Below are 57,671 nucleotides of genomic sequence, written 5' to 3' on the forward strand. Positions count from 1 at the left end.
TAACGATCGTAGACAGCGATCCATAACTACATGCTCCTATAAATACTAGTAAAGCATATTTGAGTAACTTCATATTCATCGTAATCTTCTTTCCTTTCTGTTGAACCGTCCTATTGAGCCGTCCAAATCACATAATAAAGCCCCTTGTCATCGATATGACAAGGGGCGACTGAAACCAAAGAATACATCTTTGACAAAATTCCGCCACTCCATCCACTGGATAGAGTTTGGTTTATTTACTTATAACAATACGAATTATAATATGATAAATCACACAGGGTGTCAACTTGAAATGTTTACAATAACTGAAACAACCGATACACAATCACTGCTGCCTGAGCCCGAGTAGCATGTGCTTTAGGTGCAAAGCTGTCCTTGCCAACTCCTTGAATGATGTTTGCACCTCTCATAGATTGAACAGCCTCTAGCGCATAGCCCGAAATACCAGATGCATCAGTAAAAATAGCTGACTCGCCTAACCCCGTTACCGGAAGCTTGGCGACTTGTGCCGCACGATAGGCCATCAATGCCATTTCCTCACGGCTGATGGATTCATTGGCACCGAAAGTACCATCAGGTCTGCCCTGAACAATACCAAGCTTCGCGGCGGCAGCAACAGAGCTATAGTACCAGTCATTCAGCGCCACATCCTGGAATGTACTTACTGCGCTGGCATCATCCAGTTCAAGAGCCAGCATCAGCATCTTCAGGAACTGTGCCCGAGTTACATCCAGCTGTGGTCCGAAGTTATGATCTCCTACTCCCTGCAGAATTTCTCTGGCTGCAAGAGCATGAATACTATTTTGTGCCCAACCTAGTCCAGCGATATCATTAAAAGAATTCTCTGCATACCCTACTGTAAATCTGCTGGAATCCTCTGGTCTAAACATCATCTGCCCTATTCCTGCGTTGTATTGGGAGTTTCTAACGACTTCCATTGTCCCATCTGCACGAATTTGGTAAATTACTATTTGCTCTACTTCCGAAGTCGTCTTTGGTTTGAAATCCAATCCTACCTTCAGTCCACGTCCAAAACTATCAAATCGCTTACCATCAACAAAGAATGTGAATTCATAAATATCCCCGACATCGGTCTGAAGTACCAGTGTCTTTGCATCCACTCTGCCTACTACAAGCTTAATATTCGAAGCGTCAGATCCAGCCATTGCACGAAGCAGATCAGCATTTATTCTGAAGGTGGACAGACCCATATCTATTTCCAATGACTGCATACCATTTGTTGCAGCTTGTGCCAGTTCATGAGCTGGTAGGGTCAGTTCAACCACCGAGCTGTCCGCGGATGGCTTCACTTCAATGCTTAACCCTCCGCTCTGCATCGAGTTTATGGCTTGCTGTAGAATAGTCGCCGTGATCTTCGCAACAGCCTTGCCCTTCGTATCTGCTGTCACAGAAAGAATGACTCTCCCTGCGTTCACTGCTGCTTCCGGTAATTTCTTCGGCTCCACTGTTGATGATGAAGACGTATCCCCTGATTCTGAAATCTGAGTATCCGCAATAATCTCAATAGACATTATACCTGCAACATCTGAGCCATCTTTGGCCGTCGCCTTCACAGTTACTTTACCCGCTGCTATAGCGCTGAGCAGACCAGCATCCGTAATGGATGCGCGCTCAGCCGCAGATCCATCCTCATTGACCACCGACCATATGACCGAGGGATCTGATGCATGTTCTGGTAGGACCGTAGCCAGCAGCTGCAGGGTCTCCCCTTTTTTAATTCGGCTCACATTGTCTTTGGTTGCCACTTTAATTTCCAAGACTGATATCGGAATGATTCGAACAATGGACTGTGCCTCGTGCAGAATGTCGAATTCGCCATCTGCGTTCGAGCCGCGGAATGAGATAAATCCAAGCGGTACAGCCATTTCACTGGTCATCTTCTTGGCCTTAAAGATCATTTCCACGAATTCTGCATCGTCAGTCAGGACATTCTCTGCCTTGGTCCCGGTTACACTAACTCTTATTAGACCTGGAGTTTCTTGTTCAATATGAGTAATTCTCAATTCATCTGGTATAGTCTGGACGGATACAAATTCTACACCCGTTGCATCGAATTCCAGCTTAAAGTCTACAGCATATACTTCTTTGTAGACGGAAGTAGTTACATTCGTGAGCCCGACACGATAAGCAAACGCTTGACCTGACGATACGGTAACAGGTCCTTTCAGCGTTGCAACAGGTAATTCTGCTATAGGTTCACCTTGACCACTGATGTTGATCTCTAGACTTCCTGTCACTCCACTGCCATCCGCCGCTCGTGCAGTCACTTGAATCGTCCCGTTTTTTCTGGCTGTAAGCAAACCATTCTCATCAATAACCGCCTTATCCGTAGAGGTTATACCATCAGAATCAGTCACAGCCCAGCTAACATTAGGATTCGTCGCATTCTCTGGAAGAACAGAAGCTGCCAGCTGCAAAACCCCACCCTCTGAATCAATGCTGCTGGCTCCATCTTTACTCTTTACTGTAATTGAAGACACATGTATCGCAGGAAGCTGTGCTTGATTGACCAAGATTGTTGATTTCTGCGGATTCCATCCATCATTCCCACCAAGAACGGCTTGAATCGTATAGGCTGCTGCCTCTTCTGTCGTTAATTGCTTAGACCAGCTATAACGTAAAGATGCGTTACCTCCCTCACCATAGCTCAAATACTCGGAGAAACGTGCTGTCTTGGATCGACCTTCATACCATTCATGCCATCCAGTCGCACGAATATGTGCATCCATCTCCGTGTTGATGAAGATTGAGCTGCCATAATCTCTCCAGGGTCTCCCCAGATCCACTGTTCCAGCAGCTACACCATCATTCGCTGTTAGCTGATTGTTGATGAACACATAGCCTGGCTTACCTGATTCAGTGGAAGGTGCAGTAACATAACCAGCACCTGCACTTTGTATCACATTATTCTCAAATACCGCAGGAGAATTACCGAAAATGAAATCTACCGTACCTTGAATATGGCTGTCGACGAAATAGGCTCTCCCCTTATCCGCGAACAGGGTATCCTGATATCCAAGAAGCTTCACATTCCGGTATACACCCCGGTCCCCTTCAGCATACAAAGCAACTGCCTGACCAGCATTCAATCCTGCACTATTCTGAACCGTCATATTCTCCAGTGTAAAATCTGTTGCCGCAGCTTTCAGTGTATAGCTGCCACTGGTGCCCACTTCTTTGCCATCTGAGCCGATGGTTTTGGCTGAATCTCCATTAACAAGAACGGTACCCTCTCGGCTCTCCCCGATCAGGTTGATCTTCTTCTTATTAGAAGGAACTAGAACCTTCTCATTATAGATGCCGTTCTTTACCTTAATAATCGTGGTTATGGCATTATTATCAGGCGCTGCCTGGATGGCTTCATTAATTGTCTTATAATCTCCTGCCCCATTCTGATCCACGATAATCACAGGAGCTGGAACGACATGAACCATCTCGGATGGAACACTGGCCCCCTTATCTCCGATGGCTATTACCGCATATTGATAGGCATTACCGTTGGTTAATTCTTTATCGGTATAGCCTGCTGCTTCAATCCCTTCAGCTACGACCACATAGTTTCCCCCGCTCTCCGAGCGTACAATTTGGTAGCTGCTCGCTCCATCAGCTGCGCTCCAGATTAGACGAACTTCATTGTTGCCCGGCTCTGCCATAACTTCTTGTGGAGCCTGCGGCTGACCGAAGTTCTGGTATGAAACCGCTGGGGTAACAGCTGAGTCCAGACTACTACGGGTACCGTCTGTAGCCTGGACCTTGTAATAATACGGCGTGCCGTTTACTGTCTTGCGGTCAATAAAGCTTGTGCCGCTTATATCAGCACCAAGCACTTCATAAGGTCCGTTCGAAGATAAAGCACGTTTAACTATATACTGGCTCGCATCCTCGATCACTGCCCAACTCAATGTCATCGCACCATCACCAGCTTGAATGGAAACCACCGGCGTTTCCAAAGGAGCTGCCGGAGTGGCAATAACAGGCTCCGACGCTTTGCCTTCTCCGGCAACATTTGTCGCCGATACAACATACCGATAGGCATGCCCGTTGGTTAGTCCTCCAATACGATAAGTTGTTCCGACGATGTCTTTTACCACAGTTTCATAGCTGCTTATGGCTTCATTCCACTTCTTGATAGAATAGCTTGCTGCATTCTCCACCACATCCCAGCTCAGATCTAGCTGAGTATTCCGACTTACAGCAGCAAGTGACTCTGGCGCTGGCAATTTCACCGCAAGTGAGGATGGGATAACCCTAATTTCATTAGAATTCCCTGATTCACCCGTAGGCGCCATCGCGGAGATCACATAATAATAAGTAGTTTCATTAGTTACTTCTGTATCAATATATGATGTCTCTGTAATAGCACTGGCTATGGTATCGTAAGGCCCCCCACTCGTAAGGCTTCTCTTAATATTGTAAGAAGTCGCACCTTCAAGAATAGGCCATTTCAGCTGAGCTGCTTCGTTCCCTGGGAGACCTGTCAAACCAAGTGGCGTTTTGATCGGTTCAACATACACTTTAAGATTATCTAAATAATAATGACCTTTTCCTCCACCCGGCGTCTTGGACAAAATACGCCCAATACCATAGCTGGCAAAATTCGTAGTTGTAAAAGGAAATGCGCCGGCAAGCTGATTATCGATGTATACCTCAACTTTATCATTTTTCACATCGACCTTCAGCTTAAGGTTATACCACTGATTTAATGAATAGGAACTCATCAGTTGATGATACTGGCTGCCTCCTCTGCTCATAGTTAATGTAAATTTGCTCGAATCCTCTGGAAGCGTTGGCTTTCTGCTCTCGATAGAGAACGCCGTTTTGGTTCCGTCTGTACTCTGGGCTTGAAGGAATATTGAGGTTCCCGATTCTGCCGCAAACATAAAGTCAGTATCAATGACTAACGCACCCGTAATGGGTACGAATTTACGGATAAACTGCACATTGCCGTTTGCTGCATCATACACATCCAGTACTTTGGCTGAGGTATTGCCCTTACTGCCGGATGGTGTGGCAGATACAATAACCTTTTGCGTTTCGGTCTGTGGTTTCGGAGTGACCTCATAATATTCAGGAGTCACACCCACGTCGACCTGCTCATAGTCCTCATCTACGTAATAAATATTCCCAGCCTCACCGTTAGGCGCAGCGCTAGCCTCCATGGAATCGAAGCTTTCTCCAAGTTCATTCACCGCACTAACTACGTAATAATAGGTTTTCCCTGGGCTCAATCCAGAATCCTTATACTGGCTATCTAGGACATCTGTGCGGATCGTCTTGTAGGGACCACCTGAAACCTCACTACGTTTAACACTATACGACTGAGCAGTTTCTACCGTCTCCCAGTCCAGCTTCACCTTCTCCTCGCCTGCTGTTGCCGTAAGTACACGAGGAGCACTCGGAAACTTATCCCCAAGCGAATTTAGCTCCACACCACTGAAGACAGAAGTATTATATCTGTTAACCTTGTTGTCTACTTTTGCTGCATCGGCTCCAAGACCAAAATAAACCGTGTCACTAAGACCAAGACTTACTGTACCGACCTTACTCCAAGTTAACTTATCTGGTGATATTAGGCCCGTCACTTCATTACCAAGACGAACCAATTTAACCCAATAAGGCGTATTGATGAAGCTTTCTGGCTCGGTTTTTATTACCTTGGCCCCTTCAGTAGAACGTGTAATTAGAACGCCTTTCTTGCCATATTTAACATAAGGGATCGCCAGCAAAGCCATCTTGGCATTATCCTTGAGGCTATCACGAATCATGACTCCTGCTTTCGCATAATCATCAGTCGGTGTCACGGAATCAATTTTTGCGATAATTTCTCCGTTGCCTTTCAGGGTTTGATAAGCAAAGTGAAAGTTATCAACCGCGCTTTCGCTTTCCGAAGTTGCTCCGATAAGTCCAGCCGACTTGAGCGTGATTTTGCCACTCTCCGGATGAAGTGTGGTCTGTCCGGCAATCCCTGGATGGCCAATATCCACTGACGTCCACGGGAGCGTAGAGCCTATTGTATTAACATGAATAGCCACGTTATCCGATTGTGTCTTAAGACCCTTATGGTCTATGGCCTGAACAACGAGGTAATGGGTCCCGTCTTGAACATTGTTCCAATCGAAACTGTAAGGTGCAGTGAGATCTTCCCCTAGCTTCACACCATTTACAATAAACTCCACTTTAGCAATTCCATCGCTATCACTCGCAGAAGCAGTTACGTTCACCTTACTACCTGACTCAAAGATTTGATTATTCGCAGGATAATTGATAGCGGTTACAGGATTATCTATGTGCTCCCCCTCTGCTTCACCTTGAATAATTAGATCATTCAAATATACTTCCAGATTGGTGTAACCTTCCATAGAAAGCGTCGTTCCATTGCGATCTTCAGGATCGGAAGGAGACAGACCTTTCGCCAGCTCCCATGCGTCATCCATTCCATCATGATCACTATCCACCACGCTTGATGCTGTCTCTGGATAATCGGGATACCCGCCAATTTCAATAGGAGAATTAATATGCTGCCCGGTACGGTTCTTCACATCATTAATGACTCGTGCATCATAGGCATCTCGTCTAGGCAGAGTGGCTCCCGCATCAGCCAGTACATTTACGTAAGCCTCCTCCGCTGACACCGCTTTATACGGATTAGGCATCGTTGCAGGCTCTGCAAGCTTAGAGATATTGGAGAACTTCTGCACACCTTTCCAATTGTCCGCAGTAACTTCCGGACTCCCCTCCATTATGTTCCCATCAATAAACAATCTGGTTTCTGGAGCCACTTCCCCGAACAATTGTTTATTCACACTGCTGTAGGTGTTTGGTCCATTTTTATAGTAATTATTAGTAATGTTATATCGATAATCCTCTGCTCCGCCACCATAAGTCGAGGCGAATCCCCAGTTATAAATAACGTTATTGGTCATCTCCGTCAGATCAATCAGCTTGGTGATCGTAGGTAATCGAGGGTTACGACTCGTACTATGAGCGATTAAATTATGGAGATAGCTGGCATTTTTACCACCCCAAATCCCCCCGTAACCATGGCGACCTTTTTGATGGCTAGTCATCAGCATACTTTCAGCAGATATCGACCATTGCACAGTAGTATTCTCGTTATCGTACAGACTGACCACTTCATCCACGGACCAGCTGAATGAGCTATGGTCAATAATAATATCCTTATGGTATCGTGATCCAAAGGCATCATCTTCACTAGCTACCCGGTCTCCTAGCCGGAAACGCATATACCGCATAATAATATTGTCCGCCTCAACAGATGTTGTGTAGTCGGTAACTGTGATCCCGTCACCTGGAGCCGTTTGCCCGGCAATCGTCAGATTGGAGCCGGTAATCTTGAGGGATTCCTTCAGATGGATGGTCCCTCCCACACGAAAGACAATAGTCCGATTGCTTTGGCTTACCGCATCGCGGAAAGAACCTGGAATGGGTGTTTCCTTGAGACCGTAATCAGCCAGCGTCGTCACTTCATACACAGATTGAGCTCTTCCACCGGTTACATATTTCCCGCCACCTTCCGCGCCGGGAAAGGCAGGAAGCGCTTCCAAATATGCAGCCTCAACACCCCCAAACGGTATACTTGTTGCGAGAAGACCTGCGACCAGCGCCCCAGATAACCATTTCCTCTTCATACAAGACCTCCTACTATCTATTGGAATAGGAAAGGGGCCTGATCCATTTGAAGCAGAACCCCTTCCTTAGTGAAGCCGTGTTTATTCCTTGCCCTGATAATGGAAATGAGCAAAATCAGCACTGCTGCCACCAGACTGCTGCATATCATGCGCTGCAATCCCAACAAAATTTCCAGTGAAACCACCCGATAAGAAGCTGATATTGTGTGGATCGCCAAGCAGCTTCCACTCCGTATCCTCACTGGTTTGATACATAAATTGACCCGTTACTTCCTTCACCTCAACTGCGATTCGAAGTGCTTCTCCCGCTTTCAGTCCAATCCTTACAGGTTCGGCAGTGAACTCATCCCTCTCACAACGCATTAACCGCAAGACCTTTCCAAGCCCTTCTTCATGACTGATGTACGCATACAGATAGTTATCTTCATTTAAGTATAGGAGCAGCCCCGCCATCTGAAGATAGCTAGACGGTTCATATTCAAGCGCTGTTTCTGCACGGAAACTCTTATCGGTCTGACGAATAGCCAGAATATGATGCTCAAATAGACTTTGTACCGATTCCCCAGCCCTGATCCTTAGCCATCCCGGTCTTTCAGCTAGAGAACACCAGCTTTCATTCCTAGGAATTCGTAATGTATTCCAGTTTTTCTTCAGCTCTGGACCGTTAAAGTCATCTTCAAACGCAATTATCTGCGCTTGTTTGCGTGCTTGCGTCCCTTTAGGTGCAGGCACCTCTAGTAGCGGTGTATTTCCGCCAGAGGTTAGTCTTAGCCAGCCGTCCTCATTCCAATACACCTGCTGAATAGCTGTCTCTCTCCCCAGAATGGCGAACTGACCTTCCAGTGGACGGGTGCACAAATGAGCCATGTACCACTCCCCATCAGGTGTCTCAACTAGACTTCCATGGCCTGCGCATTGAAGCGGAAGTTCAGGATTATTCCGAGAGGTTAACATCGGATTGAGCGGATCGACCTCATACGGTCCGAGTAGCGCTTTAGATCGCGCCACGGTTACCGCGTGCCCTGATCCGGTGCCCCCTTCCGCCGTAATTAAATAGTAATAGCCTTCCCGCTTGTAAATATGTGGTGCTTCCGTCTTCTTGAGCGATGTACAATCAAAGATCTTAACGGACTCTCCCCTTAATTGACGCTGCTCAGGATCGTATTCCTGAATCACAATACCGCAGGACTTATTGCCTTCTGTGATGCGGTAATCCCACAGCTCATTCAGCAGCCATTTTCGCCCATCCTCATCATGATACAGAGAAGGATCAAACCCGCTGCTGTTCAGATAAATCGGCTCAGACCATGGACCCTCGATTGACTTCGCAGTCATCAGAAAGTTGTGGCAATCTTTAAAGGGCCTTTTGGTACTTTTCACGTCGGTATAGATCAGATAGAACAAGCCGTCATTATAACTAAGCTGTGGTGCCCAAATACTACAGTTGTTTGGATTGCCACGCAGATTTACCTGATGGGTTAGAACATCTGTACAATGCTCCCATTCCACCAAATCAGTTGATTGATACACACGCACACCAGGCAACCAGCCAAACGAGGAGACGACGATATAATAAGTTTCCCCTGCTCTTACGATACATGGATCTGGATTAAACCCTCTTAATACCGGATTGCGGATAACTGCGGTTTGAATATTGTCTGTAATCATTGTTGTGCTCCTTCCGAATTCCAAAAATTATTTCCTTTGAAAACTACATTCGCACTTGGCATCTCGTCTTCCGCTTCATAATATTGCACCCATTCCACTCGCTGACGCTTCAAGCTGTTGGCATTCCGGATCCCGTGTTCTCGATAGCGGGCCGTTCTACGATTCGCTGCATTTCCCCAGTCGTTCCATCCCTCAGGATGAATATGACTCCCCATCAGACAATTCACATACTCGGTAGCGGCATGCTCCCGCCATGGACGGCCTAAATAGACATCCCTTACATTGTCTGATGCAGTCAATACACATTCATTGAAAATATAACCGTACTCAGATTTTTTTGGTGTGGAAGCTGCGGTAATATAACCCGGCTCGCCATTAGAACGTTGCAAACTGTGCAACTCACAATGATCAAACCATGCTGTCGCGCCACCAAAAATGTAATCCACGGTCCCTTCAATTCGGCAGTGCTGGTACATCTGACGATAGTGGGCATGATGTTCTCTCAAGGGGACACCACCGAATCCTCCCCCCTTCTTCGAAGCAGACGGTAACGGCCCCGTAAACAAAGTGTCCTGATACCCCTCAAAGGTACAGTAACGAAAAACCGCTTCATCACAGTGAGCATATACGGCAATTGCTTGCCCGACGGTATCTCCCTGTCCAGCCGTATTCGAGATGACCAGATTCTCCAGTGTCAGCCTACGCCCGCCCAGAAATAGAGTAGGAGTAGCGAACGTGCCGATTTCTTCTCCGTATTCGTCCCTTTCTTTGGCATAACGGTTCATCCGAATCTCAACCGCCCCTATTCCAATAAGGGTTAGGTCCGAACGGTAAATTCGCACCTCTTCTTCATAGAGGCCTGACAAGATATATAAGGTTTCAGGCTGCATTGGAAACTGCTCTTCAAGAGCATCAACAGCCTCTTGAAGGGTATGATAATCGCAAAAATCTTCTTTCCCCACCAGCAAAGAGCATCCCTCTCATCCTATAAATGCTTGGTCATAAACGATTTCCAAGCTACCCGCATTTCAAGGGTTTCCATATGTCCGCTACCGGATATCATTGGTTTCCAGTTCTCTGGACTCCCTGCCATTCGGTACTTCTCATGTAGGCCTGAGGCTAAAAGCTCTACCCCTTCGAGCGGACACATCCGGTCATTGCGACCCGTCAGACTCATACGAGGACGAGGGGCAATTCTCGACTGAATATCAAGTGTGGTATAATGCTTCAGCAGTCCTGGAACATAAGAATAGAACCCATGATGGTCCAGTCCTCTTTTGGCGATTAGGGTATGAGCATCTACCTGTCCGCATATATCAACGGTTACCTTAATTCGTTCGTCCAGCGCAGCCAGCCACCAAGACATCAGCCCACCCATAGACATTCCAATCGTCGCCACCCGTGAGGCGTTTATATCAGGCCGTTCAGACATATAGTCAAGCAGACGTCGGCAGTCATGCAGCATCATTCCCCATAAGACCTGACCCTGCCAGAGCATTTCCTTCACTAGCTCACTTTCAGTTTTGCCCCGCCGTTCACCAAAGCACCACACATCGATGCAGCAAGCAGCATATCCCATACCCGTAAGCGTCTTTGCAAAAGAAGGCTGCTGCAGATAAGGACTGCTGCAAATGAATTCATTCCGTCCATTCTCATAATTCCCTCCATGGGAATGGTTGAAGATAACGAGTGGAAAAGGACCCTGCTGTTCAAGCGGAAGTGCAACATATGCCGGAACCTTCTCTATACCATTCAAATCCAGCAAAAGCGTCTCTAGCCGATAGCCGTCCCTTTCCTCTACACATAACAGCTGCACAGAAATCGGCCTGTTCTCTGGAAGATCGCCAAGCAGAGCTGTAAGTTTATCCTGTTCTAGCATCAGTCTTCCCGCCCGCTCAAATCTTCCTGTGAAGGAGCGACGGTCACCTGTTGGACTAACTCCTCCACTTTACGAGTGTTTTTAGACTGGCAGCCGCTAATGTCAATCGCCTCTCCATTTTCAATATAAAAAGCAGGTCCCTCATGATTCTCAATCGTTACTTGGCGGAAGCGGATGTCTTTTACGTTGCCAAGATAGAACCCACGATTACTCATATCCTGAATCCCAGACATCATTGCCGGACGACCAGGAATCGCGTCTTCTGCCATCGATATATCAATATCTGAGAAGGTAATCTCCGAAATATACTGCTCTGCTAGACCGTATAGAAAACCAGCAGCAGCATGAACGTTCCGAGCAGTAATGTTGGCAAAGTGAATACGTCTGAAGCAAGGCGTTTCCTCGGTAATCGGATAAGGATTTTTGTCCCACACATATTTGTCCTTCCCACGAGAACCACAATAATAATAAAGATTAAGGATAAACGGACAAATCACGTCATCCATCACGATATTACTAACACGGATATCTTCGACAACACCTCCGCGTCCACGTCTAGATTTCAGCCGAATACCGCGATCCGTCTGTTTGAATACACAGTTGCTAATAACGATATTACGGATATCCCCGCTCATTTCACTTCCCAATACAACCCCGCCATGTCCATGGATCATCGTGCAGTTCGTAATCGTAATATTTTCGCAGGCGATTCGCTCCTTCGTTTCCTCTGTTCCCGCTTTAATGGCAATGCAGTCATCACCTACATCAATATTGCAGTTGCTGATCCGGACATTCACGCAGGATTCTGGGTCAATGCCATCCGTATTGGGCGAATCCGCCGGGTTAAAAATCGACAGATTATCTATCGTAACATCTTGGCAACAGATAGGATTCACAGTCCAGCTAGGGGAGTTCACAAGTGTCAGATCTCTAAGTGTTACTCTACGGCAGTTATCGAAGCTGATAAGCTTCGGGCGAGGAAAGATCAGCGACTCGGGGGAATTACGTATCTTATCCCACCAAGATGCTCCCCCTCCATCCAGCTTGCCTGCACCCGTAACCGATACGTTTTCTAGATTGATCCCAAAAATACAAGAAGCATGAACTTTCTGCTTTACTCCCTCCCAGCGAGACTCCATCACGGGATAATCGTTCGGATCAGAGCTGAATTGAAGTACGGCTCCATGGCTAAGCTGTAGCTCAATGTTGCTCTTCATAAAGATTGCACCGGTATGATAAGTGCCAGAAGGAACATAAACTATTCCTCCTCCAGCTTCGCTTGCTGCCTGAATCGCGCTAGCAATAGCTTCCGTCGAAGACTCCGTACTATTAGAGTGTGCTCCATAATGTACTATATTGTAGAAAGTCATAAGCTTCACTCGCTCCCTTTCATCACGGCAGGACGCTGCAAATATTCGTACTCACCACAAGCCAGAAGAAATGCGCCAAGCCCTTTTTGATCATTGGTAATGATAGGTTCACTGATGTAGTAGGCATACGTACCATCTCTTCGATCATCTCCTCCAAGTCCTGCGACTTGGCAATTCTTGTTCAAGTTGACCCAGCCATGCCTCGTTTCCATTACAAATTCCGTCAGAAGACCCTGATAGGCATGGTCAAGCATTTCGAACCAGCTGGCATTCAGTACACCGAGCCGTATGCCCTTAGCCAAAGCATAGGTAATCATGCTAGAAGCTGAAGCCTCCAGATAATTGCCCTTACGATCGCCCATGTTTACTACCTGGTACCAAACTCCGGAATCAGCATCCTGAACCTTACGAAGGGATGTCAACGTATCGGTAAGAATACGCACTAACTCATCGTAATCCGCATGTTCCGCAGGGAGTAAAGCAAGTGCATCCACCAGCGCCATGACATACCAGCCTAACGAGCGCCCCCAGAAATTGGGAGACAATCCCGTTTCGGGATCGCACCATGGCTGTACCCGCTTTTCATCCCAGGCGTGGAACATAAGACCTGTCTCTGCATCCTTGGTATGACGCTCACACAGAATAAATTGCCGGGTCACATCATCCAGACCCTTTCCGCTTTCATATTCTAGTAAATACTCCAGATAGAAGGGCGCGCCCATGTACAAGCCGTCTAGCCAAATCTGATACGGATAAATATTCTTATGCCAAAACGCACCTTCCGAGGTTCGAGGATGCGTTGTTATCTGCTTCCTTAACAAATCTGCAGCCTTTTTATATTTCTCCTGCCCCGTTTCTTTATGGAGAAGAAACAGTAGCTTTCCGTTATTTAGATGATCAATGTTGTGTTCATCCAAGTGGTAACCCTTCACTGAGCCATCCTCTTCTATAAAATAATCCATATTATCTTTGATATATTGATAATATTTAGGCTCTCCCGTCTGTCTCCATAGTAGCTCAAAGCCCTTCAAAATGACGCCATAATCATATGACCACTTTCCATGATATCCTTTATCGTTATATAGTCTTGGTGTTCGTTCCATGATTGAATCAGCCATACGGATACCCCAGCTGGTACTTCTAACTGCAATGTTGTCGGCCATTTCTTCCTCCTGTTTGAATAAATATGGTCCTAAACGTTTCACTTTCGTTTAGGACCCATTCACTATTTTCTTATCCTGTAGTCTGTATTAATTAAGGGTTTACCCTTTATAAGCAGCCTCATATTCAGAAATCACCTTACTGCCTCCGGATTTCTTCCACTTCTCAATCTCAGCCTTATACTCCTCCACATTGATTTTGCCAAGAATATATTTATAAGTAGCATCTGTCACAATCTTCTGCAGTTCAGAACCTTGGGTTGAGAACGTCTCCGACTCCAGCGAGTAAGCAGGATTCAGTACAGCATAATCGGCATTCTCCTTGATCAGCTTCTCGGCTTCTACTTTGAGCGGATCAGCATCATGAATAGTGAATCCCAACTCTAAAGGACGGGAGCCTGCAAATGGCTGAACCTCCTGTTTCCACAGATTTGTATCTTTAATGGTAACGGCCTGATCCGCATCGATGGTGTAATGAACATCCTGAATTCCATAGGTCATCAAAGCGTAGACCTCTTCATTCATGAGATCATTAATAAATTTCAATATCCGTCTAAGCTCATTTTCATCCTTGACCTCGGATTTTGGGAAAGACAGCAGTCCACCGATTCCGTTGTTAGCGGACCAAATTGCGCGATCTGCTTCATTGCCTGTGGAGGTGATATTGTTAACCATGACTAAATCCATATTATCCTGAATGCCTTTAGCCAAATTCAACAGGTTCTTGCTATCAAACAGAGCTCCAACATAAATTCCGGCCTTCCCCTGTGCAAAATTCTGCTGCTGATCTGTTTTAGCTGTCACAGCGAAATCCTGATTAATATAGCCGCCATCATAGAGTGCTTTCATATAATCCATGGTTTTAATATAGGAATCTGTGTCAAATTCAGGTGTCATTTTCCCTGTGTCGTCTACACTCCATATATTTGGTGTTCCAAAGTAGGAACCCAGGGTCTTGAAGGCTCCATAAATAAGATCGCTACGATCCATAAACCCTGTAGTGTCCTTCTTGCCATTTCCGTCAGGATCCTTCTCGGTAAACGCTTTCGCAATTTCCATCAATTCATCGGTTGTTTTTGGCACCTGCAATCCCAGCTTATCCAGCCAATCCTTACGAATGACCACACCATTTCTCGCCAACGGCTTTTGGAAGGGAACCCCATACAATTTACCGCCAATGGAGGCCGAGGTACGTGTGTCTTGTGAAATCTTTGCCAGATTCGGGAACTCATCCAGATAAGGACTTACTTCCCAGAACATCCCCGCCTTTAAAGCGTTACGTACCGAGGAATTATCAAGGATAGTCAGGGTAACGATATCCGCCAAGGAATTGGAGGCTAGCGATGTATTAATCCGTTCTTCTTTGGAAGCATCGGGTATCCATGAGAATTCAATCTCTGTATTCGTAGCTTCTTCTATTTTGTCCAGAACAGTATTTGTAGGTGGAGTCGGAGTCTGCAGGATGTTCAGCCAGCTAATCTTTGCTTTAGACTCTAAAACATCAGCTGGTGTCGCTGTCGTCTTAGCCGCTGAATTCGTTCCCCCATTTGAAGAATTTGACTCCTTCGCGTTATTGCCTCCTCCGCATGCAGTGAGTAACAGCCCGCTACACAGCATTAAGGCTGCAAGTTTCTTGTAATTGCGATTCATCAACATTACCCCTTTTTTAAATGTATTTGTTGTTTTATCTTCCACCTCTGCCTAAAAGACAGAAGCATGAATTAGAGTCCTGTACAAGTTAGTAAACACCATCTTCTCCGATTTTCTTAGCCAACTTGTTCGACAGAATCACGAGAACCAAGCCAACCACACCTTTAAATAAACCTACGGTGGTACTGAAACTCAACTGGCCGTTCTTTAGGCCCGCGGTATAAATGTAGGTATCAAAAATCTCTCCAACCTCGCGGTTCAATGAATTAATCAGTAAGTACATATGTTCAAAGCCTAGATCCAGCGTATGACCAATCTTCAAAATAAGTAAGGTGATAATAATGGGTCGAATCGCTGGCAAGGTGATATGCCATGTTTTGCGCAATCTGCTTGCTCCATCCATTTCAGCTGCTTCATATAACTGGGTATCTACTACAGTAATGGCTGCCAGATATATAATCGTCGACCAGCCAATCTCTTTCCAGATGATCTGTCCAATGTACACAGTACGCAGCCACTCTGGAGAAGTCAGGAAGCTGATTTTTTGCATCCCGAGCGCGGCCATCATCTCATTCAGCACCCCTCCATCCACGTTCATAAATACATAGGAAATGGAGACGATGATCACCCATGACATGAAATGGGGGATATAAATAATCGTTTGAATGGTGTTTTTGAACAGCTTGTGTTGAACCTCATTGAGCATCAACGCCAGTATAATCGGGAGCGGAAAAAAGATAACAATGTTTAAGGCAAATAAGATTAACGTATTACTCAATAGCATAAAGAAGGTTGGTTCGGTAAACAATCGGACGAAATGCTTAAGCCCAACCCAGGGGCTATCTGCTATGCCCAGAAACGGCTGATAATCCTGAAAGGCAATAATAAGACCGCCCATAGGCAGGTACTTAAAAATAACAAAATATAGAAACCCCGGCAGTATCATCAGATACAATAATTTGTTTCTTTTTAAACTCAGCCAGCTATGCCCTGTTCGCTTTTTCCTCACTGGTTTGACTTTCATGTTCAGCATGGTGACGTTTGCCTCTTTCACCTGATCGGCCTCCTTGATCGCGTTTCCTTACGATTCTCAGATTACGATCATTCGTCCATTACGTATATAATCTTCAGATACTGATACTACGAAATCCGCATGGTTATAGGCTTTTTCGTTCCTCCACCTCTTATAGTGATTACTACAATACATAAGGATCATCTGCAATTCCGCACGCTTTTCACGCCCAGAACAAAGCCCAAGCTAATGATTATATACGGAATAACAGACCCCTGATAAAGTTTCATTGAAACGATTACAAGGAGGATAACTGCATGACGCAACCATCTTTTAAAAAATTAACTTTGGGCAGCCGGCTGTTTACAATTGTAAATACCACACTACTTTCGCTCATTGCCCTCATCTGTCTTTTACCCTTTGTCAATGTGTTTGCCAGCTCTTTTGCTTCAACGCAGGAAGTGGTAGAGAAGAGGTTTATCCTGTTCCCAACAACCTTCTCTCTGGATGCTTACCGTTATATACTGTCAACGCCCACGATTTTTAAAGGGTTAGGTGTATCCATCGGTGTAACCTTAGCAGGGACTGTTGTAAGTATGATTCTTACTGCTTTAATGGCCTATGGGTTATCTAGAAAGTATCTATATGGAAGAGATTTTATCAATTTTGTAGTCGTGTTCTCCATGCTGTTCAGCGGGGGGATGATTCCCACTTTTCTCGTGGTCAAATATTTCGGGCTCATCGACTCCTACTGGTCCATGATTATGCCGGTTGCGATCAATGCCTTTAACCTGATCATTATGCGCAACTTCTTTCAGGCTCTGCCGGAAGGACTCGAGGAATCCGCCAAGATTGACGGATCCAATGATTTTGGTGTTCTGTTCAAAATCATGCTTCCACTAGCGCTGCCCTCTATCGCGACGCTCTCCCTATTCTACGGGGTAGCTTACTGGAACACTTATATGAGTGCAGTTTTATATATGACAGATTCTACGAAATGGCCAATTCAAGTGCTTCTGCGTCAGATCGTAATCGTCTCTAGTGGTATGCAGGGTGATAATGCTTCGGTCGATATTCTCCCGCCTGCACAAACTATCAAAATGGCGGTAATCGTAGTCGCTACCGTTCCAATGTTGATTGCTTATCCTTTTGTACAGAAGCATTTCACAAAAGGAGCTTTGCTCGGTTCTGTTAAAGGCTAAGCTTCCATAAGATGCGAAACAGCCAGCTCCCATAATCTGGAGGCTGGCTGTTTTTGTGATTTAATCAATTACTTGTCCTGTTTCAGGTTGCGGTAAGCGCCAGGGGTTACATGTTCTTTTTTACGGAAGGATCGAATAAAGTTCTGAGAATTATGGTATTGCAATCGTTCGGCGATCTCTTTAATGGTCATATCGGTCTCCACCAGCCACTTTTTAGCCATTTCTAATCGATAGTTCATCACATACTCGCTAAACGTCATGCCGTATTCCTTTTTGAAAATACTGCTTAAATAGTTAGGACTATAATGAAGGCGATCTCCGATTAATTCCAGGGACAGATCCTGATCGAACTCAGAACGGACAATCACTGCAATTTTATCAGACAAGAGGCGGAACTGACGGTCGGTTTTCTCCTTTACGCTTGAGACCATCGGATGGATAACTTCCTTCACCAGGATACGTTCAATTTCTTCCGGGTTACGGATGTCTAATAATCGGTGGTACAACGTATAATTATCCTCCGTCAACAGAACCTCAACACCTAGCAGCTGCTCTAGCTGTATCAGATTGTTTACGAAACGAATTAATGTGACTTCGAAATTCAGAGGATTCTTGCTATGCTTCATCATTTCTCCCAGCAGTGGGTACAGAGAACGTGAGACTTGTTCTTCATCCCCAATCCGAATCGCATCAAATAGCTGTGACTCTAACTCAGACGGATAATAAAGGAGAACAGGGCCTGAGATCACTCTCGATATATCCTCGTAGAAAATAATTGACTCTTTCCCCAGATTTAACCGATGATGTAGCGCCTGCTTACTCATCTCACAAGCTTCCTTGCTTAATAATAAATCATCGTAGAAATTGCTAATTCCGACGCTGACAGATAGTTTTAAGACCTCTCTAGCTGTTCGAATTATCGTCTTAGCATATTCTAATACTTGCCTCCTGTTCTCCTGTTCATTCGTTCCCTCAAAGATCAAGATGGTCGCTTGCGTGCGGTCGTTTAATAGAATAGGGATCATCCGATCCTCCTGCGGAATCCTTTCTTCTACCAGCTTGTTAACCGCAACAAGTAAAAGATCTTTATCAATCGCCTGACGTTCACCATAGTTATCCAGTTGAATCAATAAGGTGGCGTACACAGAATCCTCTGATAGCTTATGACCGAAGCGTTGCATACCCTGCTTGAGCTCCTCAGGTGATATCCGGTTACGGAATAAATTGAGAATAAACTGGGTTTCCAGCTGAGGCATTTCAGATTCAATGAGACTCTCAAGACTTTCCTTCTCCGATAAAATCGTATCGATAGAGCTGATAATCCAATCCACCTCATTTTTAGGCTCCAGCTGAGAGTTGACTGGCAAAATACGTTGAATCTGCCGGAAGGGCTTGGTGAAATACAATGAGATCACGTAAGCGATGATCACGATCAACAGTGTGATTAGTAGTACCATCATTACAATCCCGTATCTTGTTGTCTTTAAGGCATCGGAGATTTCGCGTTGATCCAACAAGGTTACATAAACCCAATTATTGTAGGGAGATTTAGCGTAAATCGCCTTCATCGATTGGTGGTCGGCCCTCTCCAGAGCAATCGCTCCATTAGTACCTCCGCTGCCAGCAACATACGTGATATGTCCTAATTGCCTACTTGATAGTAAGGATTTCCCCGTTTCGGACTCATATAAAAGCTCTCCCTCCCGGTTAAGAATATATACCGGGGTGTTTCCTTCCGTTTGAAGCGTGTTATGTAAGGTTTGAAGTGAGATATCAGATAAGGCAATCGCCTGTTTGGTTTGTGAAAATACTGGCAAGGTATTTACAAACCGGATGCCTTTATCCGTCTTAATCCAGAATAATCCCCGGCTTCGATTATCGATATAGCTCTCATACAGAGTATTACGTTCTTCTTTCGATAAATGCGAGAGCTTACCATTGGAGATTTGCCAATTCTGCTCCAGACTAATTAAAGAATAGTCTACGAAATCCATTCCCATCGTAGCAATATAATTAAGCTGAGAGTTAATATCCCGGTACGCCTCAAAATCCCGCTCCGTAATTGGATTCTGAACGACTTCCCTAAAAGAACTAGTCGTACTGTAAGTATTAAAAGCGTATTCGATTGTTTGAATTTTCTGTTCTAAGGTGTTTTTAATTTGTGTAATTAAACTCTGCTTGCCGTCTGCCACTCTTTCAATCACTGAATTTATAGTCGTTAGATAAATATAGCTGCCGAAGCTAATGACTAGGCCAATACCCAGCACCAGAATAGGTACAAAAATCTTATAGAATATTCTGCCTCTTTTCATCGGTAGACTCCTTAAGAATGTAATTATTTTCAATTATAGCGCTTTCATTAGGCCAAACCAAATGTTTTTAATGCGATTATTAGTACCCTATATATTTCAGAGGATAATGTAACAATGAAAACGGTAAAAACCGCTTCATCAAGTCCTCTTGAAACTCAAGAAAATTATGTACATAAAAGAAAAGCCTGACCATGAATGGCCAGGCTAAAAATCCGTACTTCACGCGGTGAAGCTAAATTTCAAACTCTTCTGTTGAATTTGAAAGACCACCATTCTGTACACCACTATTATTGGCTACAGCAAGAACATACACCTTATATTTGACACCTTTAACAATTGAATCTCCATTAACATCCCTTGTCGCAGTGAATGTTGAACGATTCGTCCCGTTAGGGATTACCGACGAATAATAAGAGGAATTCACCGCAAGAGCATCCGCCGTACCAAACCCTTGTTTAGACGGAACCACCAATACTCGGTATTCCGAAATATTGCTCTCATTGGTGGATTTGTCGAAACTGATCAGGATTCTACCGCTACCTATTTCTTCTTTATACGTCACATTGGTTACAGAGACCACTGGAGTCTTGTTTGCCAACAAAGTAATCGTCGAAGACTCCAAGGACAATGCATTGGAACCTGAATAATTATTACTACCCACAGTTAACACATACACTTTATAACTCACTCCAGCCTTTATCACGTCACCACGAACATCTCTGGCGGAGGAATCTAATATTTGACTGGTGCTGTTGCCTGAAGTATTTACCGTTGTATAGTTAGAACTGGATACATTATTCGCATCGGACAGGCTAAAGCTGCTGTAATAAAACGTTGGTACCACCATAATTCGGTATTGGTTAATGTACGTTTCATCTGTGGCGTGATTAAAGCTCACCTTCAAATCTCGGCCATCACCATAGTCATTATCATCGCTAACATTTAAGTTTGTAACAGCCTTCAAGCTGGTATTATTAAACAGTGTAACTATAGATGAAGCGGAAGATAGCTCATTAGAATCCCTATAATTTCCATTTCCAACAGATAATACATACACTCTATAGCTACTTCCACTCTTTATCAGATCACCGAGAACATCTCTAGTTGACGAATACAAGACCTGATTGGTAGAAGACCCACTTGTACTAACAGCTGTATAGTTGCCACTTACTACATTATTAGCTGCGTATAAATCAAAACTGCCATAATATGACGTCGGAACTACCATAATTCGGTACTGACTGATATAGGTTTCGTCCGAAGCATGATTAAATGACACTCTCAAATCTCGGCCATCTCCATAATCATAAACGTCGCTGACACTGAGGTTATAAACTGTACTCACACTGGAATCATAAATTAATGTAATTACCGATGAAGCATTCGAAAGAACATTCCCTCCTGAATTACTTCCGCTTCCAATAGATAAGATATATACCTTATAGCTGACTCCATTCTTTATCAAAGCTCCACGTACATCTCTGGCTGAAGAGCTCAATGTTAGGCTGGTGGAAGTACCATTTGTACTAACCGCTGTATAGTTGGCAATTGATACATTATTTGCTTCAGCTAAACTGAAGCTACTGTAATATGACGTTGGAACGACCATGATCCGGTACTGGCTAATATTGGTTTCGTCCGTCGCATGAGTAAATGACACCCTTAAATCTCGGCCATCATTATAGTTGCTAACGTCGCTGACAGTTAAGTTAGAACCCCCTATGTTGGACAGCGTAATTGCTGAGGAAACAGAAGACAATACATTATTAGCTGCATTACTGTTATCCATCGCCATGACAAACACTCTGTAGCTGACGCCTGTTTTAACAAGAGCTCCGTCCACATCTCTGGCTCCTGAGGATAAAATTTGGGTAAGATTATTTCCCGTCTTGCTGACTAACGTGTAATTAGCACTGGTCACATTATTTGCTGCGGCTAAATTAAAATTCGAATAATTAGTAGCTTTGACAACAAATATCCGATAAGAACTTACCTTCGACTCATCTGACAGCTTATTGAAGCTGACCGATAAATCTCTTCCATCCCCATAATCGCTTATATCATTCACTTGTACATTATTTATTGCCGCTACAGTCTTATTCACTAGTGTCATAGTGGAGGATCCACTAGAAAGTGTACTGGCATTACTTCCTTTGCCAACCGTCAAGACATAAGCCACATACGCTTGATTACTCTTAATTGAATCACCATCAACAGTCCTCGAAGCAGAAGTCAATTTAATCGAAGGATTAGTACCTGTTGGTAATACAGTAGAATAATTGTAAGAGGTTATCGTTTGTGCGGACGACAAGTTGAGAATATTCCCTGATTTCACAATCAAAACACGGTACTGATCCACTAGTGACTCATTTGCCGCTCGAGTGAAGCTAACCTGAAGATCACGACCATCACCGAAATCACTCACATCCTGCGCTACTACGTTGGGTACTGGGCCTGCATTTCCAACGTTAGAGGCTGAAGTCGTTATCGTTACAACTTGCGTCTTGGGGTTCCATCCCACTTCATGGCCCAGTGCTTCACTGACGAACCTTGTTGGGACCATCGTTCTCCCCTTCAGATTCAAACCAGGCACGTCTAGCGTTACAGCCTTATTGTTAATAGTGGCGGTCTTTGAGCCAATCTTTAACATAATCGTTGTATCATCTTTCGTTGCGGTTACAGTTTGTGCTTTTTGATCCCACTTGATGGTGGCATTAAAAGCTTCAAAGATAGCCCGCAACGGCACCATCGTCCGCCCCTTCACCATCACTGGTGCTTGATCTGTAGACAATCGAACCCCGTCAATAATAATACTGATCGGAGTAGCAGCCTTTACAGAGGATTGAAACATCATCGGAAAGACTACTAAAACTACTAAAATTGAAATCCATAACTTCTTCACAGACTCACCCTCCTGGAATGACGAATACATTTTTTACCTACTCCTTTGACGCTTCTAACTATATAAAAGTTTCATGATTTACTGGTTACAATATTTTAATCTAGACTCAGCTCCATTAATCGATCACAACCCCTCTTGGAAAAAGAAAAAGGAGAGCGCGGAATGCGCTCTCCCATCGATTATTCGTTCGTATTTTTCACAATATTCTTCTTCGGAATTCCGTCCAATCCATACTCCCAATCATACGCATCAAAGATTTTCCTAGCGACAGGTGCGGCGCTATTTGATCCGAACCCACCCTCAGGAATGACTACAGCCACAGCAAGTTTTGGATTGTCACGTGGTGCAAAGGCTATAAACACTCCGTTATCCCGGTTAACTTTTTTACTATCCGTTTGTTGTGAAGTCCCTGTTTTGCGGGCAAAATCATAAGGGAAATCGCCGAAGGCACTTTTAACGTCACTGTTCATCCCTTTCTTGATTTCCCGCCAATAGGATGGATCGAAATGGGTCACTTCATCAAGCACTTCCCGTTTGAACGCTTTGATAACCTTCCCATCTGAATCAGTGATTTTGCTTACCAGCTGCGGTTTAATTCGTTGCCCTTCATTGGCTAAAGTAGCCGCATATTGGGCTAACTGAAGAACTGTATAACGCCCCTGCTGTCCAAAAGAAGCATACACAAGCGCAGATTGAACAGATCCAGCTTTCGCTTCAGCCTTATAATTCAGATCGCCCAGGTATTCCCTAGGTAAACCTATACCTGTTGAAACACCAAGACCAAATTCCTTCATATAGGTGTCCCATACATCGATACCTTTAGACTTGTACTTGTCATACAATTTTTTCCCAATCATATCAACCATATATACGTTTGAGGATTTTTCAATTGCCGTGTAAGGATACAAAGAGTGGTATACATGATTCGATGAATTCCTTACAAAGGTCTCATGTCCCTCTCTACCAAATGAGGTGATTCCTTTATCTTGGTAAGTAGAAGATGTATTGATAAAGCCCTCTTTTAATCCAATCAGTACACTCAATGGTTTTATGGTCGAGCCGAGCAGCACCGTGGATTCGAAATTATGCCCCGATCTTCCTGATGAAAAGGGAGTGATCGTTCCGTTTTGATAATGTTTTTCGATTTGTTCATACTTCTCCGGTAAGATCGAACCCGTAGCCCAATCATTCGTATCATAGTCAGGCATACTCGCCATCGTAATAATATTACCTGTATCGACTTCCATGGCTACAGCGTAACCTGTTAAAGCATCAGGATGTGTTTCCCCCTGTACGGTGTGCGAGTGCAACCACTGAATCTGCTCTTTAATGGCCTCTTCGGTCTTCAGCTGAATTTTTTTATTTATCGTAGTCCAGATATTACTCCCTTTAAGCGGAGGTTCAACACTGACGATTTTTTCCGCCATATTCTGCGGATCTACCGAAACTTCCTTATAACCATTCTGTCCTCGAAGCTCCTTCTGGTATTGCAGCTCCAAGCCATCAAAGCCTACTAGTTCATCCTCTTTATAGTTAAGACCAGGGTCCTGATTAGTTTTCATCGCCTGAAGTACATCCTTATAAAGATCTAAACTAGTAGAGGATTTAAAAAATTTCACATAACCAACCGCTTGTACAGCCACCGTATCGGCATCATAATGCCTAGAGCTTTCCTCTAACACCTCAAGATTGGGATATTCGTTTTTGTGCTCCAAAAAATAAGCAATTTCTTTCTTGGATAAACCTGATTTAATTCTTCGTGCCATATATCCAGATGATTTTTTAGAATATAAATCCATAACCTCAAGGATCTCTTTTGCTGTAATTTTTTTCTCATTAGGATCACCATAGGTTTCGAAGGCAGCTGCTAACTTGCTAGCCAGTGTGTTTGATTTATGATTTGCCTCGGCAGTTAATGTAGTTTTTTGGGTCGTTTTATCTGTTTTTGTGGCAGTATATTCTTTTTGCAAAGTGAGATATAAAGATTGAACGGGTGTAGAATAGGCCAATTTCTCACCTTCAGCTGCGAGGATATTCCCTCTCATTGCTGATAATGGAACTATTTTCATATCCCTATTAGCCTCGGCTTCAGTAAACTTAGATCCTTCGACAAATTGCAAGACTGCAAGACGAAGGATAATCACACAAAAAATAATAAAAGTGCTAAAGAAAAAAATATTGATTCTTAATTCACTAGAGTTATTTGTAGCTTTACTGTCGTCTTTTATACCTTTTCTGTCGAAGAGTCTCACATAATCCCGCTCCCTATTTCCAAAATTCTACAATATAGGTTCTAAGTATAAACTAGCAAACTGAAATATACAAAATTAAGAATAATAGTTAAATAATTGTTCACAATCGATAATATCCAATTAAAAAAAACAGCAATCCTCAATATGCGAGAATCGCTGTTTTTTTGTAGACGTTGGGTGGCCTGCACCTATGAATTGTCATCATTTGCTGAGGTTTAAGGACTCAAATGACGTTATTTGCAAGTTTTTAGCCTTTGGAGCTTGAATTCGACCTCCAGCGACGTTATTCCTTTGTAAGAGGGGCAAACTGAATAATTTTTATGCCAATAGCGGCTATGCAGTCATTTCCCACTTCAGATACGGAATAAAGCTGATTTAGGGGTGGCTGTGTCCGATAGCGCAACTGCGTATGTGTAAGCTCCTCATCGAATGAAACGAAGTTTAAGGCGATCTAGATCGAGGAAGCCCTAATGAATTAGGGGATGCCCCAATGACCATTGTTACGGCTTTTGGAACACCCCCTATTTTATCTTATAGTAAAATCTATACTTTTCTAACCTGAGACCGATACATCAAGAACAAGAAATACGGGGCTCCGATCAACATTATAATAAGACCCGATGGGATTTCTTTTGGTGCCATAATGGTTCTTCCCAGCGTATCCGCAATCACGAGCATTATTCCGCCAAGTAATCCTGACAGAACAATGGATCGTCTCGTGTGATGTCCAATCATCATCCGTACTGCATGCGGCGCCATGAGCCCGAGGAATCCTATGGTTCCTACACTTGCAACGGCTCCCGCTGCAAGCATCACACCGATAATCATCGCCCACAGCCGAGTTCCTCGAACGGGTAGTCCTAAACCTGTTGAACTCTCATCGCCAAATGCTAGCAAATCGAATTTACGCCCCAAATAATATGCCAATGGAATGAGTACAATCAGGAAAATAAACAAGCTATTAAATTGATTCCAGCTTCGTCCGTAAGTCGAACCCGTTAACCAAATTAAAGAGCTGCTGCTCCATAAACTGCCCTTGACGATCATAACCTGTATTCCCGCAGAGGCGATCGCTGATACCGCGATCCCAAGCAGAATCAGGACAGAAGGATTCAAGTCTCTGCGCCAGGCCATAAAAAACACAAAAGCCGCTGCCAGTGCACCACCCGCAATTGCTGCAATAGGGACCGCTAATACCGTCAGTGCCGGAAAAGCGATCATCACGGTTAGCGCTCCTAGTCCAGCACCCGAAGTCACACCAATAATGGAGGCGTCGGCCAGCGGATTTCGGACAGCGCTTTGAATCAAGACACCACTAATGGCAAGCGCAATACCGCCTCCAGCCGCAACGAGTGTACGTGGAAGTCGTAAATTCAGCAGGACGGAATAAGATCCATCACCGCTATGGACAAGACTGCTTAGCAGATCGCTAATTGGTATTTTGGTTCCTCCAAGTGACAAACTCACAAGGATAACAACAATGAGCAGTATGCTCATGAATATCACCGCCGGAACAAAGCGCATCCGAAGCGCTGTCCCTCCTATATTCATAGATGACTGACCAGCACCTGAACCCGATATATTTTTCATCTTGGTCAGCACCAGCCAAATAAGCCACGGCGCGCCAATAATCGCCATTACTGCACCAACCGGCATTTCACCCACACTGCTGCGCACTACCCGCGCGAGCGTATCCGCTGCCGTAATGAGCAGGGCTCCCCACAGCGCACTTGCAGGAATGAGCAGGTGATGCTTTCGAATACCGCTAAGCCGAACCAGATGTGGAGCCACCAGACCCACAAATCCGATCGGACCAACCACGCTGACCACGACCGCAGCCAACAATACCGATAAGCCTAGACCTAATCCCCGTGCCAACCCAACACGTTGCCCAAGTGAACGGGCTGTGGACTCATCGAGCTCTAAAGCATCAAATTGTCTGCCTCCGAGCACAGCGGCTATAAGCAGTGTAATTACAAAAGGCCAGGCATACTTCACACCGTCCCAATCTAGTTGAATCAGTGATCCTGAACCCCATAAGAATAAATTTTGCGTTTCGTTCTTGTTAAAAATATGTAGGGCGGATGTAAATGCTCCGAGAACCATAGACACGATCATACCTGACAAAGCCAATCTGACAGGTGTAGCCGCTTTACCTCCACTCAGCAAATAAGCAGCTAGAGCTGCAAACAATCCCCCTGCAACTGCCAGCAAGAATGGGAATTGATGCTGCAAAGCCGGGAAAGTAACCATACCAAGAACAACCATAAAATAAGCACCGGCATTAATCCCCAATGTATCTGAGGAAGCGAGCGGATTCTTCGTTATCGTCTGCAGTAAGGCTCCAGCCGCTGCCAGAGCGGCACCAGCCAGAAGGCCAATCACCGTACGCGGCATCCGAATATCCCAGAGCAGATTATGTTCCATCACATCCTGGCGGTTCAGCAATCCCTCCAACACCGTAGCTGCCGGGATTTTGGCTTCTCCAAAGCCTAGACTAAGAATGGATAGAACAAAGAGGGCGGCAAGGCCGCCCCCAAATATTCCAATGATTCGCCAGGTCATTCCACTTGAGGCCTCTTTGCTACTCTTCCCGTTCATAAATGCACTCATTTCGTTAATGTATTTACAACTTCATCCACGATAACTTTAGAGGAGATCGGGCCGCCGAACACCCAAGTAGTACTGCTCAATCCGAAAGTACGATTCTCTTTTACAAAGTTAAGTCCGTTCCAAACGGAATTATCCTTCAGTTCTTTCGTGAAAATATTATCATCCTTCTGAACGATATACATCAGGTTAGTATCCTGAACAGCTGGCAACGCTTCAACAGTTGAGGTACTGAATCCGTAAGCTTCGAATTTCTCCGGTTTCCAGTCGTTCTTCAGACCAATCCGATCCAATGTTTGTACCGCAAGTGAGTTATCTGTAAACAGACGCAACGTTGCTGCATTTTGATAGCTGTAAGCTTGGGTCAGTACATAGTTCAAGCCTTCTTTACCTACTTCAGCCAGCTTTGCCTTTGCATCCGCATAGTGTGTATCCAAATCAGCAAGAACCTTATCGGCTTCTGCAGTTTTGCCTACTGCCGCTGCAATCGTTTTGAAGGTTTCTTCCATCAAAGTGTACTGATCGCCTTCTCCTTCATTCGGATACAGACCGAAAATCAGTGTTGGCGCAATACCTTTTAGTTGATCATAAATGCCTTCGTGCCCACCCGTATTGGCAATAATCAGATCAGGTTTTAATGAAGCAATCGTCTCCAGATCTGGCTCATCACGGGAACCAACATCAGTCACATTTGCATCAAGTGGTGCTTCAGAAGTCACATACAGCTTATAGTTCTCGTTATCGGCATTACCTACTGGCTGCATTCCTAGCGCAATAATATCCTCCGTAAAGGTCCATTCTAATACCACAACCTTTTGCGCAGGTTTGTCCAGCGTAATCTCACCTTTAGAATCTTTTAGTACAATAGGTCCGCCTGTAGATTCAGTGCTCGTTTTATCAGAGACCGTATTGTCAGCTGCTCCTGTATTGGATACCGCATTGTTCTTTGAATTATTTCCACAGCCTGCTACCACTAATATGACAGCTATAATCATAAATAAACTGATTAACCTTTTGTGCATTTTCTTTATCCCCCTGTATTTTAACGATCGAAGTTGATTCTATGATAATTGTTATCAATCTATTGATAATGATTATCATAGAAAATCATACTAGTTATCTTATACGTGTTTTTAGCGAAAGTCAAAGTTAAAATTTAATATACAGCGCCTAGCCCCTAAAAAAGAAGTCCTAACAAATCAAGGCCTCCTTGATTTGTTAGGACTCTCCCTACTCCATGATCTGATTGGTGATTCTTTCAACGTGAATGGTGAGATACAGCATTTCATCATTTGTTAATTCACGGTTGTAGGTTTTGTCGATATAGATTTTAATTTTCTCAACACTTGCAAAAGCTTCCTTATATTGCTCCTTCACCAAATTAAATAAGCCATTCTCATTATCAGGCGGTGGAGTACCATTAATGAGGCGTTGCGCGAAAAATTTCAAATGAGTAATAAAGCGGTAATAGGCAAGGGATTCTTCATCATATTCTAGCCTGAAATGATGCTTCACGATATTTAAGATGTCGTTCATAATCTTCGTAATATTTACCATATTGGGCATTTCTTCGTTTAATTCAGCATTTACCAGATGGAGAGCAATATGTCCTGCCTCATCCTCAGGTAGCCTAACACCGAACTTGGAATGAATAATTTGCAGCGCAGCCTTCCCAACCTCGTATTCTTCCTTGTAGAACCTTTTAATTTCCCAAAGCATAGCGTTTTTAATCTTCAGCCCTTTTGAGAAGCGCTCCAAGGCAAAACTGATATGATCGGTCAGACTAACATAAATACTATCGTCCAGCATTTTACCGAGTTGTAGCTTGGCAAAGTTGATGATCTCTTCTGATAACTCCATATGCTCAATTGGAATCTCGGAAAGCAGCGTTTTTAGCTTATCTGAAAGCTTTTGATTGTTTAAAGTAAATATCTTTTCAATTTTCTCTTCCTCTAAGAAGTCTCCTCGCTTTTTCTTAAAGGCAAGTCCTCTCCCCATGATTACCAATTCAACATTGTGATCATCTATGACAGTAACAACATTGTTGTTCAACACTTTCTCAATCCGCATATTACAGCTCCTTGCAATCCTTTCCATTTTGCGTAGCTAGTCTGTTGTTATAATGTTCGACAAAAGATTAAACTACAACAGTCATCAAATCCACACCCGGTGTGATAGTCGTTTTCTTGGTACCAATCACATCACTATAATTAGCAGTATTGGTAATAATGATTGGTGTTGTACATTGATAACCTTCATTTTTTATTTGTTCAAGATCAAATTCAATCAAGAATTCACCCTGTTTGACGGTTGCTCCCTCTTCAACTTTCACATCAAAATATTTACCTTTTAATTTCACAGTTTCTATACCGATATGGATCAGGACTTCAACGCCATCATCTGATACTACGGCAATACAGTGACCTGTTCTAAAAATGGTAGAAACCACCCCACTAACCGGTGAGTAGAGCTTACCTTCGGTAGGTTCGATGGCCATGCCCTTACCCATTGCTTCAGAGGCAAAAGCTGCATCATCAACGGAGGCTAAAGGAATTACGTTACCAGCTAGAGGGCTGACAACGGTTGAACTCTGCACAGCGTGAGGGAGAATAACCTCGCTCTTGTCAGTATTCGTCTTTTCTGCAACATCATTCACTTTTTCTTCTACAGCATTCACTTTCTTTTTATCTTCATAACCAAACATCATTGTAATCACCATTGCCAAAATAATCGTCACACCAGCAATGATCGCTTGAACTGCTAACGGAGAAAATGCCGGAAGACTTAATACACTCACAAAGGCGAAGACTTCCATCTTCACTTTAAAAAGACCACTAAGTGCGCCACCTATACCGCCAGCAATGGTTACATATATAAAGGTCCGTTTGTAACGGGTCAACAATCCGTAAATAATAGGTTCAGTTACACCTGAGAGCGCTCCTGGTAAAAATGTACTAGCAGCCAATGTTTTCAACTGCTTATCTCTTGTTTTCAGGAAGATCCCCAAGGCTACACCAAGTTGTGCAAAGATAGCCATGCCTGCCATTGCATAGATCGGATCTCCACCCTTAGCAATGTTCTCAAGAATAATCGGTACAAGCCCCCAGTGCAATCCGAGCACGGTCAAATACGTCCAAGAGATCCCTACTATTGCCCCCGTAACGATACCGCTCTTTGTACTGAGGAACAATATAGCATCTCCAATTAAGTTCCCTACATTCACGCCAAAGGGTCCGAAAGCCAACAGGGTTAAAGGCACAATCACAATAAAACATATCATTGGAACCAAGAACATCTGCAAATCCTTGTGTATAAACTTTCTTAGTTGCTTATCCAGTAAAGCGTATATACAGATGGCGATAAAAATCGGAAATACGCTTGAGGAATAGTCTGACATGACTAAAGGAATTCCTAAAAAATGTGGAGATTCAACACTCGCTAATCCCGTAATGTTTGGTTCAAGCAAGGCTGCACCGATACTACCACCCACATAAGCATTTACACCCAGTCTCATCGATAATGTAATACCTAAGAAAATTGGCAGAAAATAGAACACAGCATTACTAGCACCAGCCAATACTTTATAAGTCTCACCGTCTGCCGCTAAAACATTTAACGAAGTCAATACGGTTAACAGCGCTTTCAACATACCCGCACCTGCTAAGGCACCAATCAGTGGTGAAAAACTTCTAGAAATCACATCAAAAATCAGAGTCCCTAGCGGTTTCTTTACCTTTTTCTCACCAGAGTCACTACTAGGGGATATGGATTTAGCAATCTCTTTATAAACATCAGCTACATGGGTACCCACTATAACCTGGAATTGTCCCCCTTTGCTGACCACTCCAATAATCCCTTTCATTTTCTCCAGATTTTCTTTATCCACTTTTTGTTCGTCGTTAAGTGTGAATCTTAGTCGAGTGGCACAGTGGATCACGTTATTAATATTTTTCTCCCCACCGACAGATTGAATAATGTCTTTACCTAGCTGCTCATAACTCATTTTCGTACACCCCTTCGGTAACAGATCAGATCAATTAATCACGGAACACAGTGAACGAAAAAAAACCTAAATCACATCCATGCACGAGAGAGAAATCTCCCGTAAACATAAATGAAACTTAGGTTTTGCCTGCTATGCAGTAGCAATCCTGATATCCGATTAATTTATTACTTACAAATTAACATGTCCCATTAGCCATGTCAACGATAACCATAATTTGCATAATAAAAAGTCCTGATCATCAAGAGGATCTTGACGATCAGGACTTTCGCTATTATAACAGGCTCTGCCCGTTAGATTCAATCACTTCTTTGTACCAATGGAAGGACTTCTTGCGGAATCTTTCCAGCGTACCTGAACCATCATCATGACGGTCCACATAAATGAAGCCATAACGTTTCTTCAGCTCGGCGCTTGTTGCACTGACCAAGTCGATGCAGCCCCAGCTTGTATACCCCATAACTTCCACGCCGTCGGCAATCGCTTCCGCCACCTGTACCAGATGATCTCGTAAATAATTGATCCGGTAGTCGTCGTTTATCACCTTTTCACCGCTTCCATCTACAACGAGCTGATCCACGGCACCCAGACCATTTTCCACAACAAAGAGTGGCTTCTGGTATCGGTCATAGAACATATTCATCACATAACGTAAGCCCTGCGGATCGATTTGCCATCCCCAATCACTCGCTTCCAGATACGGATTTGGCACCCCGCCTAACAGGTTCCCTTCCCCTCTGATCTGTTTCTCTGGATCAGCCGTTTCACAAGTGCTCATATAGTAACTGAACGATATGAAATCCACGGTATGCTTGAGAATTTCTTCGTCCCCTGGCTCAAAATGAATGTGAATTCCGTTTTCTTTGAAGTAACGCTTCATGTATCCCGGGTAATATCCTCTAGCATGAACATCTGCAAAGAACATATTTTTATGATCACTTTGCATCGCTCGGATCAAATCATCCGGATGAGGAGTGAGTGGATAAATCGGCATACTTAGCACCATACATCCTATTTTAAAATCAGGATTGATCTCATGGCCGATCTTCACAGCCAAAGCGCTTGCTACGAACTCATGATGAATCGCCTGATACAAATCCTGCTTGCTCAATTGTTCCAAGGGCGTGTTGATCCCACCGCTCATAAATGGGAACTCTAGAATGGAATTGATCTCGTTAAAGGTCAGCCAATATTTAACCTTGTCCTTGTAACGATTAAAGATCGTTCGCACATAACGCTCGTAAAAATCTACCATTTTGCGGTTAACCCATCCATCGTATTCTCGTGCCAGATGCAGCGGAGTCTCATAATGGGAAATCGTTACTAACGGCTCGATACCGTATTTATGACACTCGTCGAATAGATCATCATAGAACTGCAGGCCTTTTTCATTTGGCTCCAGCTCGTCCCCTTTCGGGAAAATTCGGGACCAGGCAATAGATGTCCGAAATACTTTAAAGCCCATTTCTGCGAACAGCTTAATATCTTCTTTATAGCGGTGATAGAAGTCGATACCTATGAGCTTCATGTTATCGTCGGTAGGAACCTCTGTAGGAGCAGATTTAATTCCGTGTGGCATAACATCTTGGGTAGACCAGCCTTTTCCATCTTCCTGGTATGCCCCTTCAAGCTGGTTAGCAGCTACAGCACCGCCCCATAAGAATCCTTCTGGAAATTGTAAGTTCATGTTTCTTCCCGCCTTTGCTATTGTGATAGTATAGGATTACTGCTCTAATCCGAATCCTAACTCTTGGAACGCGTTACATGTCAAGCATTAATCATGCAAAGGAGAGAAGTCGATGTCTACTCTTGACGAAATTGCTAAGCTATCAGGCTTTTCTAAAGCTACGGTATCCCGAGTTCTGAACGATTCCCCACATGTCAGCAAGGAGACAAGAGAGAAAATTCTCGCCATCATGAAGGAGACGGACTATGTTCCCAATCGGAATGCTATTTCTTTATCGAAAGGCCAAACTCAGCAAATCGGCATGATTACCTTAGACCTAAATGAGCTTATTCTGTGCTTTATGAACAGCTTCGTCGAAATTTCCGGCCATTACGGGTATCAGACGATTATTTATACCACTGGCGGAGATAAGCAAAAAGAGCTTCAAGCGTTCGAAGATCTTAAACAAAAAAGAGTCGACGCCCTGCTTATTTTGACCGCTGTTAACGATAAACATGTCATAACTTCCTACTGCAAATACGGACCGATCGTGTCATGGCAGCGCATGGACCATCCTGAAATCCCTTCCGTTGCCATGAACCAATATGATGGATATGCACTTGCTCTGGAGCATTTGATAGAACGGGGGTATAAACGTATCGCCAATGCTTTTGGCCGTCCTAGCAGCATTAATACTCAGAGCCGAAGATTAGCCTACGAACAAATCATGTCCAAATATAATCTTCCCGTCCTCGAGAAATGGTATTACACCACTATTTATGGAATTCAAGACGGAGAGCAATTAGTGAAGACATTCATGGGACAACCAGAACCGCCGGATGCCATTCTATGCGCCAATGATTTGGTGGCGGTAGGTGTTCTCAGCGAAGCTCGCAGGCAGAAGCTAGATGTGCCAAGGGACCTCGCCATCGTTGGTTTTGACAATTCAAAGCTGTCGCAGACGCTCGGAATAACCACTATTCAGAATCCGATTGCGGGACAGGCAGAGAATGCTTTTCTTTTGCTGGCTCCTGCATTGCTTGGACTGGACATGGAGCTGCAGCCACTGTCGTTTCAACTGATTGAACGGGAGACAACCTAACTAAGTCTGCCCATTCTCAGAATGCAATGAAATCTTAAGCTAAGAATTGGAGTGAAACCATGATTAAGATCCTTGTTGTGGAAGACGATAAGCATGTCAGAAAGCTGATGAACGCTGTCCTGAAACGGGAAGGTTATGAAGTGTTAACAGCCGAGAATGGCATTCAGGCATTGGAAGTTCTTGAAGTCCAGCACATTGATCTGATTATCCTCGATATCATGATGCCTGGAATGGATGGTTACGAATTCGCCGAAGAGCTAAGGAATGCCAACAACATGATCCCGATCCTCATGGCAACGGCCAAACAGCTTCCAGAAGATAAGAAAAAAGGATTCCGTCTCGGAACTGATGATTATATGACCAAGCCTGTAGATATAGAGGAAATGCTGTTGAGAATACAAGCCCTTCTGCGCCGCTCGCAGATTGTAAGCGCCCGGAAGCTTATTGTTGGTAAAGTCATTCTTGATTTCGATGCGTTAACAGTAACTCGAGATCATGAAAAACAGACGCTTCCTCAGAAGGAGTTCCATCTCCTCTATAAGCTTCTATCCTATCCAGAGCGCATTTTCACTCGAATCCAGTTGATGGACGAAATCTGGGGGATGGACAGCGAAACTACAGACACTACGGTTAATGTGCATATCAACCGCTTGCGGAAACGGTTTGAGAACTATCCGGAGTTCGAACTTGTGTCCGTCCGCGGTCTCGGATACAAGGCGGTGAGAACATGATTAAAAAGCTAAGCAACAAAATCAGCCTGCCGATCTACTTCTCGCTTGCTGTATTTATTATTTTCCTTATTACAGTGCTAATCACCGGAATCCTAACCTATCTGTCCTTAGTCTTCGGCCTGCTGGATGAACGGATTCTCCAGGACAAAAAAATCCTAACCTTGATTATATTGATTGCCTGCACCATTATCGGTACCGTCACATCGGTAATTACCAGTCGCAGGATGCTGAAATCAATCCGCACATTTATTGATGCGATCGACCAGTTGGCCGGAGGGGACTTCTCTATGCGGCTGCAGCTCAAGCACCCTCCAGAATTCAAAATTCTCTCCGAGAATATTAACCGGATGGCTGAGGAACTAGGTGGTATTGAAATTCTGCGTACAGACTTTGTAAACAATTTCTCCCATGAATTCCGTACTCCGATTGTGTCGATTAAAGGGTTCGCTGAAATCCTGAAGGATGATGAGCTGAGCAAGGATGAACGAAATGAATACCTAGATATTGTTATCGAGGAATCTACCCGTTTGGCCGCTCTGGCCTCCAATGTCCTGAACCTCTCCAAAGTAGAGGCACAGGCGATATTAAGCGACCGGCAGCCCTTCAATGTTGGAGAACAAATTCGCCAATGCGTCCTGCTGCAGCATACTAACCTTACGAAAAAACATATATCCTTTAAAGCCAACGTGCAGGACTATATGGTACCCGGAAATAAAGAGATGCTGAACCAGGTCTGGCTGAATTTATTGGACAATGCGATTAAATTTACTCCAGAGCACGGCGAAATCGAAGTGACCATGAGGCGGTTGAAAGATCAGGTCGAAATTACATTCCGTGATAATGGAGTAGGCATCAGTCCAAGTGCACTTCCAAAAGTCTTTGACAAGTTCTATCAGCAAGATACCTCTCACTCTTCTGCCGGCAATGGCCTGGGGCTTACGATAGTCCGAAAAATCATTGAACTGCACGGCGGAACCGTCACCTGCGACAGTGTTCCGCTGCAGGGAACAACCTTTACGATGCTACTCCCTGCCTCATCTAAGCCTTGATAGAACCGTTGGGTTCTTTCAGGGCTTTTCATTTTTTTTCAGCAAAAGTTAACTTTCAGTTTATTATTCTCCTTTACAATCAGAGCATCATTAATACAAAGGAGTCATTCTTATGTTGAAATTACTCAAGAATCTGGAACCCAAAGAATGGTTCTTATTCGGAATCAGCCTTATGTTCATCATCGCTCAAGTCTGGCTGGATTTAGAACTGCCTGACTACATGAGTGATATTACCCGGCTGATCCAGACACCAGGAAGCGAAATGAATGAAATTCTTGTCGCAGGAGGCTGGATGCTACTCTGTGCTCTTGGCAGTCTGGCGACCTCGGTTGTTGTAGCGGGCATTGCTGCGAGAATAGCGGCCGACTTGTCTGCAAGACTGCGTTCCAATTTGTTCGATAAGGTGCAGTCCTTCTCCATGGAGGAGATCAGCAACTTCTCAACAGCCAGTCTAATTACCCGATCCACGAATGACATCACGCAAGTACAAATGCTGATTGTGATCGGCTTACAGCTACTCGTGAAAGCACCAATCCTCGCAGTGTGGGCGATACTCAAGATTTCGGGTAAAAGCTGGGAGTGGACTCTTACGACAGGTGCTGCGGTCGCATTGCTAGTAGTTATTGTCGCAGTCTGTATCGTGCTCGTCCTGCCTAAATTTAAAAAGCTGCAGCTGCTTACAGATAATCTGAATCGTGTATCCAGAGAGAATCTTAACGGTCTTCGTGTCATCCGGGCGTATAATGCCGAGGAATATCAAGAACAGAAGTTCGCTGTAGCCAACAACGAGCTTACCAGCACCAACCTATTTGCCAACAATGTAATGACCCTATTGATGCCAAGTATTACTTTGATTATGAGTGGACTCAGTCTCTCCATCTATTGGGTGGGTGCAGTGCTCATTCAAGCAGCCGAGGGTACCGCCAAGATGGGCTTGTTCTCAGATATGATCGTATTCTCATCTTATGCCATGCAAGTGGTTATGGCCTTTATGATGCTGATTATGATCTTTATTCTACTGCCCCGTGCTCAAGTATCGGCTAAACGTATCAATGAAGTGCTAGAAACAGTACCTAGCTTGAAGAATGGATCAGTAACTCAATTCCCTGTGAAGCGAGAAGATGAAATTGAATTCAAGGGGGTTAGCTTCAAATATCCAGATGCAGAGGAATATGTGTTGGAGAACATCAGCTTCACGGCGAAGCAGGGGGAGACGGTTGCTTTTATCGGATCTACAGGCTGCGGGAAAAGTACACTTGTTAACCTCATTCCCCGTTTCTATGATGCTACAGAAGGCGAAGTGCTGGTAAATGGTATCAATGTCAGAGAATACGACCAGCAAGCGCTGCGGAATAAAATGGGCTATGTCTCTCAGAAGGCTGTTCTATTTGGCGGAACAGTGTCCTCCAATATTGCATTTGGTGAGAACGGATCCGGTCAGGTCCTCAGTTCAGATATTGTAGATGCAGTGTACACTTCCCAATCCTCTGAATTTGTAGAAAAGCTAGAGGGGAACTATGATGCCCATATCGCCCAAGGCGGAACGAATCTGTCTGGCGGGCAAAAACAGCGGCTGTCGATTGCCAGAGCGATTGCCCGGCGTCCAGAAATATTAATCTTTGACGATTCTTTCTCCGCGCTTGACTATAAGACTGACCGCAAACTGCGCAGTGAACTTAAGAAAGACGCGAATGATTCAACGATGCTGATCGTTGCACAGCGTATTGGTACAATTAAAGATGCCGACAAGATCATTGTGCTGGAAGCCGGACGAATCGTAGGTATGGGAACCCATGACGAACTAATGCAGTCCTGCGACATCTATCAGGAAATTGCTTATTCTCAGCTTACGAAGGAGGAGCTTGCATAATGAAAACCAAAAATAAAGGCCAGAATACATGGATCAAGCTGCTCCGCTACTGCCGTAAATATGTCCCGGTTATTGTGATTGCGCTAATCTGCGCGGCAGTTGGAACGGTGCTCACGTTATTCGGTCCGGACAAACTCTCCGAGATCACCGACAAAATTACAGCGGGTCTTGCCGGCAGCATCGATATGGACGGCATTACTACCATTGGCATTACCCTCGTCGTAATTTACGGCGTCGGTGCGTTGTTGTCACTCTCGCAAGGCTTGATCATGTCGATTATTACCCAGAAGGTCTCGAAGAAATTAAGAACTGATCTGGCTCATAAAATGAACAAACTTCCAATCTCCTACTATAATAAATCGGCCACAGGTGATATTTTATCCCGGGTAACGAATGATGTAGATACCATCGGGCAATCGATGAATCAGAGTATTGGTAATGTCGTGACCGCCATAGCCATGTTCGTCGGCTCGATCGTCATGATGCTGAAGACCAATGTAATTATGACCCTTACCGCTATCGTGGCAACGATCATCGGCTTTGGCCTTATGGTGGTCATTATGAAGAAATCACAGAAATATTTTGCTAGCCAGCAGGAGTATTTAGGTAAAATCAACGGTCATGTCGAAGAAGTGTACACAGGACATAATGTAGTTAAAGCGTATAATGGCGAAGCGCAGATGCGCACTACCTTCCAGGAATTAAATCAGGGACTGAAGAACAGCGCCTTCAAAGCGCAATTCCTCTCTGGGCTGATGCCACCCCTGATGGGCTTTATTGGTAATCTAGGATTCGTTGCCGTCTGTATCGTTGGTGGTGTACTCGCCATGAACGGCACGATTTCTTTTGGGGTTATCGTCGCCTTCATTATGTATGTACGTTACTTTACCCAGCCGTTGTCCCAGATTGCCCAGGCCGCGCAAAGTCTGCAAGCTGCATCTGCAGCTGGCGGACGCGTGTTCGAATTTCTGGAGGCTGAGGAAATGGAAGACGAGAGCCACAAAGAGAACACAATGCCAACTGCTAAAGGTAAAGTAAAATTTGATCAAGTACAATTTGCGTATGAGACTTCAGAAAAACTGATTATCAATAACTTCTCGACAGATGTAAAACCTGGGCAGAAAGTGGCTATCGTTGGTCCTACCGGCGCAGGCAAAACTACGCTGGTCAATCTGCTCATCCGGTTCAACGAATTGACGGGCGGAGAAATCTACATCGATGATACGCCGATCAGCAGCGTGACGAGAGAAAATATTCATGATCTGTTCTGTATGGTCCTGCAGGATACTTGGCTGTTTGAAGGTACCATCAAAGAGAACCTGATTTACAATCAGCAGAACATAACGGACGAGAAGCTTATAGAGGCTTGCAAGTCCGTTGGCCTGCACCGCTTCATTAAATCCTTAAGTGACGGATACAACACCGTGCTGAACGATAAGGTTAATCTATCCGCCGGACAAAAGCAGCAGCTGACTATCGCTCGCGCGATGCTGAAAGATGCTCCCATGCTCATTCTTGATGAAGCTACAAGCTCAGTGGATACCCGTACAGAGTTGCTGATTCAACAGGCGATGGATAAGCTTATGGAAGGCAGAACCTCTTTCGTTATCGCACACCGGCTCTCAACGATCAAGAACGCTGATGTGATTCTGGTCCTGAAGGACGGCGATATCCTGGAAAGCGGCAGCCACGCGGAATTGCTGGCTCGAAACGGATTCTATGCAGAGCTTTACAATAGCCAATTTGAGCAGGCTTCTTAAAACGACAAAAAAACTGCAACTCAATCATGAGCTTGCAGTTTTTTTATCGTCCGTTCCTGTATTAGAAACAGCTTAAACCTCTCGCTGTCTCATTCCCTCAAACAGCAAAATCGTCGCCGCCATCGCCGCATTCAGCGATTCCGCCCGCCCCGCCATCGGAATGATGATACTCTTGTCCACGAGACGCGCCGTTTCCGGCGAAATCCCCTTACCCTCGCTGCCAATCAGCAGCCACTGGCTGCCGTGAAAATCGTGCTCATAGCATGATTCTTCACCCTGCAGCGAAGTGCTCACCAGCAGTGTCCCATTTTCCCGGGCCTGTGGCAAAATCTCACTTAAATCTCCCTCCACCACCGGGAGATGGAACATTGAGCCCATCGTTGAACGGATGGTCTTCGGATTATAAAGGTCGGCACAGCCTTGGCCGAGGATCACTCCGTCTGCTCCCGCAGCATCCGCGCTGCGGATGATGGTGCCGACATTACCGGGGTCCTGGACGCCGTCCAGGACAACCACCAGACTATCCTTCTTCGCTAGGATAGCCTCTACCGCCTGCTGTTCCTTCCGCACAATGGCGAACACCGGCTGCGGTGTATTAGTGCTGCTGCATTTCGAGATGATCGCCGCTGATACGCCAATCACATCCATGCCCTGAACGGACTGAAGAAGCCCTTTGAGTTCAGCGGGCATCCCCTTGTCTAAGTCATAAGCAAGGCATTCCACATCTGCTTCAGCCAGCAGCGCTTCCTGTACAAGATGAACGCCTTCTACGATATATTTACGAGCTTTGTCCCGGTGCTTTTTCTCTTGCAGCCCGGCCCACTCTTTAACCCGCGTATTTTGCGGAGACATGATTTCCATAAAGTCTTCCTTTCTTATGCCTTGCCATTTATTCTTGCTCTTATATCTTTGTTCTTTATCTTTATCTTTATCTTTATCTTTGTCTTTGTTCTTCTTCTCTTTTACTCCCCTATAAGCCTGATGAATACGTTATGGAGAGGAAATTTGGAACTGTAGGAGCGTAAGCGCTCGCCCGAAAGCTTTACGTAGTAAAGCTCACTTCGAAAGCATAAGCAGTCTCCGGATTTTATCCGCAGCAGGTGGTTCAAATCAAAAAAATCTGGAGACAACAGCGTCCGGAAGTCCAAACTTTCCTCGCAATAACGCTTATCATCAGAATCGCCTCACCTACTGATACGCGATCTCCAGCTTCGTCAGGTTATCTTTATGCCCAACGATTACAAGGATATCCCCATCGATCAATCGATCCTCTGCGCGAGGGGAGATGTTCATCTCTTCACCTTGGCGAATAGCCATTACGTTACAGCCATATTTTGCACGGATATCGAGCTCTTGTAGATTTTTCCCGAGCATCGATCCGGATACCTTCATGTCCAAAATACTATAATCAGGCGACAGCTCGATATAATCTAATATATTAGGCGAAGCCAAATGATGCGCAACCCGCATTCCCATATCCCGTTCAGGATAAATCACCTTGTCTGCACCAATTTTGCCTAATACTTTGCCGTGCAGCTCACTTTTTGCTTTTGCGATAATTGCTGGTACACCAAGGTCCTTCAGGATTAAAGTGGTAAGAATGCTTGCTTGGATGTCCTCTCCAATAGCCACAACCACCACATCAAAATTGCGAATACCAAGTGCGCGTAGCGCTTCTTCATCCGTTGAATCTGCAGATACAGCGTGTGTAACTATATTTGAAATCTCCTGTGTCCGCTGCTCGTCCGCATCAATCGCAAGTACGTCAAACCCCATACCGCTGAGTGCTCTCGCAACACTGGATCCGAAACGCCCCATGCCAATGATGGCATATTGTTTTTTGGCCATGTCTTATGTACCTCCTGTAGCATTTCTATATCTCAAACAGTATATCATAAGCCAAGAAGAAACGTCATGGTCGTGCTTTATGGATGACAATCGTTTATCGCAAAAATATAAGAATGATGTATAGTGTCCACTTATACTACTTATATTTGAACAAAAACTTGAATTTCCAGCAGCTATACAGGGTACATTAAAACGACGTGAATATCACTATATTTCAAAAAGGAGGTACGTTATGCCGGTTACTATTGACTTACGCCAGGCGATTATTCATAAAGTGCATGGTCAATCTGAAGAAGATTTGCGGCATATGATTGAAGGCTCGGTAGACGGACCGGAAGCAGCACTCCCGGGACTTGGCGCCGTGTTTGAAATGATATGGAAGGACTTAGACACCGCTAAGCAAGATAATTTGGTGTCTATGCTGCATGATCACCTGGAGACGATTACTCCCGGGAATATCACGTCATAACTAGCCGCAACTAGTCAAAAACCTCCGCTTTCACATTGTGCAATGGCACGCTGAAGGCGGAGGTTTTTATTAACAATCAGGAAGTTGTAGCTTCCTTACTATAGCAATGCTTTTGGAGCCATCTCTAGGAACTTAGCTGTCGGGTTCTTATCCATCGCTGTCCGCATAGCATATTCGTTCTCGAATAAGACAACAAAATTCCCCTTCTTATCTGTAACGAGCGTAGAGTTAATACGGAATTTACTCGCATCCGGTTTAGCATCATCTACGATCCAACGTGCAAACTGGTATGGCATACGCTGCAACAGAACATCGACACCATATTCACCCTTCATGCGGTACTCGAACACCTCAAACTGCAGCTGTCCCACTACGCCGAGCAGAATATCATCGAAGTTAACCGTGCGGAATACTTGAATCATACCCTCTTCAGTCAGCTGATCGACACCCTTTTGGAACTGCTTCGATTTCAAAGCATTTTTAATACTCACTTTAGCAAAAATCTCTGGTGAGAATGTTGGCAGCTCATCGAATTCCAATTCTCCTGCCTGGCTCAGTGTATCTCCAATTCTAAAAATACCTGGGTCAAACAACCCGATAATATCTCCCGGATAAGCTTCCTCTACGATATCACGGTCTTGGGCCAAAAATTGTTGCGGCTGGGCGAGCTTAATGTCCTTACCCGCACGTACATGCTTCACGCTCATCCCCCGTTCGAACTTACCGGATACAATACGCAGGAAGGCAATCCGGTCACGGTGAGCCGGGTTCATATTGGCTTGGATTTTGAACACATAACCTGTGAATTTCTCATTCATAGGTTCTATTAAACCTGTAGTACTTCGGCGTGGTTCAGGCTTCGGTGCCAGATCCAAGAAATTATCGAGGAAAGTCTGTACGCCGAAATTGTTAATCGCACTACCGAAGAACACAGGTGTAAGTTCACCACTTAGTACTTTTTCATAGTCAAAAGCATCGCCTGCTACATCCAGCAGCTCCAGATCCTGACACAATTGATCATGCAGATATTCTCCCGCCATTTCACGAATGATTGGATCACGATATCCGTCAACTTTTTGCACCTTGATTACGGAGTGATCGTCACCTTGGAACAGCTCCACCTGATTCTTCATCCGGTCATATACGCCGCACAATTCACGTCCACTGCCGATCGGCCAGTTCATAGGCACAGAGCGAATGCCCAGTACCTGCTCCAGCTCTTCCATTAGATCAAACGGACTGCGTCCTTCACGGTCCAGCTTATTGATAAAAGTAAAGATTGGAATCCCACGTTTAGCACATACCTGAAACAGCTTGGTCGTTTGGGTTTCCACCCCTTTTGCCACGTCGATAAGCATGACCGCACTATCCGCTGCTGTTAGTGTACGGTAGGTGTCCTCACTAAAGTCTTGGTGACCCGGTGTATCCAAAATATTCACGCGGTGATTCAAATAATCAAACTGCATCACAGAGGAAGTAACAGAAATCCCCCGTTGCTTTTCAATTTCCATCCAGTCACTCGTTGCATGCTTGTTCGCCTTACGGGCCTTAACCGTTCCCGCCAGACGGATAGCGCCACCGAATAACAGTAGTTTTTCCGTTAAAGTTGTTTTACCCGCATCCGGGTGGGAAATGATCGCAAAGGTTCTGCGTCTGTCCACTTCCTTTTGCAGCTTCTGATCTATTGCTTTGTTCATTACACATATCCCTTCATATATAAAATTCCTGCTTCTGCTTCAATTACACTGGGGTTATCTTCAAATCGGTGCTCTGCTCATTGTTCATACCCCTTCATTTCTGAATGAATAGCTATCTTAGGTCTAGCTCCAGTCCGCTTCAAGTGAAAGCATCCCCTAAAGTATATCAAAATCCGGCAGATATTATCTACTAAAAAGCTTTTGCAGCAAAATATCTCCCAAATCAAGTCTATATCCTGTTCACCAGTTCCCATAGCTCAACAAGAAAAACGCCTGACGGCGTCCTTGGAGGTAGAGTTACAAGCTGAGTACATCCGTTCCATACTCGTATCCATATGCATCTTCGTAGTGAGGTTCCGCTTACGGACCGTACGGATCTTTATTTCGATGAAATGAGCACATATATTAGGGACGAATCGTATTGCACTTATTCCCTAATAACAAGCCTTTCCTGGGTGATTCAGGGCGGATAACAGCGCTAGTTCGATTACGTTACCGGAGGTACATTGTATTCGGTTTTTCGCATACATTTGGCTCGTTTACGTTACCGGAGGCACATTGTATTTGGTTTTTCGCATACATTGGCTCGGTTACGTTACCGTAGGCACAATGTATTCGGTTTTTCGCATACAATCGGCTCGGTTACGTTACCGTAGGTACATTGTATTTGGTTTTTCGCATACATTGGCTCGGTTACGTTACCGGCGGCACATTGTATTCGGTTTTTCGCATACATTTGGCTCGGTTACGTTACCTGAGGCACATTGTATTCGGTTTTTCGCATACATTTGGCTCGGTTACGTTACCGTAGGCACATTGTATTTGGTTTTTCGCATACAATCGGCTCGTTTACGTTACTGGCGGCACATTGTATTCGGTTTTTCGCATACAATCGGCTCGTTACGTTACTGGCGGCACATTGTATTCGGTTTTTCGCATACAATCGGCTCGTTACGTTACCTGAGGCACATTGTATTCGGTTTTTCGCATACATTTGTCCGTAAGCTCGACTAAAACATGCATTTCGGAGGTTAAGGTCCGCTCGGTCCGTCCCAAAGAGGTGTGTGTTAATTGGAAACAGGGCTCCCCATGCCTACCTGTTGAATACAGGCCCCTCCCTTGAATTCGTTTCACATTTCTCCGCAGTAGTAAAATAGTTGTATTTCCTACACTTATAAGAAGTATTAGCATTTCCAATCGCCTTTAGTTGTATTTGATGCAATTAAAAATTCAATGTGCTAGCTTTTAGGCCTTATGCGGAGAAAATAGTTGCAGAGAATACACTTAAAAGACTAATTTCCACCCAATATGTGATTTTAATTGTACAAAGTGCAGTTATTTGAAAAATGCTCCTGTCACCCGAGCGGCATTTGGAGCCAGTGTGGCCTTGGGAGACTGAGTGTTTTCTAATCTCAGCATTACAAAAAATCTCCCTGCATCCTCTGCAGGGAGATAGCATTAACGCAAAGTTTAGTTATTCTTCAGCCATACTACATTATCTTCTTCTTGACCGTTTACCGGCCACCAATGGAAGCCATCCTGAGCAAGCAATTGATCCGCTTCAACCGGACCCCAAGTGCCAGCAGGATAAGAAGATAAATCACGCGACTCTTCCTTCCAAGCCTTCGCAATACGATCCACGAACGACCATGCCGACGATACCTCATCCCAACGAGTGAAATAAGTGGAATCTCCACGTGCCGCGTCATGAAGCAAGCGCTCGTAAGCTTCCGGGGAATTAATTCCAACCAAGCAGCTCTGACAGAAGTCCATAGCTAGTGGTTGAATTTCAGACTCGGAACCCGGCTTCTTGGCATTAATCTTTACATAAATGCCTTCCATTGGGTTCACACGGATAACAAGCAGGTTAGGCTCCAGCGTATGCTTTTGTCCCAAATAAACATTGGTTGGCATTCCCTTGAACTCAACTACCACTTCCGTTGTCTTCACCGGTAGACGTTTACCTGTACGAATATAGAAAGGAACTCCAGCCCAGCGGAAGTTATCTACAAACACACGGGCAGCAAAATACGTCTCAGTACTCGATTCAGGATCAACCTTATCTTCCTGACGATAAGCAGGAAGGGGCTTTCCACCATGCAAGCCTTGAATATACTGTGCTCTCACGACGTTCTCACGAACCTCGTCAGATGTACCATAAGGACGAAGGGAACGAAGTACCTTCACCTTCTCGTCACGAATATCTTCTGCAAGCAGACGGCTTGGTGGTTCCATTGCGATCATAGTCAGCAGTTGCAATATATGATTCTGGCCCATATCCCGTAACGCTCCAGCATGGTCATAATAACCACCACGCTCTTCAACACCTACGGTTTCGCCAAGTGTAATTTGAATATTGGCAATATGCTTATTATTCCAAAGCGGTTCGAAAAAAGCGTTGGCAAAACGAATGACTTCGATATTCTGAACCATTTCTTTACCAAGATAATGATCGATCCGGTAGATCTCCTCTTCCTTGAATACCTCACGGATCTGCTCGTTCAGCTGCTCAGCTGACTCCAGATTATATCCAAAAGGCTTCTCGATGACGAGGCGATTCCAACCTGTGCTATCCAGCATGCCGCCAGCCTTAAGGTTGAACGAGACACTGCCGAACAATTCAGGTGCCAACGCAAGATAGAACATCCGATTGCCCGGAATTCTGAACTTCTCTTCAAGAGCTTCTGTTTGAGCTCTTAATTCACGGAAGCCATCAATATCGTTGATGTCCAGAGATTTGTATTCAAAATGCTGTACAAACTCATTCCATTCGTTCTCTTCTCCCGCTTTATAACGGCAGAATTCAAGGATGGATTCCTTCACATCACTTCTAAATTCTTCCTGAGTACGCGGGCGCCGCGCCACGCCAATTACCGCAAAATCATGTGCCAGCTTACCTTCACGGTACAAGCTGTAAATCGCCGGGAAAAGCTTACGCCGGGCTAAATCTCCGGTTGCCCCAAAGATAAAAAAGACAGCACCGGGTGTGTGCAGTGCATCAAGGGTTTGATTTTCAGCCATGGCTCCTCATCTTTCTGTATGTAATATAGTTTATTGACATTCTCAGCGTCGAGTAAACGACGTTATGTCATTTTAGCATATTCCTAAAAAGGATGCTATCAGATTCCTGACAAATACTCTCGGGATTTCGCGAATTTCAATTAAAATTTCTTATTACTAATTATATCTTTGCTTATAAAAAAGGAATTTGTCAGTATTCGATGGTGATTAATGGTAAGCCAATGGTTAGGCGATTCGTCCCATTTTGATCTTCCTGATGCACTGCGATTTGCGCTGAAACCGAATGGTTCCCGCTGACTACCGAGCGTTTCAAATCAGGAATCGAATACGTACGGCTGACTGTTGCTACATCCTTATAGCTCTCTTTCTCACTCACAGTTTTAAATTGCTCTTTAAGTAACCCTTCGGTTTGCGACAATACACCTTCAGGTCCCCCCTGTTTTTCAGCTATTCCTTGAAGGGATACATTCCATTCTGCCTTGATGTTACTCTGTTCTAGGATTGTACTAACTTCATCGGCAGCCCCCTGAAAGCTAACCTTATCCTTTAAATCAGCAGTATCTAACGTCACAATAACATAACTATTTCCTTTTCCAAGCTCGCTCCAAAATAAGGAGAGACGTGATCCATATGGTTTTACCGCTGCTGAACGATAGGTCATATGCCCATCTTCATCATTTCCTGGCGGTACTGTCAATCCAAGTCGGGCGCTAAGCTTAGCCACTTCAACAGAAGGATCATTGTAACCGCTGATTGCCCCTTGCCATTTTAAGACGATACGCAGTGGCGAACCAGATACCGTTGTTTTCGTCCCGAGATCTATTAAACTCATCAGTGAAGCATTCAGTTCCGATGTTACTGATGTATGTGAAACAGCTTCGTCTTGATCGATTGATTTTGCTTTAGCGCTTTGAAGGTTTACCAGTAAAGCTACAGTGCAGCACAGGAATAATAATATAAAAAGAGTCCCTTTTTTTGTTCCGTTGTTCAACATAGCCTTCAGCATAATTTATTCTCCCTTTCGAACCTCTCTAGCAATCTACTAGACAGTATGTACGAATTAGGAGATTCTAAACTTATGCATTAAAAAAAGACTGAAGCAAGAGGCTTCAGCCTTTGGTTTCTATTCAGCTAGTCCATTTTTATATGCATAAATAGCTGCTTGGGTTCGGTCTTCCACACCCAGCTTCGCGAGAATATTCGTTACATGAAATTTCACAGTCTTGATCCCAATAATTAGTTGGTCCGCGATATCCTGATTCGATTTACCTTGCGCCAGCAGACGTAATACTTCCATCTCGCGCTCTGTAAGCTCTTTATAAGCAGGAGATTCACCCTTTGCATTGTTTCGAAAACGATTCATCATTTTAGAGGCGACCTGTGACTCCAGTACAGACTGGCCTCTTGCCGCGGCACGGATGGCATCTGCCACTTCAGTAGCTCGTGAGGTCTTTAGTAAATAACTGAATGCACCTGCTTCAATCACCGGATACATTTTTTCATCATCCAGATAGCTTGTCAACACAATAACTTTGATTTCGGGATACTGCTTCATTAGCTGTTTGGTCGTTTCAATTCCATCCATACCATCCATTACGAGATCCATCAGGACTACATCCGGATTGTACTCTTGTGCCAGGCGGATACCTTCTTCCCCACTTCCAGCTTCCCCTACGACTTCTATTCCGTCTTCAGTACCTAGAACAGCAGCTAGTCCAATCCGTACCATTTCATGATCATCTACAAGCAATACCTTAATGGCTTCCTCCATCTCCATGGTCACTCTTTCCTCCTATTATTCATTGACTAACGGAACGGTAATTTCAATCCGCATTCCTTTACCCGGAGCGGTAATAAACTGAATGGAACCTCCGATTTCATTCATCCGCTCCTGCATATTCGACAAACCGTAGGAAGTTTGTTTACTATCATCCATTTCAAAACCAATCCCATCATCACGGAGCGTCAACCGAACCGTATCTCCTCGACGATGCAGCCTAATTTCCATCTTTTCTGCTTTCGCATGACGAAGCGTATTAGAGATTGCCTCCTGCACAATACGGAATAAGTGATTCTCTACCCCTTTTAGCAATTGTACATCAGGGTCCATCTCGAACACGATTTCTATCGGTACTTTAACCTTAAGCTCCTTGATCAGCTCCTGTAGCCCCTGCTCTAATCCCTTACCTTCCAAATAAACAGGTCTTAAGTGCAGCAATAATGCTCTCATCTCTGATTGTGCTACAGCAGACATTTCCTCAATCAGTGCAATTTGCCGTTGCGCCTTATCAAAATCCTTCTCCAGGGTCCGGCCTACAGCCGTGGCGGTCATAGAGATCGCGAACAGCTGCTGAGAGACAGCATCATGCAATTCACGCGCAAGCCGTTGCCGCTCTTCCATAATAGCAGATACTCGTGCTTGCTCCGCGAGCTTCGCGTTATTTGTAGACAATCGCTGCAGTGTTGTCACTTGGTTTTCCCATTTTCCGCTGATTCGGCCCAATTGTTCTCCGAGCCTTCCCAGCTCATCATCGCCCAAGTCTGGCATAGATAGCGTTAAGTTTCCCTTCTCCCACAATACGAGCGTTTCTCTCAGGCGTTCCAACTTTCGCTTTACCCGAAAGCTCTGATAGAAGCCAAAGCCAACCCCGAACCCCATGGGCAGCAGAATTAAAGTGAAGGCCGTACGTAATCCAATCGTCCAGCTTTCAAAAGGTTTCAAATAGCCATATGTATACATGGTGTACAATATCACTAGCAGCATGACAAAAGAGAACAGAGCCCCCTCACCCATACTGCGTGACATCATATTTTTATTCTTTCTTTCCATACGGGGACCCTCCCTTCAGTATCAAACTAATCAGGATAATCGCACATCCAAATCTCCCATCAAATAAGACACACTAAACTTTACCTTATACTCACTGCTCTCATAGTTAGGGGATTTCCAGTTCAGACGGTTTAGCATACCTGTGTCCCGCTGGTTACCAAATTCAATCGATCCAAAAAGCACAAAGGCTTCGATTTCTATCCCGTAATCATCTGACAATTGAATGTCCATATCCCCAAAGATACCTTGAAACAGCATCACCGTTTCTTTTTGCTCCGCCATAGCCAGTGAAAGATCAAGATCGGCCTCTCCAAGGATATGCCATGAGCTGAGGCTATGCATCACCCAGGGTGAGCGATCCCAGTCAAATCTAGACGAAAAGTTCTGCTTCTGCATGAACCCTTCCTTACGCTGAACTCTTTTGGATTTAGTAAAAAACATCCCTAAAGAAATCAAGCAAATCCCCAGTACCAGCACCAAATGATCCAGCAAAAGCAATATAGCGCCAATCCCGAGCAGCTTATAACCCTGCTTCACTTTGCCTGACGTCGTGCGGTAGACTCCTAGGAACAGGAATAGAAGCGCGACAATGGAGAAAAAGCCGAGCCATCTACCAAAAATCATCATGCAGCCAACACCGATCAGTCCGATGGCAATCAAACGGTTTCGTTTATCCATTTCGCACCTCCTACAAGATATATTATAGCCAGCCGCTACAAAAGCCATATCGGTATGGAGATCCATACCGTATGGCTTCTTCTTGTCCAGCATATCATATCTGCTTAAGTTTTAGGAACAGGATTTAATCTTCTTTTTTGTTTAAAGAAGGAGCAGCCGGTGTATCATTCAGCTTGCTTCTTAATGCAGCCAGTTGCTCATCCACTTTCAGTTGCTTCTCAACATCGACTGGTTTAGTGTAGGCAGCGGATGGGCTGTAAGGTGCACGCATTACATCTGCTTCTGCTTCAAGCTGCATAATCTTCTCTTCCATCCGGTGGAAGCCGAGTGACGCACTGCCACTTTCGATGGAATGCACGCTACTGATTTGTGTCATTTGTTTCTTCGCCTTAGCCATTTGAGCGCGGGATACGAGCTCGTTACGCTTGTTGCGCAGCTTGTAGAATTCATCCTTCATATCATGCAGCTGTCCAACTAATTCCTTCGCTTGCACTTCAGCCTGAGCATGAAGATCGCTGTATTCCGCTTGTTTTTGATCGAAGTAGATTTTTTCTTCCAACAGCTTGCGAGTCACTTCTTCTTGGCCGTTTTTCAATGCCAATTCAGCTTGTGCTCCACGTTGTGCGGACATTTTTGCTGCTTCTTCCACGCGTTGCTTCATGCGACGTTCGTTCGCCATTTGCTTGGCAACTGTAACTTCCGCTTCGTGAATTTCAGCCTCCATATCGCGCAGATATTGGTTAAGCATTACGATTGGGTCCTCTACCTTATCCAACAAGTCATTTACCGACGCCTTAGTCATATCTTTAATTCTTTGAAATACTCCCATGATTTACAATTCCCCTTTCTCATATTTAGACAGTTTTTGTTTGAGTTCTTCTACTTCTTTTTGCAGAGCCTTCTTCTCGATATCCTTCATCATCGCATCCAAACCGGAATCCGGAGCTGAATAAGCGTTGTTCTTTTCAAAATTAGGATTGTAGTTAGGTTGGCGTCCGTAAGGTCCATGTCCGCCATTAGCCTGCGGTCCGTGTCCATGTTCTGGTCTACCTGAGTAAGGACCATCGAATGGGCCACCCGGTGCACCAGGGCCTGGTCCGAAAGGATTATAATGCGTAGGCTCCTTCGGAATGACCAGCGCAGCGATGAAGTACACTGGAATCACGGCACCTCCTGTAAACGGAATGCTGACCAGTAACAGAATCCGGAATAGCGTGGAATCAATACCGAGTGTCTCAGATAATCCACCTGCAAGACCCGTCATCACTTTATCTCTTGTTGAACGATATAATCGACTCATAGCGCTACTCCTTTCCACCATTGTTCAGTTTCTCCTTTAAGCGTGCCATTTCTCTTTCGAGTACGGTAGCTACAGTCTCACCTGCTTGCACCGCATATTCCTGTCCCATGCGACGTACATCGCGCAGGCTTTTCGCTTCTAATTCCCAATCTGACATCCGATCTTCCAGACGTCCGAACATTTTGGGAACATCACCACCGTTACCATAAGCACTTGCTCTTTGATTCATCCGTTGCTGCAGTCTCAGCGACTCCATCCGGGCTGCGTAATACTGACGTTTGCTATAAACTGTCTGATACTCTATTTTCAGCTCATTCAGCTGTCCTTCAAGTTCAAACAAGGATTGCTTACTTTGTTCAAATAGCCCGCTGTACTGCTCCAACTTTTCCTCGTGAATGATCTTTTCTTGCAAAGCCAGCTTTGCAAGATGATCTTCTCCTGCTTTTAATGCGAGTAACGCCTGTTCCTCACGTTTGTTTCTCATGGCAGTCGCTTGGTTCACTTGCTGTTGCAATTGCTTCGTATGGGAAGCGTATTGCTGATACAATCTTTCAGCTTCACTGATTTCCTCGCGAGTTGAATGTAGAAATTGATCAATTAGCTTCACAGGATCTTGACTTTGCTCTAGACGTTCATTTAGATTAGCTACTGTAATATCCCTCATGCGACGAAAAACACTCATAATCTCCTGCTCCCTCCCTGCTTCTTGTTTAAGTACAATTCTTCTTAATAAGTACCATTTCTTCTACCCTTTAAAGCTGACACTCCCCATACGATCAACGCCACACCTAGAAGTGGTCCAATGATCCAGGAAAGCTTCGCGATCAAGGTCATGACACCAATGAACATTAGTACCCAACCGATAACCTTGCGTCCACTCTTAATCCCATAGTACCCGAGAACAACCAGCAATACTGGGAACAGTAGTCTGAAAATACCGTGAATCAGAGGAAGCGCTAAACCGAGCAGCATTACCGCACCAATCACAATCAGTACAACCGCTAATCCGTTTCCTTGTCTTCTTTGCATTATTTTCTCACCGCCTTTCGTTGTCCTTAACCTTATAGCCTTATTCTAGAGCAAATCGCAGACTTTCAAAACAGACCAACGACGGTTTTTGGTACTGGACCTTAGTCGAGGTAGCTGTGCGACTGCAGACCACTATAGGGCTAGCAAAGGACTTTTCATCAATGAAATAGCGACTTTAACAAGCATAAACGCCTTTGGCGTCCTTATAAGGACGGTAAGCGTTTATGCGAGAAATTTAAGGATAATGTAAAACGTGAAACATATACTTTCTTATATTTTGAGAAAAACCCCCAATTTAGGGGCTAAGCTTCGAGTACATTCAGAATCAGCGTAACGGCAAAAATATAGAAAAAACACTTCCTCTACTTAACTCGGATCTCACTTTTATATATCCACCCTGCTCGGTCACAATTTTACGGGCTAAATAAAGGCCTATGCCAACACCTTCAGTTCCATTGGAACCCGCACCTCGGTAAAATCGTTTAAAAATGTCATTCATCTCAGCGGCAGGAATTCCTATTCCACCATCGGCAACATCAATCCTTGCAAAAAGATCATACCTGCGAATCGTAATTCTAACACTGCAGGACCCGAGCGTATATTTCAGAGCATTATCGATGATGTTATAGATAGCTTCTCCCGTCCACTTGGGATCATGTTGCAGCGTAATTCCCTGATCGGATTCCAGTAAGATCACTATATTCTTTTGCTCGGCTGCTGGAAACGCCTGTTTGATCGCTGACAACACAGTATTCTCAAGACCATACTTCTCCGTATGAAGCTCTATAATACCGGATTCGAGACGCGATAACTTGATCAGATTCTCCATGAGCCAAGACAGCTTCTCAATCTGGCTACCCATATGGCGAGTAAATTCACTACGTGTTTCAGCGGGCAGTCCTTCATCCATAAGAAGGCTGTTATACATCCCTAAATTGGCTAAAGGAGTCTTAAGTTGATGAGAGATATCAGAGATCAATGTTTTGACTTCTTGACTCTCTTCACGGTAGCGCTGCTTCTGCGAAGACAACAGCTCAGATAATTGAATAACCTGATGCTGTAATTTAGAGAGAAGTGTATCCTCCTGCACCGGGAACATCTGAGTCATTTGTCCATTAATAAGATCTTGAATCAAGCCCGACAATGAAGATAGCGTGTTTAGCATTTCTTTACGAAGCGCGAGCACAAAACTTATAAACAGCAAAACCATCAAGCTAATAAACACCACGGATACAATAACTACATGCCTCTCAGGCTTATAATAGATAAGCATAGATACAAACAACACAACGGCTACAGCAAAAAAGGTGAACGAGCTCCAAATAATTTTTGTAAAGGGATTCTTCATCCTTACTCTCCCCATGTGTAGCCGATACCGAATACAGTTTTAATATATTGACAATCTTTCGGATCATCCTCAATTTTAGACCGCAGCCTACGAATATTTACGCTTAGTGTATTCTCATCCACGAAATTACCATCTATATCCCATAGCTTCTCCAGCATTAACCTCCTAGTAAGAACTTGACCGCTATTTTCGGTTAAGATGGCAAGGAGACGATACTCATTAGTGGTTAGTTTTATTTCTTGTCCATATTTGTAAATCTTCATTTTGGCTGAGTTAATTGTAATATCCTTGTAATGAAACAGCTCTGAGCCCCCATCAGTGCCTGTTCGTCGGAGAACAGCCTTAACACGTTGCAAAAGTACGGCCATGCTAAATGGCTTCGCAATATAATCATCAGCTCCTAGCCCAAATCCAGCTACCATATCCTGCTCCGTATCGTTGGCAGTTAGAAATATAACCGGAATGGAACTCGTTCGCCGAATTTCCCGACACAGTATAAGGCCACTCTCATCGGGGAGATTAATGTCCAAAAGGACCAGACCGATGGTCTGATCCTGATTCGCAGAGATGCCCTCTTGATAAGAATAGGCCTGAATAATCTTATGGTTTTCTTTTTCAAGCATGAACTTTAATCCCTCATTTAAGAGACGGTCATCCTCTACTATTAGAATGGTTGTCATTGAAACTCACCTCAATACCTATCATTGTAACAAGCAGAGGAAGGCTACGCTGTAAATTAATTAGCTCTATTCCATTTGCCGCAGACGTTCCAAAATGCTGTCCTTTTTAATTTGCTTATAAGCAATAAGCGGAACACTCAGGCAAACCACAAAAACGAGTACAATTGCAATTGAAAGCGGAAGGGTTGGGAAGCTAAACACAGCATAAGTAGCTTCTTGGCTGAACAGGCTATAAGCACCGTAACTGATTAATGTGCCTATTGTTGAGATTAGCAATGTAGATATGATCGCATAACCTGCTCCTTCAAACAGCAACAGCTTTCTCATCTGCTTAGAGGTCATCCCGATGCTCTCCATCACTGCGAACTCCAGCTTCCGAGCTACAACTCCTGTATACATAATATTAACGTAATTCAAAATTCCAATCAGCGCTAGAATGAGCGCAATTCCGCCACCCATAATGTAAAAGGTTAACTTTGCCGATTCCATGAATTTTTCCATATACAGCTTCGACTCCAGCTTCAGCTCACTATCTCCGCCGATGAGTCCTTCCAATTGATCGGTAATCTGCTTCCAGTCTTCTGAGTCAGCATTAATATACACTTTACTTATAAGTGGGTTTTTCATAAATTTCTCCATTGCAGTGTGACTGATGTATACATTCGGAGCTACAAAATGTGCCGACCCTAGAGAGCTGAAGTCACCTAGCCCGCCAATATCGAAAGATTGTGTCGCTTCGCTGTTTATAGGACCTATTTGAAATAGATCTCCTATCTCAAGACCACTGAGACTAAAATTGTCCAGCAAGGCGATCTCACCTTTTTCAAAGCGTTCCATATCTACAGTGATTTCTAATTTCTCTTCCATCTTCTTAACCTGAGCTGAGTCTAACCCAATAACATGGGTCATTGAGAACAAGCTTTGAGGCACAGCTAATTGTTCATCGGTAGGGCGATCTGTGTGATATGATTTTGCGAATTCATCCATATACTTACTGAACACCTTAGGATCATACTTGATCTGACCTATCCCGGTATAAGCTTTGAAGACCTCTTTTAATCCCTTTATATCCTGAATTTCCTTGATCATATCCTCTGTAATCTTGGCTTTCATTTCCCCCTCAAACCCAAAGGACATCGTCTGATTGGACAGCGTGAAATCGTTATCCATGTATTCAGCAATAAAATGATCTGTACTCATACTAAGCACAAGCGTATTGATCACCAGAAAAGTTGTCAGCCCGAGAAATAAAGAGAGAAATACAACCATCGCTCTTTTTTTCACTCTAAAAATATTACGCCAAGCCAGTCGATGCAGCTTAGATCCGCCAGTTCCCCGCTTCGTCTTAGCTTTAACCATCGTACCTGTATATCTCACCGCTTCTATTGGAGAGACTTTGCCAGCGATAGAGGCAGGTTTGATAGCGCTAAACATGGTGGTCAACCAAGCAAACAACGCAGCTCCAATAAAGATTAACGGGTGAAAAGAAATCACCACGCCCGTATCCAAATCCATTGTACTCATAGCCAGCGGCACCATTACGAAGGAAGTCACAGCTCCTGCGGCAAGTCCCAGTGGGATAGCGATAAGTGCTAACCGTGAAGCCTGTGCCCTAACTATTTTTTTAATCTGCAGTTGTGTAGTTCCTAGCGTTCTAAGTAGACCGTAGAACCTTGTATCCCTTGAGACAGAAATATAAAGCACATTATAAATTAATAAATATCCGCTCAACATAACAAATAATATAATTCCAGCATAACCGATCAAAGTCGCTGTTCTATCTGAAGAGGTAGACGATTGGTTAGAGACAGGTTCGAGCTTTTGATTTTTTTCTAAAGTAATATCCTGTTGCAAACGCGAGATAAGTTCATCCGTGTTTTTCTCATTAAATAGAATAGTGGCATTTTTGGGATTCTTAAGATCTACGCCATGAGCTGTAGCAAAAGCCCCCGATACCAGCATAGCTCCAGAATTCCCGGTACGGACATGACTGTAATCGGTAAACCATCCACTTAGTACGAAGTTGTTATTCTCTTGAGATTTCACCCCATCTCGGGAAACAGAGTAAGTAAATGGCAAGCTCATGCCTAACTGCGGATCATTAATCCCCAACGACTGTAATATCCATAATGGAACGGCGATTTCATTGTCCTTCTCTGGGTACTTGCCCTTTAATCCGTCGATCACAGGCACACGCATTTCAGTCCATTCCGTAGAGTCATACCAGAGCAAAGCTAAATTAAGGTCTCCCCATTCAGGAGTATTGACAACATCCCCCACTTTGGACTGAAGTCCGATGGTCTTAATACAGGAATGTTCCTTTAACTTGTTTAATTGCTGTTCTGACGGTGAGGTCAAGTAGGCATCAGCCATGGTCCCGTTTATTTTCAATTGCTGCATTTCGAAGGTTTTATAGTTGCTAAGTCCAATACTAAAAAAAGAAGTAATAAGCCAGGTAGTAAGCACGATGGCTATAATTACGAACCGATTTCGGGTCCGGTTGGCTTTCAGGCTCCTGCTTGTCAGCTTTTTAACAATTGGTTTATTGCTGTTTGGAAACATCATCACAATGCCCCTCCAGTAATTTTACCGTCCTCTATCCGGATGGTCCGGTCTGCAAGCTGAGCAATCTCTTCATTATGAGTAATCATTAGAATCGTCTGATTAAACTGTCTGCTTGTTACTTTGAGTAATCCAATGACCTCCTGGCTAGTGATGCTGTCCAAGTTCCCTGTAGGTTCATCTGCTAGAATAATGGAAGGTTTAGCTGCCAAGGCCCGTGCGATGGCTACCCTTTGCTGCTGACCGCCTGATAGGTGACCGGGGAGGTTGTCCAATTTTTGCGAAAGACCTAACGTATTCACAATATGATCCACGAAATCCTTGTCTATTTTGTTTCCATC

Annotated in this window: 40 protein-coding genes (2 of these 40 cut by a window edge); 7 read left to right on the forward strand and 33 right to left on the reverse strand. The window is 44.4% G+C overall.

Features of this window, described 5'->3' with window-relative positions:
- From M2444_RS26745 to M2444_RS26785, 9 genes are all read right to left on the reverse strand, one after another.
- On the reverse strand, window positions 1–73 hold the beginning of the coding sequence (locus M2444_RS26745) for an EamA family transporter (protein WP_280788513.1). The gene continues 842 nt to the left of window position 1, outside the view; the window shows 73 of its 915 coding nt (coding positions 1–73); its start codon is at window positions 71–73; its stop codon lies beyond the left edge, outside the window.
- Between the two features lie 223 nt (window positions 74–296).
- Window positions 297–7,670 (reverse strand): pectinesterase family protein, encoded by a 7,374-nt coding sequence (locus M2444_RS26750; protein ID WP_280788492.1) that lies wholly within the window; start codon window positions 7,668–7,670, stop codon window positions 297–299.
- An 81-nt stretch (window positions 7,671–7,751) separates the two neighbouring features.
- On the reverse strand, window positions 7,752–9,338 hold the full coding sequence (locus tag M2444_RS26755; RefSeq protein ID WP_280788493.1) for a glycoside hydrolase family 43 protein: 1,587 nt from the start codon (window positions 9,336–9,338) through the stop codon (window positions 7,752–7,754).
- A complete protein-coding gene (locus M2444_RS26760; protein ID WP_280788494.1) occupies window positions 9,335–10,306 on the reverse strand; it encodes a pectinesterase family protein in 972 nt (323 codons plus the stop codon). Before M2444_RS26760 ends, M2444_RS26755 begins: the two co-directional genes overlap by 4 nt.
- A gap of 17 nt (window positions 10,307–10,323) precedes the next feature.
- Window positions 10,324–11,217 carry a dienelactone hydrolase family protein gene (locus tag M2444_RS26765; RefSeq protein WP_094871822.1) on the reverse strand — a complete coding sequence of 298 codons (894 nt, stop codon included), beginning with the start codon at window positions 11,215–11,217 and terminating at the stop codon, window positions 10,324–10,326.
- Window positions 11,217–12,587, reverse strand: coding sequence for a glycoside hydrolase family 28 protein (locus M2444_RS26770; protein WP_280788495.1), 1,371 nt, complete (start codon window positions 12,585–12,587; stop codon window positions 11,217–11,219). The genes M2444_RS26765 and M2444_RS26770 overlap by 1 nt, the downstream gene beginning before the upstream one ends.
- A gap of 5 nt (window positions 12,588–12,592) precedes the next feature.
- Window positions 12,593–13,750: a glycoside hydrolase family 88/105 protein gene (locus tag M2444_RS26775; protein ID WP_280788496.1), complete on the reverse strand. Its 1,158-nt coding sequence runs from the start codon at window positions 13,748–13,750 to the stop codon at window positions 12,593–12,595.
- Window positions 13,751–13,849: 99 nt separating this feature from the next.
- Window positions 13,850–15,397, reverse strand: coding sequence for an extracellular solute-binding protein (locus M2444_RS26780; RefSeq protein ID WP_094877111.1), 1,548 nt, complete (start codon window positions 15,395–15,397; stop codon window positions 13,850–13,852).
- 88 nt (window positions 15,398–15,485) lie between these two features.
- On the reverse strand, window positions 15,486–16,421 hold the full coding sequence (locus M2444_RS26785; protein ID WP_373455834.1) for an ABC transporter permease: 936 nt from the start codon (window positions 16,419–16,421) through the stop codon (window positions 15,486–15,488).
- Window positions 16,422–16,726: 305 nt separating this feature from the next.
- On the opposite strand from M2444_RS26785, the gene M2444_RS26790 reads away from it, so the two are divergent.
- On the forward strand, window positions 16,727–17,611 hold the full coding sequence (locus M2444_RS26790; RefSeq protein ID WP_094871828.1) for a carbohydrate ABC transporter permease: 885 nt from the start codon (window positions 16,727–16,729) through the stop codon (window positions 17,609–17,611).
- A 68-nt stretch (window positions 17,612–17,679) separates the two neighbouring features.
- Here M2444_RS26790 and M2444_RS26795 read toward each other — a convergent pair whose 3' ends face one another.
- The 8 genes from M2444_RS26795 to M2444_RS26830 form a co-directional block, all read right to left on the reverse strand.
- Window positions 17,680–19,923, reverse strand: a complete 2,244-nt coding sequence (locus M2444_RS26795) for a helix-turn-helix domain-containing protein (protein WP_094877112.1) — start codon at window positions 19,921–19,923, stop codon at window positions 17,680–17,682.
- 232 nt (window positions 19,924–20,155) lie between these two features.
- Window positions 20,156–22,825: a stalk domain-containing protein gene (locus M2444_RS26800; RefSeq protein WP_280788498.1), complete on the reverse strand. Its 2,670-nt coding sequence runs from the start codon at window positions 22,823–22,825 to the stop codon at window positions 20,156–20,158.
- A 179-nt stretch (window positions 22,826–23,004) separates the two neighbouring features.
- Entirely contained in the window at window positions 23,005–25,077 is a 2,073-nt protein-coding gene (locus M2444_RS26805) for a peptidoglycan D,D-transpeptidase FtsI family protein (RefSeq protein WP_280788499.1), read from the reverse strand.
- A 543-nt stretch (window positions 25,078–25,620) separates the two neighbouring features.
- A complete protein-coding gene (locus tag M2444_RS26810) occupies window positions 25,621–27,678 on the reverse strand; it encodes an iron ABC transporter permease (RefSeq protein WP_094871856.1) in 2,058 nt (685 codons plus the stop codon).
- A gap of 8 nt (window positions 27,679–27,686) precedes the next feature.
- Window positions 27,687–28,709 carry an ABC transporter substrate-binding protein gene (locus tag M2444_RS26815; RefSeq protein ID WP_094871834.1) on the reverse strand — a complete coding sequence of 341 codons (1,023 nt, stop codon included), beginning with the start codon at window positions 28,707–28,709 and terminating at the stop codon, window positions 27,687–27,689.
- Window positions 28,710–28,917: 208 nt separating this feature from the next.
- Window positions 28,918–29,757 (reverse strand): BglG family transcription antiterminator LicT, encoded by an 840-nt coding sequence (licT, locus tag M2444_RS26820; RefSeq protein ID WP_280788500.1) that lies wholly within the window; start codon window positions 29,755–29,757, stop codon window positions 28,918–28,920.
- A gap of 67 nt (window positions 29,758–29,824) precedes the next feature.
- On the reverse strand, window positions 29,825–31,690 hold the full coding sequence (locus tag M2444_RS26825; protein WP_280788501.1) for a beta-glucoside-specific PTS transporter subunit IIABC: 1,866 nt from the start codon (window positions 31,688–31,690) through the stop codon (window positions 29,825–29,827).
- Window positions 31,691–31,964: 274 nt separating this feature from the next.
- Window positions 31,965–33,377 carry a glycoside hydrolase family 1 protein gene (locus M2444_RS26830; RefSeq protein WP_280788502.1) on the reverse strand — a complete coding sequence of 471 codons (1,413 nt, stop codon included), beginning with the start codon at window positions 33,375–33,377 and terminating at the stop codon, window positions 31,965–31,967.
- Window positions 33,378–33,489: 112 nt separating this feature from the next.
- Here M2444_RS26830 and M2444_RS26835 point away from each other — a divergent pair, with 112 nt between their 5' ends.
- The 5 genes from M2444_RS26835 to M2444_RS26855 all read left to right on the forward strand — a co-directional run bounded on the left by M2444_RS26835 (window position 33,490) and on the right by M2444_RS26855 (window position 39,868).
- The gene (locus M2444_RS26835) at window positions 33,490–34,458 is read left to right on the forward strand and encodes a LacI family DNA-binding transcriptional regulator (protein ID WP_094877118.1); all 969 of its coding nucleotides are present in this window, start codon (window positions 33,490–33,492) and stop codon (window positions 34,456–34,458) included.
- A gap of 59 nt (window positions 34,459–34,517) precedes the next feature.
- A complete protein-coding gene (locus M2444_RS26840; RefSeq protein ID WP_280788503.1) occupies window positions 34,518–35,189 on the forward strand; it encodes a response regulator transcription factor in 672 nt (223 codons plus the stop codon).
- Window positions 35,186–36,238: a HAMP domain-containing sensor histidine kinase gene (locus tag M2444_RS26845; protein ID WP_218832786.1), complete on the forward strand. Its 1,053-nt coding sequence runs from the start codon at window positions 35,186–35,188 to the stop codon at window positions 36,236–36,238. Before M2444_RS26840 ends, M2444_RS26845 begins: the two co-directional genes overlap by 4 nt.
- 112 nt (window positions 36,239–36,350) lie before the next feature.
- On the forward strand, window positions 36,351–38,108 hold the full coding sequence (locus tag M2444_RS26850) for an ABC transporter ATP-binding protein (protein ID WP_280788504.1): 1,758 nt from the start codon (window positions 36,351–36,353) through the stop codon (window positions 38,106–38,108).
- Window positions 38,108–39,868 carry an ABC transporter ATP-binding protein gene (locus M2444_RS26855; protein WP_280788505.1) on the forward strand — a complete coding sequence of 587 codons (1,761 nt, stop codon included), beginning with the start codon at window positions 38,108–38,110 and terminating at the stop codon, window positions 39,866–39,868. Before M2444_RS26850 ends, M2444_RS26855 begins: the two co-directional genes overlap by 1 nt.
- A 72-nt stretch (window positions 39,869–39,940) precedes the next feature.
- Here the strand turns inward: M2444_RS26855 and M2444_RS26860 are convergent, their stop codons facing one another.
- Together M2444_RS26860 and M2444_RS26865 are read right to left on the reverse strand one after the other, a co-directional pair.
- Window positions 39,941–40,729 carry a TrmH family RNA methyltransferase gene (locus tag M2444_RS26860; protein WP_094877121.1) on the reverse strand — a complete coding sequence of 263 codons (789 nt, stop codon included), beginning with the start codon at window positions 40,727–40,729 and terminating at the stop codon, window positions 39,941–39,943.
- A gap of 327 nt (window positions 40,730–41,056) precedes the next feature.
- Complete coding sequence (locus tag M2444_RS26865; protein WP_076285312.1) at window positions 41,057–41,716, reverse strand: potassium channel family protein; 660 nt, start codon at window positions 41,714–41,716, stop codon at window positions 41,057–41,059.
- A 232-nt stretch (window positions 41,717–41,948) separates the two neighbouring features.
- Between M2444_RS26865 and M2444_RS26870 the strand changes: the two genes are divergently transcribed.
- Window positions 41,949–42,185: a small acid-soluble spore protein SspI gene (locus M2444_RS26870; RefSeq protein WP_042130985.1), complete on the forward strand. Its 237-nt coding sequence runs from the start codon at window positions 41,949–41,951 to the stop codon at window positions 42,183–42,185.
- A gap of 98 nt (window positions 42,186–42,283) precedes the next feature.
- Here the strand turns inward: M2444_RS26870 and M2444_RS26875 are convergent, their stop codons facing one another.
- The 14 genes from M2444_RS26875 to M2444_RS26940 all read right to left on the reverse strand — a co-directional run.
- Entirely contained in the window at window positions 42,284–43,882 is a 1,599-nt protein-coding gene (locus M2444_RS26875; protein WP_094877122.1) for a peptide chain release factor 3, read from the reverse strand.
- A 1,470-nt stretch (window positions 43,883–45,352) separates the two neighbouring features.
- Window positions 45,353–46,903: a glucose-6-phosphate dehydrogenase gene (gene zwf, locus M2444_RS26880; RefSeq protein ID WP_094874745.1), complete on the reverse strand. Its 1,551-nt coding sequence runs from the start codon at window positions 46,901–46,903 to the stop codon at window positions 45,353–45,355.
- Window positions 46,904–47,093: 190 nt separating this feature from the next.
- Window positions 47,094–47,909: a YwmB family TATA-box binding protein gene (locus tag M2444_RS26885; protein WP_280788506.1), complete on the reverse strand. Its 816-nt coding sequence runs from the start codon at window positions 47,907–47,909 to the stop codon at window positions 47,094–47,096.
- Window positions 47,910–48,026: 117 nt separating this feature from the next.
- The gene (locus tag M2444_RS26890; RefSeq protein WP_179281788.1) at window positions 48,027–48,680 is read right to left on the reverse strand and encodes a response regulator; all 654 of its coding nucleotides are present in this window, start codon (window positions 48,678–48,680) and stop codon (window positions 48,027–48,029) included.
- Window positions 48,681–48,698: 18 nt separating this feature from the next.
- Window positions 48,699–49,733: a sensor histidine kinase gene (locus M2444_RS26895; RefSeq protein WP_094874747.1), complete on the reverse strand. Its 1,035-nt coding sequence runs from the start codon at window positions 49,731–49,733 to the stop codon at window positions 48,699–48,701.
- 30 nt (window positions 49,734–49,763) lie between these two features.
- Window positions 49,764–50,411: a cell wall-active antibiotics response protein LiaF gene (gene liaF, locus M2444_RS26900; protein ID WP_094874748.1), complete on the reverse strand. Its 648-nt coding sequence runs from the start codon at window positions 50,409–50,411 to the stop codon at window positions 49,764–49,766.
- A 124-nt stretch (window positions 50,412–50,535) separates the two neighbouring features.
- Window positions 50,536–51,240 carry a PspA/IM30 family protein gene (locus M2444_RS26905; RefSeq protein WP_094874749.1) on the reverse strand — a complete coding sequence of 235 codons (705 nt, stop codon included), beginning with the start codon at window positions 51,238–51,240 and terminating at the stop codon, window positions 50,536–50,538.
- A gap of 3 nt (window positions 51,241–51,243) precedes the next feature.
- Window positions 51,244–51,711 (reverse strand): PspC domain-containing protein, encoded by a 468-nt coding sequence (locus M2444_RS26910; RefSeq protein WP_094874752.1) that lies wholly within the window; start codon window positions 51,709–51,711, stop codon window positions 51,244–51,246.
- 4 nt (window positions 51,712–51,715) lie between these two features.
- A complete protein-coding gene (locus M2444_RS26915) occupies window positions 51,716–52,393 on the reverse strand; it encodes a PspA/IM30 family protein (RefSeq protein WP_094874750.1) in 678 nt (225 codons plus the stop codon).
- A gap of 44 nt (window positions 52,394–52,437) precedes the next feature.
- Window positions 52,438–52,740 carry a LiaF transmembrane domain-containing protein gene (locus M2444_RS26920; protein ID WP_042191767.1) on the reverse strand — a complete coding sequence of 101 codons (303 nt, stop codon included), beginning with the start codon at window positions 52,738–52,740 and terminating at the stop codon, window positions 52,438–52,440.
- 325 nt (window positions 52,741–53,065) lie between these two features.
- Complete coding sequence (locus M2444_RS26925; RefSeq protein WP_280788507.1) at window positions 53,066–54,088, reverse strand: sensor histidine kinase; 1,023 nt, start codon at window positions 54,086–54,088, stop codon at window positions 53,066–53,068.
- A gap of 2 nt (window positions 54,089–54,090) precedes the next feature.
- Entirely contained in the window at window positions 54,091–54,768 is a 678-nt protein-coding gene (locus M2444_RS26930; protein ID WP_094878670.1) for a response regulator transcription factor, read from the reverse strand.
- Between the two features lie 66 nt (window positions 54,769–54,834).
- Entirely contained in the window at window positions 54,835–57,333 is a 2,499-nt protein-coding gene (locus M2444_RS26935; RefSeq protein WP_280788508.1) for an ABC transporter permease, read from the reverse strand.
- On the reverse strand, window positions 57,333–57,671 hold the 3' portion of the coding sequence (locus tag M2444_RS26940) for an ABC transporter ATP-binding protein (protein ID WP_280788509.1). It continues 336 nt past the right edge of the window; 339 of the gene's 675 nt are visible here — the last part of the coding sequence; its start codon lies beyond the right edge, outside the window — the gene reads right to left on this strand; the stop codon is at window positions 57,333–57,335. Before M2444_RS26940 ends, M2444_RS26935 begins: the two co-directional genes overlap by 1 nt.

Origin of the sequence: Paenibacillus sp. PastF-3 (assembly GCF_029893135.1) — a bacterium.
In the GTDB taxonomy this organism is placed as follows: Bacteria; Bacillota; Bacilli; order Paenibacillales; family Paenibacillaceae; genus Paenibacillus_AQ; species Paenibacillus_AQ nitricinens.

What these genes read in the sequence shown, in the direction of transcription:
- M2444_RS26750 (WP_280788492.1), bottom strand. Translation starts at nt 7,670, where the DNA reads ATGAAGAGGAAATGGTTATCTGGGGCGCTGGTCGCAGGTCTTCTCGCA.
- M2444_RS26755 (WP_280788493.1), bottom strand. Translation starts at nt 9,338, where the DNA reads ATGATTACAGACAATATTCAAACCGCAGTTATCCGCAATCCGGTATTA.
- M2444_RS26765 (WP_094871822.1), bottom strand. Translation starts at nt 11,217, where the DNA reads ATGCTAGAACAGGATAAACTTACAGCTCTGCTTGGCGATCTTCCAGAG.
- M2444_RS26770 (WP_280788495.1), bottom strand. Translation starts at nt 12,587, where the DNA reads ATGACTTTCTACAATATAGTACATTATGGAGCACACTCTAATAGTACG.
- M2444_RS26775 (WP_280788496.1), bottom strand. Translation starts at nt 13,750, where the DNA reads ATGGCCGACAACATTGCAGTTAGAAGTACCAGCTGGGGTATCCGTATG.
- M2444_RS26780 (WP_094877111.1), bottom strand. Translation starts at nt 15,397, where the DNA reads ATGAATCGCAATTACAAGAAACTTGCAGCCTTAATGCTGTGTAGCGGG.
- M2444_RS26785 (WP_373455834.1), bottom strand. Translation starts at nt 16,421, where the DNA reads ATGAAAGTCAAACCAGTGAGGAAAAAGCGAACAGGGCATAGCTGGCTG.
- M2444_RS26790 (WP_094871828.1), top strand. Translation starts at nt 16,727, where the DNA reads ATGACGCAACCATCTTTTAAAAAATTAACTTTGGGCAGCCGGCTGTTT.
- M2444_RS26795 (WP_094877112.1), bottom strand. Translation starts at nt 19,923, where the DNA reads ATGAAAAGAGGCAGAATATTCTATAAGATTTTTGTACCTATTCTGGTG.
- M2444_RS26810 (WP_094871856.1), bottom strand. Translation starts at nt 27,678, where the DNA reads ATGAACGGGAAGAGTAGCAAAGAGGCCTCAAGTGGAATGACCTGGCGA.
- M2444_RS26815 (WP_094871834.1), bottom strand. Translation starts at nt 28,709, where the DNA reads ATGCACAAAAGGTTAATCAGTTTATTTATGATTATAGCTGTCATATTA.
- licT (WP_280788500.1), bottom strand. Translation starts at nt 29,757, where the DNA reads ATGCGGATTGAGAAAGTGTTGAACAACAATGTTGTTACTGTCATAGAT.
- M2444_RS26825 (WP_280788501.1), bottom strand. Translation starts at nt 31,690, where the DNA reads ATGAGTTATGAGCAGCTAGGTAAAGACATTATTCAATCTGTCGGTGGG.
- M2444_RS26830 (WP_280788502.1), bottom strand. Translation starts at nt 33,377, where the DNA reads ATGAACTTACAATTTCCAGAAGGATTCTTATGGGGCGGTGCTGTAGCT.
- M2444_RS26835 (WP_094877118.1), top strand. Translation starts at nt 33,490, where the DNA reads ATGTCTACTCTTGACGAAATTGCTAAGCTATCAGGCTTTTCTAAAGCT.
- M2444_RS26840 (WP_280788503.1), top strand. Translation starts at nt 34,518, where the DNA reads ATGATTAAGATCCTTGTTGTGGAAGACGATAAGCATGTCAGAAAGCTG.
- M2444_RS26845 (WP_218832786.1), top strand. Translation starts at nt 35,186, where the DNA reads ATGATTAAAAAGCTAAGCAACAAAATCAGCCTGCCGATCTACTTCTCG.
- M2444_RS26850 (WP_280788504.1), top strand. Translation starts at nt 36,351, where the DNA reads ATGTTGAAATTACTCAAGAATCTGGAACCCAAAGAATGGTTCTTATTC.
- M2444_RS26855 (WP_280788505.1), top strand. Translation starts at nt 38,108, where the DNA reads ATGAAAACCAAAAATAAAGGCCAGAATACATGGATCAAGCTGCTCCGC.
- M2444_RS26860 (WP_094877121.1), bottom strand. Translation starts at nt 40,729, where the DNA reads ATGGAAATCATGTCTCCGCAAAATACGCGGGTTAAAGAGTGGGCCGGG.
- M2444_RS26865 (WP_076285312.1), bottom strand. Translation starts at nt 41,716, where the DNA reads ATGGCCAAAAAACAATATGCCATCATTGGCATGGGGCGTTTCGGATCC.
- M2444_RS26870 (WP_042130985.1), top strand. Translation starts at nt 41,949, where the DNA reads ATGCCGGTTACTATTGACTTACGCCAGGCGATTATTCATAAAGTGCAT.
- M2444_RS26875 (WP_094877122.1), bottom strand. Translation starts at nt 43,882, where the DNA reads ATGAACAAAGCAATAGATCAGAAGCTGCAAAAGGAAGTGGACAGACGC.
- zwf (WP_094874745.1), bottom strand. Translation starts at nt 46,903, where the DNA reads ATGGCTGAAAATCAAACCCTTGATGCACTGCACACACCCGGTGCTGTC.
- M2444_RS26885 (WP_280788506.1), bottom strand. Translation starts at nt 47,909, where the DNA reads ATGCTGAAGGCTATGTTGAACAACGGAACAAAAAAAGGGACTCTTTTT.
- M2444_RS26890 (WP_179281788.1), bottom strand. Translation starts at nt 48,680, where the DNA reads ATGGAGATGGAGGAAGCCATTAAGGTATTGCTTGTAGATGATCATGAA.
- M2444_RS26895 (WP_094874747.1), bottom strand. Translation starts at nt 49,733, where the DNA reads ATGGAAAGAAAGAATAAAAATATGATGTCACGCAGTATGGGTGAGGGG.
- liaF (WP_094874748.1), bottom strand. Translation starts at nt 50,411, where the DNA reads ATGGATAAACGAAACCGTTTGATTGCCATCGGACTGATCGGTGTTGGC.
- M2444_RS26905 (WP_094874749.1), bottom strand. Translation starts at nt 51,240, where the DNA reads ATGGGAGTATTTCAAAGAATTAAAGATATGACTAAGGCGTCGGTAAAT.
- M2444_RS26910 (WP_094874752.1), bottom strand. Translation starts at nt 51,711, where the DNA reads ATGAGTCGATTATATCGTTCAACAAGAGATAAAGTGATGACGGGTCTT.
- M2444_RS26915 (WP_094874750.1), bottom strand. Translation starts at nt 52,393, where the DNA reads ATGAGTGTTTTTCGTCGCATGAGGGATATTACAGTAGCTAATCTAAAT.
- M2444_RS26920 (WP_042191767.1), bottom strand. Translation starts at nt 52,740, where the DNA reads ATGCAAAGAAGACAAGGAAACGGATTAGCGGTTGTACTGATTGTGATT.
- M2444_RS26925 (WP_280788507.1), bottom strand. Translation starts at nt 54,088, where the DNA reads ATGAAGAATCCCTTTACAAAAATTATTTGGAGCTCGTTCACCTTTTTT.
- M2444_RS26930 (WP_094878670.1), bottom strand. Translation starts at nt 54,768, where the DNA reads ATGACAACCATTCTAATAGTAGAGGATGACCGTCTCTTAAATGAGGGA.
- M2444_RS26935 (WP_280788508.1), bottom strand. Translation starts at nt 57,333, where the DNA reads ATGATGTTTCCAAACAGCAATAAACCAATTGTTAAAAAGCTGACAAGC.